Below are 57,671 nucleotides of genomic sequence, written 5' to 3'. Positions count from 1 at the left end.
GAGCCTGCCATGAGCACTCAGTCCGCCTCAGCCCTGTCGGTGACTAATATTCAGAAGTCCTTCGGCAGCGCCCATGTTCTCAAGGGCATTTCCCTGGACGCCCACAAGGGCGACGTGATCTCGATCCTCGGCGCCAGCGGATCCGGTAAAAGTACCTTTCTGCGCTGCATCAACCTGCTGGAAACTCCCGATCAAGGCATCATCACCGTCAATGGTGAAATGATCGAAATGAAGCAGCACACCGACGGTCGCCAGACCCCAAGCAACGCCCGCCAGGTCGAGCGCATGCGCAGCTGCCTGGGCATGGTGTTCCAGAGCTTCAACCTCTGGTCGCACATGACCGTGCTGCAAAACGTCATTGAAGGCCCGATGCGGGTGCTCAAGCGTTCCCGTGCCGAGTGCGTCGAGGAAGCCGAGGCGCTGCTGCACAAGGTCGGCCTGTACGATCGTCGCGACTATTACCCGGCGCACCTGTCCGGTGGTCAGCAACAGCGCGTGGCGATCGCCCGTGCGCTGGCGATGAACCCCCAGGTCATGCTGTTCGACGAACCGACCTCGGCCCTTGACCCGGAACTGGTCGGTGAAGTGTTGCGGGTGATGCGCTCCCTGGCCGAGGAAGGTCGCACCATGCTGGTGGTCACCCACGAAATGGGCTTTGCCCGCCACGTGTCAAACCGGGTGGTGTTCATGCACGGCGGTCTGATCGATGTCCAGGGCACGCCAACGGAACTGTTCGAAGGCTTGCCCACCGAACGTTTCAAGCAATTCGTCTCCAGCCATCATGAGCGAAGTGCCGAGTAAACAAGCTCGACGCCATGGACTGGCGAAACAACAACGGCCCCTGATTTGGGGCCGTTGTTGTTTCTGCCGGTTGCCCGCGATTGATGTGAAATCCGGCAAGAGTGTTTGTCCAGCGGGCCGCTATATGAGGGAATCGCAAGCGCCTAGTATCGTTTCTACCCGGTAAGCCAATGCACTCAGCAACGACTCAGCGGGTAAACACTCGGAAATCCGATATGGACTTTATGACCCTTTCGGTCATGGAGCCAAACACCCAGACGATACGGTGAACATGATGAAATTCTCGAAAATTGCACTGATCCTGGTTCTTGGCAGTGCAGCTGCACAAGCCTTTGCCGACGACGGACAGTCGACGGCAGCCACCGGCAAGCTCGCGGTCGAAACCTACACATCCGACATGAAACCCGATATCGAAAAAGTCATCGCCATTACCGACGCCGCCGATCAATGCGCGCCGGTCCCAGTGCAGATGACCTATGAAGACTCCAAGGGTCAACGCCACATCCTGCAATACCAAGTGATGGGCAGCGGCTGCTCGAACGGCTGAGTGCTTTTGTGGACGATGGAGGGTCGACACTCCTTCCCCGCACGATCAGACCCGTTCAAAAAGCCCTTACCGTTATTGTGAACCGACAACTTCCTTGTTGGACGCCAGCAAATCCGGAATCGCACGTTTAAGAAACTCCACCCAGGTCTTTATCTTGGCATCGACGAATTTCCGAGAGGGGTAGATTGCAAACAGATTCAACTCTTCAAGATGATAGTTGGGCAGTACCCGCAGCAATGTCCCGGCCCTGAGTCCCTCGACGGCCGAAGCAATAGGTTGTATCCCGATCCCCATTCCACTTTTTATCGCCACGGTCATGCCATCGGCGGTATTGATGTGCAAGGGAGACAATGGGGTATTGACGCTCTCCAGGCCTTCGGGCCCCTCGAATATCCAGTTCTCAACCGGCATCACCGTGTTGACGATTCTCAGGCAATCGTGCGAACAAAGATCCCCCGGGGAAGCCGGGTATCCACGTTTTTCCAGGTAGGCTGGCGAAGCGCAAAGAATGCTGAAGGTGCTCCCGAGCCGCTGCGCGACAAACCCCGAATCGGGCAGATCCCGCGCCAGTACAATCGACATGTCATAACCCTCCTCCAGCAAGTCGGGCAGCCGATTGGTCAGGACCAGATCGAACATCACCGAAGGATGCGTCTCCCGATACCTGGCAATGGCCTGGATCACGTAATGATTGCCAATGGCCGACATGGCGTGAATCTTGAGCCTGCCCGCCGGCATGACTTGCGCGGTACCGGCCTCATCCTCCGCTTCACGCACCTCATCGAGGATTTTCTCGCAACGCTGCAAATACCGCAGACCGGCCTCGGTCAGGGCCAGGCGTCGGGTCGTCCGGTTGATCAGGCGGGTTTGCAGTCTGGCCTCAAGACTGGAGACCGCTTTGGAGACATTGGCGGTGGTGCTGTTCAGGAGATCGGCGGCCGCGGTAAAACTGCCACTCTGAGCAACCGCCGTGAAAAAACGCATGGTCTGAAACACGTCCATCGTTTCCACCTCAGGAAATCAGTAAAAACACTATAGGCCCGCCCCGAAGCGTTGCTCGCGCAAAAAAGGGCGGCCCGGCCGAAGCCGCCCTCGCCCAGGCGCTATTTCTTCCGTGGAATAAACCCGGGCACTCCGGTTTCCACAACCGAATTGAAGCGTATCCGGGTGGTGATATCGTCGCGAATTTCAGCCATGGCCCGGTGTGGCAAGGTGGAAATATCAAGGTTCTCCCGGATATGGCTCGGTGTTGAGCAGGTAGTCAGAAAAGCCACTCCGCGCTGTACCGCCCAGGCCAACGCCACCTGCGCCGGGGTTTTCTGCAGGCGCTGGGCGATCCCGGTAATCACCGGCTCTTCCAACACGTTAGGTTCCATGCCATGTCCAAGCGGTGCAAACGCCAGGAGGATAATCCCGTGCTGCTGGCAAAACTCGAGCAGCTCCCATTCAGGTAAATAAGGGTGGGATTCAACCTGCACGACGGCAGGTTTTATCCGCGCCACGGCCACCAGCTCTTTCAAGGCTTCCAAGGTGATATCAGACAAACCGATGGACCTGCATCGGCCGTCATCCACCAGGCGCTCAAGCGCCCTCCAGGTCTCAATCAAGGTGACGCCCGAGTCGTAGATGACATGCCCCTGAAAATCTCTCGGGTCCTGGTCATCGCCGGGCTGAAAGGCAAACGGCGTATGGATCAGATAACAATCGATGTAATCGACTTGAAGTCGGCGGCAACTGGCTGCAAAAGCCGGTTCGACGCGCTCGGGACGATGGTTGGTATTCCACAGTTTGGTGGTGAGGAACACCTCTTCCCGCCGAATACCGCCAACCTGAAAAACTTCCTGTAGCGCAATGCCGACGCTCTCCTCGTTGCGATAGCGCTCCGCACAATCGAAATGACGGACACCGGCTTCCAATGCGGCCTTGACCGCTTGCGTGGTGACCGAGAGGTCTCGAAACAGCGTGCCGAAGCCAATGGCCGGCATCTCCCCGGTTCCGTGGACAATGGGGAATCTGGTCTCGCGAAGAGCATCGTGATAGGTCATGTCTTTAACTCCATTGCCTGGGCCACGACCACAACAAGGGCAGTGACCATTCATAAAATTCCGGGAGGCCGGCCAGTACCCTGGAAGGCCCCGCGAATACCTGGCTTACCTGTAGATTCGCAGCTTGCCACGCTTAGCGAGCAGCCACTTTTTGCTCAAGCACACCGACAGAATTGCCGCCGAGCGCCACGAACAACCGCACCGTGTCGAGATAGCGCGCGGTCGTCACGCGGATCTGTCCCAGTAGCGCCTGCTGATAGGCACGTTCCGCCTCCAGTACTTGGAGCACGCTGTTCTCGCCTTGCGCGTAGGCTTGCTGGTTCAAGCGCAAGCTGGTTTCGGCGGCGCGTAGCGCATCCCCCTGGGCAAGATTTTCCTGCTCGTCATGGTTGATGGCCTGCAACGTGTCAGCGACCTGGCCGAACGACTGGATGACCGTCTGCTGGTAGCCGGCGAGGGATGCCTTGTAGCCATCGACTGCCGCCTGGCGTTCAGCCTTGAGCGTTCCGCCATCGAAGATCGGCCCCGCCAGTCCCGCCGCGAAGCCCCAGAGCGCCGCGCCGCCATTGCCGGAAGCCGCCTGCACCAACGACGCGGAAAGCGCTACATGGGGATAAAGGTTCGCGGTCGCGATGCCCACGGCGGCGCTGGCCATGTGCAAGTCAGCTTCTGCTTGCAGGATATCGGGCCGGTCGTGGGCCATTTCCGAGGGCAAGCTGACGGGCACACGGGAGGGCAAGACAAATTCGGCCAGGTCGAAGTCAGGCGCGATCCAGTCGGCAGGGCCTTTTCCGGTCAGGATCGACAGCGCATGGCGTGCCGCATCACGCTGCTGGGCCAGGGGCGGCAGCAGCGTGCGATCCTGCGCCAGCCGCGTCTCGGCCAGCGCAACATCGATCTGCGTGGTGCTGCCATTGAGATGAGCCATGCGCACCAATTCAAGATTTCGGCTGTCATTGGCCAGCAGTTTCCCGACCGCGGCCATCTGCGCGTTGGCCGAGGCAACCAACAGCGCCTGGCTGGCGACATTGCCGGTCAGGGCCAGGTACGCCGCCTCGTAGCGATGCGTCTGAAGATCGACGAGGGCCGCCTGTTGTTCGACCCGCCGCTTGTTACCGCCGAACGCATCAAGGTCGAAGCTGACCTGCGGCCCGATGCTGTAGAAATTGGCCACCGATGGATCGGCGGCGGTGTGAACCCGTTGGCGACCGGCCTGACCGGCAAAATCGACCCGCGGATACAGGGCTCCCTCCGCCGCGACCACGGACGAAGCCGCCTGCCGGAGGGTGGCATCAGCCGCCACCAATTCAAGATTGCCGTCGATTGCCCGATGGACAACCTGGTCGAGCTTCGGTGATTGAAAGGCCGACCACCATTCACCGTTGATCTTCTTGCCCAGATCAATGTGCCGGTTGCCGTCCTGGCCGAGCCCCTGCTCGGCCTGTGGGTCATAGTGTTGCGACAGGCTTTGCGAGGGAGCCTTGTAATCAGGCCCGACAGTACAAGCGGACAGAAAAAAGGCCGCCGACACCGCACCGACCGTCGTAGGGAACCGGTGTCTGTTGAGGACGAATGCATTGGGTTTCATTTGCCAGACTCCACGAAAACTAGTTGGTCGGAACGGGTTTGCGAAGAAACACCACCAGCGGACTCACCACCAGCATCGCCCACATCAAAATCTTGAATTGGTCGATGATGGCGATGAAGGCCGCCTGGCCGGTGATCATTTCGTTAAGTGCGCCCAGTGCCGGCAATGACGTCGATGCCACCACGCGATACGCGGTCAGATGGCTCGCCAGCGCCAGGTGCATTGCTTGCGTGTTATTGAAGAAACAGGCCTGCACCACCGCGACGCCGATCGTGCTGCCGTAGACCCGGGCCAGATTGAAAAACCCCGTCCCTTCCGGGCGCAGCTTCGGATCCAGGGTGCTGAACGCCACTTTGCTCAGCGCCGGCATCAACACCCCGAGCCCAGCACCCTGGAGCGCACCCGCCAGCGCCACCGGCCACACGTCCATCAAGGGCGAATAACCGAGCATCAACCAGTTGGCATAGATCACCACGGCGATGCCCACCGCCACGAAAGGGCGGCGGTCGAGGCGCTCGGAAACACGCCCCATCAGCAGGAACGCACCGACCAGCCCGACACCGCGCGGTATCGTCAGATAGCCCGTTATCTCAGGTGGAAAGCCGAGCAGTTCATCCAGCATCGGCGAGGTCAGTGCCATGGTCGACAACAGCACAAAACCGAGCGCGAAAAACATCACGGTCGACAGCACGAAGTTGCGGTCCCGGAACAAGCCCTTGCTGAGGAAATGCACCTTCGCGGTCAGCGCATGCACCACGAACAGGTACAACCCCAGTGCACAGGCCACGGCTTCCAGCCAGATTTCCACTGAAGCAAACCACTCCAGGCGCTCACCGCGATCGAGCAGCATTTGCAGCCCGATCATGCCCAACGTGAAACTGCCAAAACCGAAGAAGTCAAAGGACGGGCGTTTCTCGGCCTTCTTCTCCTGCAGCAAAAGCGTCACCACGAGGAAGATGAAGGCCGACAAGGGAATGCTGATGTAGAAGATCGAGCGCCAACCGTAAAGCTCACCGAGCCAGCCACCGAGACTCGGGCCACTGACGATACCCAGCAGCACAATGGCCGTCCACGTCGGGCCAAATGCCCCACGCCGTGCAGGCGGTAAAGTCTCCATGGCAATGGCCATCGACAGCGGCGCCAACACCCCACTCGCGGCGCCCTGGATAATCCGTGCGCCGACGAACTGCAACGGAGTCGTTGCCTGGGTCGCGAGCAACAAGCCGAGGACGAAGCAGGCTATCGCGGCTTGATACACCACTTTCAAGCCGTAGCGGCCAGCCAACCACTGCGCCATCGGCAGGGTGATCGCACTCGCCGCCAGATACGAAGTGAAGACCCAACCTGCCTGGTCGTCGCTCATCGACACGGCGCCCTGGATAAACCTGAGCATCGCATTCGGCAGCGGCAAGCTGGCAGACTGCATATAGGTCACGAACAGCGCGGCAAGCCTGAGCACGCGCGCGCCCTTCTCTCCAAGGTCGGCGTTCATTGGTCAGTCCCCGCGGTCAACAACGCCTCAAGCGGGTGCCACCAGGGCGAGCGATACCCGGTATCGACCTTGACCGTGGCGCTGGTGCCGGAGAACAGCGGCAGATCCGGATCGGCTTGATCGAGTTCGAGTCGAACCGGAACCCGCTGGACCACCTTGACCCAGTTGCCGGTGGCATTTTCTGGCGGCAACAGAGCGAAGTCCGCGCCGGCCCCCGGGCTCATGCTGATGACGTGGGCCTTGAAGGCGTGGCCCGGATAGGTATCGATACGGATGGTCGCGGCCTGGCCCGGATGCATATGGGTCACCTCCGTTTCGCGGAAGTTGGCCTCGACCCAAACCCGCCGAGACAGCAAGGCAAAGGCCGGCGTACCGTTGCTGACATAGTTGCCCACCTGCAAATCGTCGACCTTGGCGACGATACCGTCGTCCGGCGCATACACCGTCGCATACGAGAGGTAGAGCTGCGCCTCGTCGAGCTGGGCCTTGGCCTCACGAATCGCCGGGTGACTATCGACTTCGATGTCCGGATTGCCGTTCAACGCAACCACCGTGCTGGCGATCTGTTGTTCGATAGAGGCCACGTGTTGCCGTGCCACTTTAAGGTCGGTGTCCGCGCGCTCATAAATAGAACGCGAGACAAACTCGGTCGCCACCAACGCCTGCTTGCGGGTGAACTCCTTCTGGTCGAAGCCGGCCGACTCCTTGGCCGATTGCAACTCAGCCTGTTGCTGGCGGTAGCTGGCCTTGAGTCCCTGGATACGCAGCCGCGCCACACTCAACTGGGCTTCAGCCCGGTTGACTGCGATCTGGAACGGCTCCGGATTGATCCGAAACAGCACCTGGCCCTTGCGCACCGGCTGGTTGTCTTCGACGGCGATTTCCACGACCTGGCCGGAAACCCGGGCGTTGACCGAGGCCTTCGCCACCCGGGCATAAGCGTTATCGGTCGAGACATAGGGTTCGCCCGCCAGATAGCGGGCATACCCGACCGCCGCGAAAAGCACCGGGACACCGACCATCAGGAAAGGTCGTAATTGCTCTTTGAGCGGTTTCCTGACAGGCGTGCCCGCCGGGTTCGGCCCTGGGTGCTCGAAGGTCTGCGAAGCGGGGATGTCGAACGGTTTAGTCATGATCGAATGCACCTTATTAACCGGGAAATCGGGGTGGCTGTGAGAAAGCAGTCCATGCGCCGCCTGGAGGGTTGCCCCAGCGCACCTGTTTCATCGCAGCACCACCCGGTTCGAGCTCCGCCACAACAAATCTGAGATTGAGGAACTTCTGGTTCCTTAATTTTGTGCGATGATGTAAGAATATCCCTACACAAGACTTCTCTCAAGGATTTTTGTACATCATGGCACAAAATAAAATCACCGAAGGCAAAGGCCGTGGCCGGCCCCGCGCGTATGACCCGCAGACAGCGCTGCAGCAGGCGCTTGGGGTTTTCTGGAGCACCGGCTATGCCGGCGCATCGCTGGACAGCATCGCCACGGCGGCCGGCATGAACCGTCCAAGCCTTTACGCGGCGTTCGGCGACAAGCACGCCCTCTATATCAAGGCGTTCGAGCAATATTGGGCGCAGGCCTCCGCCGCCGTGCACGAGGCGCTGATGGACAGCACGCTGACCTTGCATGAGGCGTTGCTGGGTTTCTACGAGGGGCAGTTGTCGATCTATTTCTCGGGTGACGGTCAGCCACGGGGCTGCTTTGTGATCGGCACGGCCACCACCGAGGCTGCCGAAGACCCCGAAATACGCGACCTGCTTTCGGATCGCCTCAGCCAGCTCGACGCCGATCTCGAAGCTCGACTGCACCTGGCCGTCGCCTCCGGTGAATTGAAAGGCGACGCCAACCCGGCCGCCCTTGCCGTACTCGCCTCATCCCTGCTGCACAGCCTTTCGATACGGGCCCGGGCGGGCAAGTCCCGTGCTGAGTTGACGGAGCTGGCACGCAATGCGGTCAAGGTGATCTGCGGATGAGCTCGAATGAAGTGCTCGGCACCCGCCGGGCGCGCGAGGTGTGGGGTGACTGAAAGACTCGAAGATATTCTTGGTGAAGACCTCGCTGTGATTTTCTGCGGCATCAATCCGGGATTGATGGCGGCGGCCCAGGGGCATCACTTTGCCGGAAGAAGCAATCGCTTCTGGCGCACGCTGCATCTGGCCGGTTTTACCCCTGAGGAAATCCGCCCGGAAAATGATCGGGCAATCTTGCAGCATGGATGTGGACTGACCGCCGTGGTTGAACGGCCCACGGCGCGCGCAGATCAGCTATCCCCTGCTGAATTCACCGCTATCGCCAGGGACTTTGAACACAAGATCGCCCGTTACGCGCCCCGCTTCGTGGCCTTTCTCGGCAAGGCCGCGTACTGCGGGTTATCCGGTCAACGCGATGTCAGTTGGGGGCTTCAGCCACAGACCTTTGGCAATGCCGCAGTGTGGATTCTGCCCAATCCCAGTGGGCGTAATCGTGCGTTCAGCCTTGATCAATTGGTGGCCGCCTACCGTCAACTCCATCTGGCAGCAGGCGAAACTCAGTCGCGCTCCGGGCAGCTCTCGGCCCTGGAACAGGCCCAATCCTAATTTCTCGATAACCTGCCGTATTTATCAAATTGCACCGACCCACCCGCGATGGCCCAATTAGAGCTTTGTTAACTCAGGCTCACCCATGGAAAATGTACGAGCTTCAAGCACCCACGCCGCCTGGTTGATGGTCAGCGTGGTGTTGGTCGCCCTCAATCTGCGGCCTTCCATGGCCGCTGTCGGGCCCTTGCTGTCGGCAATTCGCGGGGATATCCCGTTGAGTTTCAGCGCGGCCTCGTTGCTGACCATGCTGCCGGTCATGGCCATGGGCCTGGCGAGCGACTTCGTCCACCAGATTTTCACGATTCTGCTGCTCATACAGCGCAGGGTCACGCCCACCGCTCTCCAGGTCGGGTACTGGACCACGCGAATTTTCTGGCCACTGGCGAGCACGTCCTCCAGCGCCGCCGGATCGGCGCAGAGCAGGCGCACTCCCTTTGCACTATCGGGCAAGTGCAGCATCCATAGCGGCGCCCGAAGAGGAACCTTGCAATCCCCCGAGCTGAAAAAGAGTTGGTCCACCTAGTCTGCTCCTACCTGGCACCTAAAGAAGTGTGAGCCTCCCCCCTGACGCCACAAATATTTTATGCATTTGGGGACTGCCTTCTTGTTTTGCAGATCGCCCGCAGGCATCAACGGCACCGCATGGGAATACCAGTTACGACGGATACCGTTTTCCGACATCAGCGCCTCGTCCCACGGCGCGTAGTGCCGCCAACGTTGCCATCAGCGCATGATTCCTGGCCCGTTGCGTCAGGCGTCCGGGCAAGAGCTGGCCCCAGACAGCGCCAGCAATATCTGCCGACCGGCCGGTGTCGCCTGGATATACGCAGGGCATCGTCCACCAGACCTCGAAAGGTGACGGAAAATACCCACTACACCGGCCTACCCGGGTCGGAATCGGCGAGCGCCACCGACAAAATGATGTTACGTTGACATCACCCTGATCAGGTCGTGAAGAATCGTTTAAGCCCAGAGATCATCATCTTTCATCCATCGAGTTTGCCACTTGAACATCCTGAATCAATTCAAATTCTCGACCAAGCTTTTGTCCTCATTCGCTATCTGCGCCCTGATCACCCTGGCCGTGGGTGGGATGGGAATGCTGGGGATCAGTCGTTTGTCCGCGGTGCTGTCGTCGACCATCTCCAACAACCTGGTCTCAGCGAGCAACACCGGCGAGACCCTGCTCAGCCTGACCGCTCACAACCGCGGGCTCTACCGGTTGCTCGACGCTCAGGCCGGCGACGTGTCCGAAGCAGACAAGACGCGTGTTCGCCAGGGCCTGGCGACGGATCTGGCTCGGGCGGAAAAGGCCTTCGCGACCTACCGTGCCACGCCTATGGAGGCTGATGAGCAAGCAGCGGGGGACAAGTACGAAGCACTGTGGCCCGCTTATGTGGCAGGTACCCAGAAGGTCATTGAGCTGGTAGACGCTGGCGATCTTGCCCAGGCACGCACTCGCTTGCACGTGCTGTCGCTTGACGTGTTCAATCATTCCCGCGAGTACCTACGGGTTATGATCGATTCGACCAATCGGCAGATCAAAGAACGTGCCGAGCAAGCGCAAGAAGTCGAAGCCAACTCCAGGCTGACTCTGCTGGTCGGGATCGTGATCGCCTTTCTGGTGGCCATTGCTCTGGGCATTCTGATTGCGCGCATGATCACTCGCCCACTGGCGGTGGCGGTCGCGAGTGCCCAGCGCATTGCCAGTGGCGATCTGACCCAGAGCATTTCCACTACCCGTGGCGATGAAGCGGGGCAACTGCTCAATGCCTTGGCGGACATGCAGGGAGGCTTGAAGCGCACCCTTCAGGAGATCGCCAGCGCCTCGGATCAGTTGGCCTCGGCCGCCGAAGAGCTGAGCGCGGTGACCGAGGAAAGTACCCGTGGCCTGACACGGCAGAATGACGAAATCCAGCAGGCGGCCACCGCTGTCAATGAAATGACTGCGGCGGTCGAGGAAGTGGCACGCAATGCCGTGTCGACTTCCGAGGCCTCTAAAGCCGCGACCGAAGACGCCGCTCATGGCCGCAGTCAGGTCGACCATACGCTCATAGGCATCAGCACCATGGTGGAAGAGATCACCGAGTCGACCGAGACGGTGACCGAACTGGCCGGGCACATTCGGGAAGTCAGCAAGGTACTGGACGTGATCCGCAGCATCGCCGAACAGACCAACCTGCTGGCGCTCAATGCGGCCATCGAAGCCGCCCGTGCTGGCGAACAAGGGCGCGGGTTTGCGGTGGTGGCCGATGAAGTGCGCGCGCTCGCCCACCGCACCCAAGCCTCGACCGTAGAAATCGAAGGCATGATCAGTACCGTGCAATCGGGTGCTAATGGGGCCGTCACTGCCATGGGCAAGAGCCTGTCGCTGGCCACCAACACCCAGGAACTGGCCCAGAGCGCCGGGGCGGCGCTGGAGAAAATTAGCGACAGGGTCGTCACCATCAACGAGCGCAATCTGGTGATTGCTTCAGCGTCCGAAGAACAGGCTCAGGTCGCCCGTGAGGTGGACCGCAATCTGCTGAACATCCAGGACCTTTCGACCCAGACCGCGGCTGGCGCCAACCAGACCAGCGCCTCCAGCCAGGACCTGTCGCGCCTGGCCGTCGCCTTCAATGTTCTGGTAGCACAGTTCAAGCTTTAAGGTGCTGAGGACTACTACGGATCGATCACCGCTGTCAGGACAGGGCGCCTCGGCGATTTCCCTGTTTGTCAGTGCCGAGAGAAGTGCAACGGTATCCACAACGCCGCCTCGGGCGATATTGACCAGATAGCCATCAGGGCCGTGTGTCACGACGATGTAGCGTGCACGAGTAGCCTACGCATGTTGGGAGCGTTCTGCCCCCATAGACTACATGATTCGTTGCAAGCAACCTGCCCCTCTCTGCTCTGCCAGATGGGCATTGTCGTGCAACCAACAACCGTCGGCGAAGTCAGCCTGACCGGTTTCATTGATCAAAATCAAAACTCGAAATCACATTGATATCACGCTGAACAGCACGGGTTGCGCCGAGGCAACGCTCAAATCAGCATCGCCAAGCCCTGCAAGCGCCCCCCTACGGCAAAGGACCGCTGTTATCCACAATAACAATCTGCGGTTTACCCTGAGGTAGTCCTTGATGAATCTCTCTCATTTGTTCAACCGGACCCACTCCTCTTCGCCAGGCACCCTCAGCGTGCACAGTACCGCCAGTGAACTCCAGGCCAAGCTGCAGGCGATTCGCCTGGAGCCGGTATTCATCTCCGGCTTCGTGTCGCCGCACCTGGACCTCGACCAGATCGCCCGCACGGTGCGCCAGCGCTTCCCGGGCTGCGTCATCAGCCTGTGCACCACCTCCGGCGAACTCTGCAGCAGCGACAGCCAACTCTACTGCCCTACCGGCGAACGCTGGGACCGGGTCGTGCTGCAGTTGTTTGACCGTGGCGTGATCGCCAGCGCCGAAATTGCCATGGTTTCCCTGGAGTGCAGCGACATCCGCGGTGATGGTAAACGCCTCAGCATGCGTGAGCGCATCGCCCGCCTGGTGCAGAACCTCAAAGGCGTGCAACTGCGTACCCGTATCGACCAGCGTGACACCTTGGCCTACATCCTTTTCGACGGTTTGTCGGCGTCCGAATCCTTCTTCATGGAAGCCCTTTACGAATCCGGTCGCTTCCCTTGCCTGTTCGTTGGTGGTTCGGCGGGCGGCAAGGGCGATTTCAAGAAAACCCTGATCCACGATGGCACTCGCAGCTATGAGAACCACGCCCAGATCGTCTTTCTCAAGTGCCCGCCCGGCATTCGTTTCGGCGTGTTCAAAAGCCAGAATTTCCAACCCTCGACACTAACCTTCAACGTCCTGACCGCGTCGCTGGAAGATCGCACCATTCACCAGGTCATCGACACCCAAGGCAATATCAAGACCATGGTCCAGGCCCTGGCCGACGCCTTCAAATGCGCACCGCAGGCATTGGAGCAGCACCTGAGCGACTACTCCTTCGCCATCCGTGTGGGCCAGGAATTGTTCGTCCGCTCCATCGCCCGCATCGATCCGGCGCAAGGCCTCGTACACCTGTTCTGCGACGTGGCGCCGGGCGAAGAACTGATCATGGTCAAACGCACCTCGATCCGCGACGCCACCCGCACCGACTACCAACGTTTCCTGCAGGGCAAGGGCGGCCAGCCGATTGCCGGCATCCTCAACGACTGCATCCTGCGCCGGCTCAACAACACCGCGGAACTGGGGTCCATGACCGGTCTCTTCGGCGACGTGCCGCTGATTGGTTTTTCCACCTTCGGTGAGATTCTGGGGCTCAATCTCAACCAGACCCTGACCGCGATCTTTTTCTTCCGCGTCGCCCACGGCGCCAGTTTCGAGGATGACTACGTCGACCGCTTCCCGATCCACTATGGCGAATTCAAGGCCTTCTTCCTGCGCCGTCAGGTCAAGAAGCTGGTCGGCCTCAACCATGTGCTGGTCAAGCAGATCGAAGCCTTCAAGAACAACAACTTCGTCAGCACCCTGGATGTGAGCGGCCTGGATGAAAACCTGCAACCGGTGTTCCACGGTCTGACCGACCTGGGTGCCGCACTCGACCAGGCCAACCGCCATCAGGAACAGATCGCCAGCGAGCTGCAGCACTATTCCCAGGAGTTGCACCTATCGATGGACGACCTGGCCACCACCATCGACCAGCAACACGACGTCGCCGCCGAAGCGCGCTCAACCTTCGACGGCCTGTCCACCCAGGCCGACGAGGTAGTCGGCGGTGCCCGCGAGCTGGCGCAGTCGAGCCTGCGCATCCAATCGATCGTGCAGGTGATCCAGCAGATCGCCGGCCAGACCAACCTGCTCGCCCTCAATGCGGCCATCGAAGCCGCTCGGGCCGGTGAAATGGGCCGCGGCTTTGCCGTGGTGGCCGATGAAGTGCGCAAACTGGCGGAGATCACCCGCAAGAATGCCGGGGAGATTGGCGTGGATATCGATCGGCTGTCGTCCGAGATCCAGAAAGTCGCGGTGCAGATCGAAGATCAGTCCACGGCCGTGGGCACCCTCAGAGGCTTGTTCAACGCTCTGGAAGACTCCAGCCAGACGACCGAGGGGACGTCACGACGGACCAAGACGATTGCCGATACACTAACCGGGCTGACGCGGCGCGGCTGAAGACAAAGGGTCTGTCGGGAACCTGAACACCTGTGGGAGCAATCGGTCGACACTTCCACAGTGGGGTGCCTGTGCTGCCAGGCCCTTTCAAGGTAAAATTGAACAAAACAGCATCAACGATGCTCCGCTCCCCCCGGCGACTACGTGACAGCGTACGCCAGGCATCCCAACCGCCCCATTGCTTGATTGCCACCACAGGCATTCCCATGTCGATCCGGATTCCATCAAATGCCCACCCGGCCAAAGCCAAAACTTAACCTGCGTACTCTTATTCTGCTGATTGCGCTGCTCTCCGCAATCACGACCCTGGCCAACAGTTTCTGGGTGATCTATAAGGTTCAGAAGCAGGAACTGATCACCAACGCACTCAATAACAACAAGGATTATGCGTCGAGAATCGCTGTCGGTATCGAGCAAGTCCTCAGCTCCGACATCGACAAACTCAAATACAGCGCCAGTGTCATCGGCCAGGGTTTTGACGAGCAGGAACGCCTGGGTGACGAAGCCCGGCGATTGCTGAAGCAGGACAGCAGTTTCAATTCCATCCTGGTGGCAAACGCCTCCGGCATGGTCGTGACATCAGCGCCGGAAAATCTGAACATCAGTGGTCAGGCGCTGCGTGACAAAGAGCCACTGCAAACCCGCGCCCCCAAGATCAGCAACTCATTCAGGTCCATCGCCGGCAACCTGGTGATCTTCATCTCTTATCCCGTATTCGGGGCAAAGGGAGAATACCTGGGGCTCATCGGCGGGACCGTGCGGCTCGACCAGGAAAACGCTTTGCACACCCTGGTCGATCAACATGTTCGCCATGACGGTGCCCATGTTTATCTGGTCGACAGGACACGTCGTGTACTCTATCACCCTCAACCCGACAACATCGGCGCCGTAGTGGGCGATGACCCCATCGTCGATGCCGTCCTGCAAAACAAGAGCGGTACCCTCCAGGCGCACAACGCCAAGGGCATCGAGATGCTTGCCGGCTTCGAAACCGTTTCCAGCAGTGGCTGGGGCGTCGTTTCGCAACAGCCGCTTAATAATACCCTCGCCACACTGAATGAGCTGATGGCCAAGGTCGGCCAGGGAATAGCGCCCGTGGGATTGCTCGGGCTCATTCTCATCTGGTGGTCGGGGACGAAGATTGCCAGCCCCCTGTCCATGCTGGCCCGGTATGCGAAACGATTGGATGCGCCTGAAAGCTATAAGCGCATCAGTGCAGTTTCAGCCTTTTTCAACGAGGCCTGGCAAATCCGCCGCGCACTGCTGCTCAGCGTCGGGTTGCTACAGGAGAAGATTGGCCGACTGAACCGACAGGCCCAGAGCGATGCGCTCACCGGCCTGGCCAATCGCCGGGCCATGCAAGATGCGCTGACGCTCTGGGAGGAAACAGGCCAATCATTCGCTGTTGTCTCCCTGGACATCGACCACTTCAAGCGGGTCAACGACACCTTCGGCCATGGCGTGGGCGATGAAACCCTTCGAATCGTCGCCGACCTGATGAAACAGAACTCGCGACAGAACGACTTGCCCTGCCGGGTGGGCGGTGAGGAGTTTGTTCTGCTGCTGCCGAACAGTTCACTCAAGTCGGCGGCCGAAGTAGCCGAACGGCTTCGGGCCTCGATCGAACACACGACCATCGAAACCGTCGGACATATCACGGTTTCGTTCGGCGTTGCCCTCTGGACACCGGAGGGGGAATCCGTCGCCGCGGTATTCGAGAAGGCGGACAAGCTTCTGTATCAGGCTAAGCAGAACGGCCGGAACTGCGTGATGGTAGAAGATGCGGGCGTGCCCGAGAGAACATAGCCTGGCGCCATGCCGATCAAGCGTTTTTTTTGCTCGGCCCGCTTGCCACCCACCCGGGTTGCTCGGGATCTCGACACCCGCCCGTTAGTCGTCCAGGCGCAGCACCATTTGCTCTTCATCATAAAAGCGCCCACCGATCCACAGCACCCGCGGCTTGATGCCGAAGGACTCGAATCCGAGCGAGCGATAGAAGTTGCTAGCAGCGACATTCGTTGGCCACATGGTGGATGGTGAATCGACAATCGCACGAAGGCGGATTGCCCTGTACGGTTGCGCGTCAATCTCCGACAGCGGTCTGATGATATGGCTGTCTTGCATAGACGCGAAACCTCTTCTGCGAATTGAAAGTCACGTCCGGCATGTGGCGTTAGTCTGGGTTGTTGGCTGTTGAGTCGGAGAACTCAATATATCGGTATAGCTGAGTCCGGTTATATTCGCTGATGCGTTGAAACACCTCAAGCGTTCGAACATGAAACTTTTCGAGCAGACAAAAGTAGCGTACGGCCGTTCAGAAGCGGCATGCGGGAGTTGCTCACGCATGCACAAACCGACACTACGAAACATGAATAAATGTATCAAAATAACTACAGCTGAATACAAATTCACAAGCAAAGTACTTATTGAATCTGTCCCCATAGACAGAAGGTGATGGCAGCAAAAAAAAGGAATTTCAAAATACAATAGCGCTTCGCGGTTCCGCTGTTTAATACAGTTCCCAATCAACTATCAGAAATATCTTGAAACCCAACTAATACTGATAACGTCTTACAAAAAAGGAGCGTGCCCGCTCGACTACGACCCAATAGCGTTTGATCATTTCGTAGAGCGGCACGCCAAGCAGACATCACAACCATCTTGTAAGCCAGACCCTGGATCGCTTCAAAATTGACCCGCCCCCTCTCATTCCAGGGTCGCACAGCTAGGCTGGAATCGTTGAACCGAGGTGCAAAACCGTTGCGGGGCCGGCTCTGAAGGTCGGGTTGTATGCGTCCGCTGCAATCATATGAGGCGTAAGATCATGAGCCTCCAGGGCTGATGTCGATGCCCATCGCTCAATCAAAACAAACTGCTCGTCATTGCCAGTAACCCGATGAAGATCGTATTGCAGGCACCCTTCTTCATTTCTGACCAGCGGGGCAAGTTTTTCAAATGCATCAATTTGCACTTGCCCTCGCCCCACCTGTGTGGAAATCAAAATGACTAGTTTCACTTCACTCGACATAAACAGGCTCCCTGCGGGTATTCAGAAATTTGATTGCACATTGCTGTAGGCCGCCGGTCTGACGACCATGGCAGAAAAGCATGATTTGGTCCATGCAGCAAGCCTGCTCGGCTTAGCCCAAACGACACAGCGAACTCGAGCCGTTCACGTGCGGTACAGAATGAACGGTGTACAGTTTTGTACAGACCGCCCTTTCACTCGGAGTTAAAAACGTTGACCTCCTCATTCAAAAGCATGAGCCGTTTAATTGGCACCTTGATGGCGATCGCCTTGTTTGCACCTTCCGTCATGGCAAGCTCTTTCCTTCATCCAGGTGCACTTCACACCCAGGCCGATTTCGACCGCATGAAGGCTCAAGTCACACAACACCTGCAGCCCTGGGCTGACGGATGGGACGTACTGGTCAAGAACCCCCATGCGTCATTGAACTGGACGCCACGCGCTCAGAGCGTGATTTACCGAGGCTATAACGGCACCAACAAGGAAAACTATGCCCTCCTGTTCAACGACGCCGCCGCGGCGTACGCGCTCGCTCTGCGCTGGAAAGTGAGCGGCGACGCCGCCTACGCCGACAAGGCCATCGCGATTCTGGATGCCTGGTCCAAAACGTTGACCCGGATCGATGGGACATCCGACAAATTTCTCGCCAGCGGTATTTACGGCTACCAGTTGGCCAACGCGGCGGAAATCATGCGCACCTACAAGCACTGGCCCGCGGAGGATTTCAACCGATTCAAGAGCCTGATGCTCGATGTGTTCTATCCGATGAACCACGACTTCCTGGTGAACCACAATGGCGCGAAGATCGATCACTACTGGGCCAACTGGGACCTGGCCAACATGGATTCGCTGCTCGCCATTGGCATCCTGACGGATCGCCGCGATATCTACGACGAGGCCATCGAGTACTTCAAGCACGGCAAAGGCAACGGTTCCATCGATCACCTCGTGTGGAAAATCTATCCAGATGGCCTTGGACAGACCCAAGAGAGCGGGCGTGACCAGGGACACAACACCCTCAATGCCGCCGAGCTGGGGGCGTTCTGCCAGATGGCATGGAGCCAGGGCGATGATCTTTTCGCCTACCAGGACAACCGTGTCCTGAAAGGCATGGAGTACATTGCGAAGTACAACCTGGGTCAGGATGTGCCTTACACCCCTTACAGCAACAGCGACGTCACCCAGGACATCATTTCAAACGCAGGACGCGGCGACACTCGCCCTGTCTGGGAGCTGTTCTACAACCACTACGTGGTGCTCAAAGGTCTCGATGCGCCGTACGTCAGTGCATTTGCCAAAAAGATTCGGCCGGAAGGCGGCGGCGGCAACTACGGTCCCAATAGCGGCGGATTTGATCAACTGGGTTACGGCACGCTGACCTATACACTGAAACAGAAACCATAAAAGGTTTCACCGCGAGCAACCGTGGTCGTAAACAATGAGGCTGGTGAAGGGACAGGCGAGGAACTCGTCTTCGTCACTAGCCGGGCCTCTACTACACTTTAAAAGTCGGCCCATTCGATGCGACAGGCCAGTGTGCTTGATGGGGGGATGGCGCGTCGGATGATCGTTCACGCAGGCCACAGCCTGCCTTTCGTCGTAGGGAGGAGAAGATCATGGCGCGCAAATACATTGACTGCCGCGAGTTCCCAAGCGATTCAAAATGCTCGGTCGCGCTGTCCGCAGACTCTGAAAACGAACTGCTCGAGGCCGCGGTACAGCATGCGGTCAGTGTTCACAAGCACACCGACTCAGCGGAGCTGCGGGGGCAACTGAAGACGATGTTTCACGACGGTACCCCGCCTGTTGCAGCACCGCGTCCCGCTTAGCAAGGAGCCCCTCTGTAAGGGTTGCCGAAGGCTTGCGTATTTCGGCCCGTCGTGACCCATTTCCGCCTGTTCCGAAACAGCCGGTCACACCCTTACCGAAATGAGCAGTCACGTTGTTAGCAAAATACCCTGCACCTCATTGTGCATGACCTGACCCGCCGCCACCCTGCGTCCCATTTTGGGGAAGCGAAGGATGGCGGCGCGGCGAGCAGCCATACCGGGTTCCCCCGGCCTTCGCTGACAGTAGATTTCTTTCGCCAGCACCAGCAGGTACTCACGGAGGAGACACTGACCGTCGGCGACGATGAGTTTGCTGTTGGGGGGCTTACGTGGATGGACCACGAGTATGGCAACTTCGGAAACGCTGCCAACCCGGCCTTGTAGTTCCAGCAGACAATGCAGTTGGAGAACGGCGTCCACATCTCGCACTACACGACCCTCAGCAAGGGAGCTCCTGCACCAAAGCTCGATGTGCCGGTGTCGAGCAAGGCAACGATCGAGTTCCCCGATGGAACCACCTACTACCAGACGGATTGCACGATGACGCCGACCGGGAAGACGTGGACCGGTGCGACCGGCGTGGTGTTCTTCATGGAGTTCAAAGTCGAGATTCCATCGTTCGATGTCAAAAAATGACTACAATCGGATCCCCCCCATAAGAAGGTGTTTATTGAAACTGCCGCCATCCCCAATAAACAATAGCAATCGATAAGAACATCATCCCTAAGCAAAAAGGGACGACGAACCAGCGCCTGAGGGCTATTGGAATGGATTCCAGCTCTTGCTCGGTGAGCCATCCACGTCGTATGCAACGCTTTGAAAACACGAAAAGCCCACCGATGGCAAACGTTCTCGCCATTCGGTCGTTATAGGAGTTGCCTTTCCAATATTGGCGTTCTGCAATCATCGCCACATTATCCTTGAGGTAAGCCTCAACCAGATCCAGCTTGGTTTTAGCAACATAGCCCGAAAGGCCGAGACCAAAGAAAATCAGGAACAGAACTAGAAAAGCACCCGAGATCTCTAACGCCATCATCAATGTGCCCTCTCATAAATCACATCCCCTGTAAACTCTCCCGCTCCGCCCCCGATCAGCCCGCCGATATAGCCACCTGCGGCTCCACCAATGATTCGGCAACTCAACGCTCCCCATCCCCCTGATACGATGCCCAATCCAAGGCCGCAAACCAGCAGCCCCGCACGCGCTCCAAATTTTCCTCCGTAGTAAGACCCCGTAATCCCGCCCGCCGCTTTAGCTCCTTCCACATAACGCGCCTTCCTGCACTGCTCCTCCCGTCCCGTCGAACACGCCTCCTGAATCGCCAACCCCGCCGCCCCCACATCCAGCGCCATGCCTACATAGCCACCTTTGCTCAGGAAACGAGAAGTACTGGCAATCTTGTTGATCCGTTGCGCATACCCATCGATTTCCTGGCGATGCAGGTAGCGTCGAGTGGAAATGCCGAGCATCTTCTTGATCGAATTGTTGTGCCGCAGGCTAGTGCCGTAATGGCCGACACCCAGGAGTTGGGTGTCCAGCTTCTGGAACAGTACCTGCCGCTTGGCGATAAACTCAGCCCTGGCTGAAGTACCACCTTTCAAATGCTGCTGATGCAGTTTTTCGATTTCCTTCAAGGTGTCCTCAATCCCACTCAAGTGTCGTCCCCAGGCCGCCGTGGTGCTGCCGATGCCAATCGAGCTGTAACCCAGTAAACCCTGCAACAAATCATAGTTGTTCAGGATCTCGACACCCGCCCTGGGTTCGAGACTTAGAGCCAGATCGATTTCCCGGGCCCGGGTCATCAGCCAGGCTTCTTCGAAAGTACAGGACGCCGTGCTGTCGTCGGGCACGATCACCAGTTGCCCTGGGGTTACCATCGAGCGGCGCAGGTGACTATTGATCGTGTCGAACTTGGTGAGCGCAGGTGAACCGCGCTGTATCAGCAGTTGGCTTTTTAGACTGGGGTAATGAGTGGTTTTTCCATTGATGAATCCGTGCGCCATGTTTCACATCCTTGATGTATAAAAAATGGCGTTAGATATAAAGGCAGATAAACACTAAAAGAAGAGCGATACTGCTATTTTAGACGACTCTCAGCCAACTATCAGAAACATCCTACGCGCTAGCAAAGTGACAATTGACACTACCGACATAGTCACGCAGGTGTACTCGCGCGGCTTCTTCTGGATCCAGGTCACGCAGTTCTGTTGTCCGTGACTCGCTACTAGGCAAAAACACCGTCAGCGTATTCCCCCGATCACAGCATAAAAATTAGAGTATTGAATACCCCCATGCTCGATTGTGATTTCGTCCTCCATAGGCAAACACCTTGTCCTTTTTCGTAAATAAACACGGACTTGAGTCCCTACTGACCAAGCGCCGCTTACTTAAGCAACCGAGTATCCAGCCCAAACCGCTCCTGCGACACAAGTCTGAACTGCTCAGCCGCCAAATCGCAGCTCACCAGCAAATTCCAGGAGTGCCGAGTCACCGCCGAAGGGATCAGCACAAAGGGATACTGCGCCAACAACTCATCAGCAAACTGTCGCTGATTGGGCGAGGGTAATGAAGGGACAAGCCAATTTGGGTTCGGCACATCTTCTGGCTGCACAACCTTGATAAGCGACGAATCCAGCACCTCAAAGCACGTCAGCACATGGGGCACCATATCCAGTGCATCGAACCCCAAGTGGGCCGCAACTTCCAGAATGGCCGTGGACGGGTCGGACGACGCGTAAATCACCCGGCGGCCGGGTGGGTTCCATCGGCCACCGGATCGTTGCGCACCAATGCCACTGTCCCACGTGTCCTTGTAGATCTCGCGGTCGAGGCGCCAAGCGTGCCACCGCCCGTCCCAGGGCAAAGGATTCATTGGTAGACACCGTGTTCAATCCTGCTCAGGTAATCTTCCACCACCTGGAAGCCAAGCGAGTTCTCGATCAGTTCCAGTGGGACATTACCGTCCAGGTACTTGCAGGGTTTCTTCAGCCAATCCTCAGCCAACTGCTGACTGCCAAACACGTTGGTGGCGTGCTCCAAAGTCTGGGCATACTGAAACGCAACCGTACTTTGTTGCTGGTTCAGGCGTACTGGCTTGGTCTCTTTCGCCAAACGCTGGACGGTCCTGACAGACTTCCCTGTAATGCGCTGAACCAGGCCGTGCTCCATGTACAGAGTGGACGTTGAAAGCATGTCCCTGACGTCACTCAGGTCAAAGCCCTCCTGCGTGTACCGGATGATCAGCATGCGCTCATCACCTTTGCGGCCATGTAATAGCACCTCAGTAGGCTTTCTAGTGACGTTCGTTACCACCGCTGCGTTTCCCGTGGATTTGACGGTTGGCTTGTCAGCTTGCTTCGCTGCGGACATAGCGATGACCTCCCTACGACATTTGGCACAATCATAGCGCCAGATGTCGCGATGCGGGAAACTGAGTTTACCGGCCTAGGCGTATCGTAAAAGCGAAGCACTCGAAGCGCTCAAGCCAGCATTTGAAGCGAAACATTTCAAAAGCCAACTGCCCTTGCCAGCCCCGGCGATCAACCCCATTTCCTGATAAACTGCCCCATTCAGCCTCACGCCACTCAAGCCCGCGCCCTGCCCCATCCGCGCCGGCTGCGCCCACAGCGACAGACCTTCCATGCCTTTGAACGACGCGACACCTTCCCGCTCCGAGCCACCTCGCCGCTTTTCCGTGGCCCCGATGATGGATTGGACTGACAGACATTGCAGGTTCTTCCTACGCCTGCTCTCCAAGCACACCCTGCTCTACACCGAAATGGTCACCACTGGCGCCATCCTTCACGGCGACCACGAGCGTTTCCTGCGTCACAACGAAGCCGAGCACCCACTGGCCCTGCAACTGGGCGGCAGCGTGCCGGCTGACCTCGCCGCCTGCGCCCGTATGGCCCAGGATGCCGGTTATGACGAAGTGAACCTTAACGTCGGCTGCCCCAGTGATCGAGTGCAGAACAATATGATCGGCGCCTGCCTGATGGGGCATCCCGAGCTGGTGGCCGATTGTGTGAAAGCCATGCGCGATGCCGTGTCGATTCCAGTTACGGTCAAACACCGCATCGGTATCAACGGCCGTGACAGCTACGCCGAACTCTGCGATTTCGTCGGCAAAGTGCAGGAAGCCGGTTGCCGCAGTTTCACCGTGCATGCGCGGATCGCGATTCTGGAAGGTCTGTCGCCAAAGGAGAATCGGGATATTCCGCCGCTGCGTTATGACGTGGCCGCTCAGTTGAAGCGGGACTTTCCAGCGCTGGAGATCATCCTTAACGGCGGGATCAAGACCCTGGAGCAGTGTCACGAGCATTTGCAGACGTTTGACGGGGTGATGCTGGGCCGCGAGGCGTATCACAACCCGTATCTGCTGGCCGAGGTGGATCAGCAGTTGTTTGGCAGTGAAGCGCCGGTGATTTCACGGGCGGAAGCGTTGGTGCAGTTGCGGCCTTATGTGGCGGCGCATATTGCTGATGGTGGCGCGATGCACCATATCACCCGGCATGTGCTGGGGCTGGGTACCGGGTTTCCGGGGGCGCGGCGGTTTCGGCAGTTGCTGTCGGTGGATATTCACAAGGCCAAGGATCCACTGGCGTTGCTGGATCAGGCTGGGGAGTTGTTGGAGGGGCGGTAATGCGCTCGGCGAGAGACCGCGTTATCGTTCTTCGCGGGCAAGCTCCGCTCCCACAAGGACCGCGTTATCGTTCATCGCCAGCAAGCTCCGCTCCCACAAGGACCGCGTTATCGTTCTTCGCCAGCAAGCTCCGCTCCCACAAGGACCGCGTTATCGTTCATCGCCAGCAAGCTGGCTCCTACAGGGGCGGCGGGGCGTTCGAGAACAGCGCAAAAAGGGCGACATCTGCTTAGATGTCGCCCTTTTTTGTACGCTCTCGGCGTTAGACGGTCAGGTGCGCTCCAGCGCATTCACCAAGTCGTGAAAGGCTTCGCGGTTCGAATCGTTCAGGCCCATCAGGATCTTGTGCGCTTCCAGTACCTTGACCCGCACCACCTCTTCCGACTGATCCTGCGATGGCAGGTCAGTCAGGCAGTCCGTGCACGGAATCGGGTGATTGACGATGTTGAAGACCTGGTCAAACCCCATGGACTGCAACAACCGGGTGATATCGTCGTGGGTGGTGACCACGGTCGGCAACAAGCCCACCTTCTGCCGCGACAAAATCGACAGCTTGGCCAGCAAACCCAGCGTGGTGCTGTCGATGCTGCGGGTTTCCGTCAGGTCAATCACAATCGCCGAGAAGTTCAGCGCCGTGAAAATCCTTTCAATTGTTGCATCCAACGCTGAACAGAGGGTCAGGCGAACTTCACCGACGAACTTCAGAACGAAGGTGCCATCCTGCTCGGCGAACTGGATTCTACCGGTACTCATCAAATGTTCCTGCTCAACACTAACAGGGCGATATCATCCGGCATCTCCCCTAGCGTGGCCAATCCAAAGACCTGGCGCAAGCCATCCAGGCTGCCCCCGGCTGTTTTTACCAGTTCAGGCAAAGCAGCCTCTTTCTCTTTGAGTGTATCTTGCTTCAAAAGGTCCAAGATGCCATCTGACATCAGCGTCAAGCTGAACGCCGGCGGCAGCTCCAGAATGTGATCTTCATAGGTAGCTTCGTTGAACAAGCCCACCGGTAAACCACGACCTTCCAGGTAACGCACGCTGTCCGGGGTGTAGAGCACCGGCAACGGCAAATGCCCACCAATGCTGTAGGTCAGCAACCCGGTTTCTTCATCGATAACGCCGCCAACCATGGTCACATGCTTGCCCAGCTTGCAGTTGATCAGGCCGCGGTTGATATGACCCAGCACTTGCGACGGGGTGAACTCCGGCAAGGTACCGTTGCGCTTGGATTCGAACAGCAGCCGCGTGGTCATGAATTTCAGCAGCACGGTGACAAACGCCGACGACGCACCATGACCGGACACGTCCGCCAGGTAGAACGCCACGCGGCGCTCATCAACCCGGAAGTAGTCGACAAAATCGCCTGACAGGTACAACGACGGAATGATCTGGTGCGCGAACTGGAAGTCGTCGATGCTCCACGGGCTGGTCGGCAGCATGTTCATCTGCACCTGGCGACCGGCGTTCTGGTCTTCCTGGAGCAGGTGCAGGCTGGCTTCGAGCTCGCGGTTGGCGGTTTCCAGCTTCTCGCGGTAGCGCTGGTTCTCCAGCAGCAGGTGCGCACGATCCAACGCCCGGCGCACGGAGTGCTCCAGGACGGCGAGATCCTCAAGAGGCTTGATCAGGTAGTCGGCAGCACCCAGGCGCAACGCCTCGACAGCGTCGTTCATGACGCCCGCGCCGGACACCACGATGACGGGTGTCTGCGGTGAAAGGTCGGTCACCTGACGAATCAGCTCGAGACCGCCCATCTGGGGCATCCGCAGGTCGCAGATCACCAGGTCGGGCTTGGACTGCTCGAATACCTCAAGACCCTGTAAGCCATTACCGGCCTGCAGGACGCTGAATCCGCTGTCTTCCAAGTAGGCCGCAAGGCTTGCACGCACTACTTCGTCGTCATCAATTATCAGCAGCGTGGCACTGGTTTTTTGCATGTGGGCAAACGGCGCCAGAATTAGGTTGGCGTAGACAGCAAGGCAACGTGCCCGACTCGTACTACTGGATTCGCTTTCTAGCCTCTCTGTCGCGAACAAGTCGGACGATCACGTCCGGTGCATCGGTATCAGAGGTGCCCTTCTAAGGCGCAGACGGTACTCCCATCCGCCGGGCGTTTCAAGCTCATGCCGATGGTCGCTTGACGTCTTTACACCTCAAATCACCGGGAGTTATAAGAACAGTGCAAACCACAACGGAATTGAAGGACTGCCCCCATGAGCCGAACCGATCAGGACTACAGTGAAAAGCGTGATTACATCCGGATGCGCGTCGAGGCCGACGTCACGCTGATCCACGCCGGACTGGAGATTTCCGCCACCTGCCTGGACCTGTCGAGCAGCGGCATGCAGATCGCCGCGCCAAGGGCCTTCAAGGCCGGTGACCAGCTGCTGGTGCGCATCGAGTCCGATCACCCGTCCCTCAAGGGCCTGGAGGCTGAGACCGAGGTGGTTTGGGTCCACGACGACGAAGCTGGTCAGCGACTGGGGCTGCATATCCTGAAGATGAGTTGAGACCTGCCAGGCACAAAAAAAGGCGCCCCCTTGAGGTCGCCTTTTTCATTGGCCCGGTGACGATCAGAAATCGTCTACAACCTTGCCGTCCTTGACCTTGAACTCGCGGTTCTGCAGATAGGCGTTGCGGATGAAGATGTACTTGTCGCCGGTGATCAGCTTCTCGCTCGACAGCAGGCTGGTGCGGGTGTCGATCACCTGCGCGCCGAGCGACATGTTGCGCGCTGGAATGTCGTTCATGTAACGCCAAGGCTGGGTATAGGTGTCGATGTACTTGGACGGCGCGTCACGCAGGGTGCTCGGGCCGAAGAACGGGATGACCACGTACGGACCGCTGCCCACGCCCCAGTGTCCCAGGGTCTGGCCGAAGTCTTCGTCGTTACGCTGCAGCCCCATCTTGGTGCCGACATCGAAGAAACCGGCGACCCCGAAAATGGTGTTGAAGAAGATCCGTGAAGTATCGACGCCGGCCGCTTGAGGCTTGAGCTGCAACACGTCGTTGGCCAGATTCTGCACATCGCCGATGTTGCGGAACATGTTGTGGATGCCGTCGATCAGGAACTGCGGCGTCACCGCCTGATAGCCCTGGGCCAAAGGTTTCAGCGCGTAGGTGTCCAGCACATCGTTGAACTTGAAGATGGGGCGGTTGACGCTCTCCCATGGATCTTCATCTGCCGCCTGTGCGGCAAATGGCACCAGCGCAACGCTGGCACACAGGGACAATTGAGCTAGACGATCGATCCAGCGCATAAAAAGAACTCCTTGGATAAGACGGGCTGGGCAACCGCGCCCTCGAAAAGCGGCCAGTATAAAGCGGATAACTTCGATTAGGCAGTCTGGCCGGAACAAGTCCTACAAAGATTTGCAGATTACCCAAGACCGGCCGCCGTCATCCAACTGTCATGGGAGTGTCTTAACCTGCGGAGTCATTTCAGGGACGTTGCCATGCCATTACCCGCTGCCGTACCGCTGCCCGCGCCCACCGCCCTGCTCTTCGGTCTGAGCGGTTGTCTGGTGGATTTCGGTGCCCGCGCCCGCCCTCATCTGGACCCGGACGAGCACAACCACGCGACACCGGGTGCGCTGGAAATACTGCAGGGATTACAGCAACGTGGCGTGCCTTGTGCTTGGCTGGATGAATTGCCCCTCGCGGTCAGTCAACCGCTCGCCGCGACCCTGCCACGCTGGGTCAAAGCCTCCCACTCCCCCGCCAATGGCGTCCAATGGCCGGCGCCCAACGCCTGCTGGCATGCGCTGATGACCCTCGGCGTGCAGCAACTGGACGGCTGCGTGCTGGTCAGCGGCGAACCGCGCCTGTTGCAATCGGGCCTGAATGCCGGGTTGTGGACCATCGGCCTGGCCTCCTGCGGTCCCTTGTGCGGCCTGTCGCCAGTGGAGTGGCAGGCACTGCCGCAAAAGGAGCGGGAGCGCAAACGCGGCAAGGCCACCGTGGAACTGTTCGGCCTCGGTGTGCACTCGGTGATCGATCATCTGGGTGAACTGGCGACCTGCCTGGATGACATCGCCCTGCGCCGGCTCAAGGGTGAGAAGCCCTGACGCGGCGATCTTGATCGAGGTCATGCAGGCCGCGCGGGAGTGGATTACTCTGACAGTCAGGCACAGACTTTTAGCGCCACATGGCGGTCTATGCCAAAGACTATCCAAAGAGGAAGTACCACAATGCCTGCCCGCGAACTGCAAGAACAACTCAATACCCTGCGCGAGCAACTGGAGCAGAGTCCGCCCCTGTCACCGGAAGAACGTGAACATCTGCAAGTGTTGATGCAACAGATCGAAGCGCAAATCAAACTGGAAACCTCGACCCAGGACAACAGCCTGGCGGACGGCGTCAACCTCGCCGTGGAGCGTTTCGAACTCGAACACCCCGCCATCGCCGTCACCTTGCGCAATATCGTCCAGACCCTGGGCAATATCGGCATCTAAGCGACTCGCAGCCAGGCCCGGCGTTCGCCCTTGACGGGTGCGCCGGGCACAGCGTGCAAGGGTCGACGCTTCTACAGGTCGACACTCTCGACCCCCTGCGCCCGCGCCAATGCCTCCCGGGTCAGTTGCTCCAAGCCACTTTTTCGTTGCTGAGCAATCACTTCGAGCGCACCGGTGTACAAGGTCTCGCTCATTTCCTTGCCAAGGGGAATGTCGGCCTGGGCGATCCCCAGGGTGGCCGCCGTGCTCAGTACCGTACCTGTCCATCCCGCTCGTTCCTGGGACGAAGCTTGCGGCTGCCGCGCCAGGTCCTCCAACGCCGCCCGCAGGTCCTCTAGTGCATTCAAGCGCGCCTGTGCGGCGCGGGCGTAGCTCACCACCTCGGGCAACGCTTCCAGGTAGTCCATCCATAGAGGCTGCTCAAGCAGCAGCGCGACCCGCTTGTCCAGCGTGCTCTCGGCGGCCAGCACCCGGGTGCCTGCCTGCCAGGTCATGTCCTGCGAGACGTTGCTGGCGCCGCGATACAGCATCGACAACGGCTGCCAGGACAACCCCAGGCGCTGGGCGAGATCGACCCGATAGGCGAGGAAAATCTCCACCTCGTCGACGTCGGGCCAGCGCCCATCAGCCGCCAGCGCCGCCAGGTTCCCCGCCTCCTCGACCTCGGCCGGACTGGCCTGACGCGCCCTGGCCAGGTGCATTGCCTCTGTCCTGGCCTGCTCTACCCGGGTCGACCTGAGGATCTCCTGGTTTGTGGTCTCGACTTTCGCGATGTCGTTCAAGCGCCCCAGCCGCGCACGGCCCTCGGCCAGTTGCAGATAGGCACTTTCCCGGGCCTCCCCGGTCAGGCCGCGTGCTTCGTAGAGCAAGACCTCGGCCCCCAAGCGACTGAAAACCTCGGTGAAGCCATCGGCACAGGTTTCCAGGTCGGTCGTCCAGGCAAACAGCGCCCGACGCAGCGTGGTGTCCCGGGTCGCCGCCTCGATCATCCGCCAGACCCGGCGGGTCAACTGCGCACGGAATTCGATACGGTAATCAGCCGACTGACGCAACGCCGCGATGGCGGCCAGGAACGTTTCATGTCCGGGCTCATGGGCGATCAGGTTCCACAGCGTCCGTCGACGCTCCTGTTCCTCGACCGAAAAGCTGCTGTCCAACCAACTCTCCACCACCGGAACCAGGCTCGGCACGCCCACCGTGAGTCCGATTTCTCCCGGCAACATAAAGCGTACCGAAGGTCGATCACGGAACATGGCGATGTTTTGCCGTGTCACATCATCCAGCGGATTGCCGTAGAGCAGGACCGTCCGCATCCGCTGGCTGCTCAGGGCATAAAAGTCCCCTGGCAGGGAGGTCAGGCGATTGCCTTGCACATCCAGCAATGTCAGGTCCAGCAACTCCAGCGCCCCGGCCGGCCAGGCGATAAGTTCGCTGCGTTGCACCTGCAGCGCTCGCAGTCCAGGCATGCCTCGGGCATCGAAGGTGCTCAGGGGGTTGCCATTCAGATTCAAGCGCCTCAGGCCCCTCATGCTGCGCAGTTGCGCGCCCAGCGCCTGGGTCCAGGCGATGCGATTGCCATTGAGCTGCAAGTTGCTCAGTTCGCCCATCAGCCCAAGACTCGTCGGCAGCTGGGTGAGCCGGCCACCGGTGATCTGCAACCGGCGCACCTTGGGAAAACGCTTGAGAAACTCATTCAGGTCATTACGATCGCGCAGCCCCACCATGGCCAGTTTCAAGGAGGCCACATGCTCGAAACTTTCATCCAGTTCGGGCAACTTCAGCAGATTGGCCCCGGAGAGATCCAACTCATACCCCAGCACCTGCCCCGTGGAATCGAGCATCGGCTGCGACTCCCGGCGCCAGCACTGTTTGATCCGTTCCACCACGGCTCTTTTCGCGAGGGTATTGACGTGCCAGCCGCCGACGCCACTGTGCTCACTTTCGTACTCGGGCCCCACCCGCCAGTACTCCAGCGCCAGCTTCAGCTTCTGGTACTCGGTGCGCCGCAGCTTCAGGGCCGCCAGGAACGCCTGGTCATCCGGCCCTTCCAACACCAGAAATCGCCGCACCGCCTCCGGGTCCTGGCCGGGATAGAGCTTGTCCACCAGCCGCTGGATATGGCCCGGCAGCCCTGCCAGGGTGCTCTGCCGCTGCCCTCCGAGCGGGTAACCGATGCGGCCATCGCTCAAGCGCATCGGCGAGCGGAATCCGGGCTGGATCGCCGGCATCTTCAACAGCCGGCGAATCCGCTCGCGGGACAGCGTCAGACGTTGCACCACCGCTCGCTTAAGCTGCTCCGGTCGAGTGGTTCGCGAGAACCCCACGGACTTCAACGCGTCGTCCGGCAGGGCCCTCAGCAACGTGGCTTGAAGACTGCCCGGGGGCTGCGCCGGCCGGCCGAGCGCGCCCTCGATCACGTACTCGTTCGAGGTGCGGATCAGCGCCAGGCGGTTTTCAATCGAGGTCGGCGCGCCCAGGCTGTCAATCAACCTCAGGCCACCCGGCGCCAAGGCAGACGGTTCATAGAGCTCGATACGCAAGGCTTTCGACCAACCCGGCAGGTTGTCCAGGGAATGCAGGAACAGCCGATCGGCATCCAGACTGACCGATGACTCGAGGAACATCCCCTCATACGCCCGGGCGATACGCACCTGTTGCAAATACCAGTGGCTTTCTTCCGCCAGCCGCAACGGCAACTTGCCGGCTTCCAGCAAGCCGATTTCATAAGCCTCGGCCGCACTCACCAATTCTTCGATAACCGCCGTTGGCAGGCCCGGAAACGAACGTTTGAACACCGCGGCGAAAGGGTTTGTCGAACGGGTACGAAACTCGTAATAGTTCTCGAATAACGCACTGCGCTGATTTTGCGCCTCGTCCACCAGGCGCTTGTTCAATGCCGCCCGTTGTTGCTCGGCGCTCAACGACGGCTGATCGGCACGCCGTCCGAGCATCGCCTCGATCTCCGCCAGATCGAGCCCCTGCTGCACCACCTCCAACAGCTGGCCGTCACGTATCTGGCTATCGCGGATCGACAATACCGGCAGTTGGGTTTTATCCGCGGGACCGTACGCCTTCAACACACGCCCATCGGCATCCAGGAACCGCAGCACCTTCGAAGACGGCCATACGGTCTCCAGCAACTGTTCCTGGATACGCCAATCAACCAGGTCACCGTTGGTGCTGCCGGTCTCGATAAAGCGCTGGATATCGGCATTGACCCGGAAGCGTGCCACCGTATCGCCGAGCAACGCCGGCGTCTTCATCTGCTCCAGGTAAACCGGACGCAAGGCATCGGCCTCGACGCCACTGACGGTCATGATCCGCCCGACCTGCTCCCAGCTCATGCGCTTGAAGTCGGCGCCCAGACGCTCGAACAAGGTGCATTCATCCCACCATAGCGGGTCTTCCAACTCATGTACCCAAGCGCCTGAACCGTTGTGCCTGAACAGCGGTTCATAGGTGCTGCGGGCCGGGTGCTCGGCATGGTATTCACTGGCAAGCTGGCCGGGCCTGAGCTTGTAGTAGCCACCCTCGAACGGCAGGTAAGCGCTGGCGTTGTGCCGGTGGAGTCCGTACTCGTCGGCCTTGAGCCCTTCGGGCAGCGTCGGGGTCTGTCGATAGGGCTTGAGGTTCGCTTGCCATAAACGGATGTCACCGCCAGGCACCTTGACCCGTTTGAGGCTGTTGATAAACGCGGCGGCGTCACTGTCGCGCGCCACCCCTTGCATGAACGCCCCCAGCTCCAGGGTCAGCACCACGCCGAGAAAGCTCAGCACTGCCTGTTTTTTATCGCCATGCTCCCACTCTTCGATGCCCTCATAGAGCTGCACAAGCAACTGCGCGCCGGCGACCGCCAGCATCGCCTCACCCAAGCCCGGCACAAAAAACAGCAGGTTGACGCCCCAATTCAGGAAGGCTTGCCAACGGGCGCGACGGGTCTTCTTGTCCTCCTCATCGGTCGATACCGCCAACACCCGGGCGTCGTCAAGCATCTTGACCAGATGCTGGGTATAGAGCTCGGTGAAGGGATCGGCAAACATCAGTGCGGTCCGCAGTTGCAAGTCGGCGCGCTCATCCGCTACCCGTTGACGCATTCCCGGGTGCAAGGGGTTGAGCCGCTCGTTGAGAACCGTGAAAAAGATCGGCTGGGTGCGCAAGTGGATATACCGTCGGAAGCTGCGCTGATAATCCAGGCTACGCAGCCGGCCTCGCAGCTCATCCTCGAAGGCCGTCAGGTTCGGGTACTGCTTGACTGCCTGCTCCGCATCACCGGACAGATACACCACACAGGGGCGCGCCTTGGGCGCTTGTCGGGACGCCGCGCAAGTCAGTAACACGCCCTTGAGCAGCGCACCTCGATAGCCACTTTGCGGAACAGGCACATTGAGGATCTTGAGGTCATGACATTCCACCGGGTCCGAGCCCCAGACAGGCCGCGGATCGCCGCTGACCAGGCCTTTGAGCATGCGATAGACCGATTCGTCGATATGCCCTTTCATCAGCGCAATATCGGCCTGTACCGCCAATTCGGAAGTCTCGCTGGCCACGAACAATCGCTGAAATTCGTCGCCTGGTTGACCGAAGGCATTCTTGCGCAAGAGGAACGACTCAATATGTTTTTTATATTGCCCGCCCAAATCCAGGCCTCGACATAACAAGGCGAACGCCTGCAGGGTCAGTGGCTTTTTCAGAACTGCGTGGCTTTCGCGGATGACCTGCGAGCCCCGATCGAAGCCAAAATAAGTGGTTTCATTTTTTTCGAAGTTTTGCAGCGCCGCCTGCAATAACGTCTGCTCTGTCACGCTTTCCTGATAGGCCGTGGAGAGTGTTTTCGCCGCCAATATATGAATATGTCTGAGTTTGTCGCGCTGAATATCCAGGCCCGGCCCGAACGCATTGTCCAGGGCCTCTTGCAAGCGCGGCGCGGCGAACACTTCCGGGCTCTGCAAGCCCCGCAGGTAAACCGCCAGGCGGGTTTTATCGGCCTGGTGCAGGCGCATGTTATCGACGTAGGAGCGTCGATGTTCGGCGGACGCTTTTTTCAACCAGTCAGGCAACCCACGTTCCACGGTTGCATAATAATCCTCCGCCTCCAGGGGAACGCTGATATCTGTTTCGTCAACGGTAGAAACAAGCATATTCGGAAAACCTTAAAGAACCTCGATCATTCCGATATTAATCTTCACCGCTCAGGAAACAGTTTAAATAATTAACCGCCCAGGTAAATCCTCCACACAAGTTTTCATAAAAAACAGGTATTTACTGCCACTTCCCGAATTATTGTTTTCCAACGCCAACCGCCCTCACTTTCCAGGCAAAAGAAAGCCCCACCTCCTACGAGGCGGGGCTTTCTTTCAGCGCAACGCTATCAGTCGATTACAGCCCCGACTGACCGCTCAACGCCAGGTCCATCAGTTCACGGTTGGCCACCGCGTACATGGCGTAGTCGGTGCCGCTGGCGGCACGGATTTCCACCAGCATCGAACGCCAGCGCTCGGCCATGCTCGTGTTGCGCTCAAGCCACAGAGCCACACGAGCTTCCATGTCTTGCGGCGCATCGGCCAGTTTCAGCACCGAGATGGTGATCGCACGTTGCTGCCAGTCCACATCGTCGCGGAAGGTTTCACGGGCCTGGGCCTGCCAGTTGTTGCTCACCCGCAGGTCGCTGATCTGCTGGGAGTACCAGGTCAGGTCCAGCTCACTGCCCACCGCGAAGTAGGCCTTGGCCACTTCGGCGGCATCGTGGCCGGAAACGTCGGCGGCCTCGATGATCGGCAACAGGGTGTACAGGTGCGTGGTACCGGCCACCATACGCGCCAGCAACTCCGGCACACCGGCCTGGACATAAGCCTGGTAACGCGCCTGCCAGACTTCCCGGGTCGGGCCTTCCAGCAGTTCGTCGAGCTTGAGACCCAGCGCCGCCAGGTGTGGACCAAAGTGCGCGACATCACGGGCAGCATCCTGCTCGTTGCGACGGCTGCGCAGGAACCAGCGCGTGGCACGACGGCCCAGGCGCATCAGCTCGTCCATCAGCTCCAGCTGGGTCTCGGCCGAAACCTTGTAGTCCAGGGCTTCGATCTGACGGAACCAGTGCGGGAGGTGGAAGATGTCACGCACGATCACATAAGCACCGGCCACGTTCGCCGGGCTCATGCCAGTGGACTCCTTCAGACGCTGCACGAAGGTGATGCCCATGTGGTTGACCAGGTCGTTGGCGATCTGGGTGCTGACAATCTCGCGCTTGAGGCGGTGACGGCGCATGGCGTCGGCGAACTTGCTCACCAGCATCGGTGGGAACGCGGTTTCCATGTCGCGGGTCAGGTACTCGTCGTCCGGTACCTTGGACTCGAGCAACGCCGCCTTGAGGTCGATCTTGCTGTAGGAGATCAGCACCGACAGCTCGGCACGGGTCAGGCCCTGGCCTGCCGCGACGCGCTCGACCAGTTGCTCTTCCGACGGCAGGAACTCGATGGCCCGGTCCAGCTTGCCACGGGCTTCCAGGTCACCCATCAGGCGCTTGTACTCGGCGATCCGCTCGACTGCGCGACGGGCCGCCAGGGACAGGGCCTGGGTCTGCTTGTAGTTGTTGCCGAGGACCAGGCCGCCGACTTCGTCGGTCATGCTGCCCAGCAGCTGATTGCGCTGCTTCTCGGTCATATCGCCGGCCTGCACGACTTCGTTGAGCAGGATCTTGATATTCACTTCGTGGTCGGAGCAGTCCACGCCACCGGCGTTGTCGATGAAGTCGGTGTTGGAACCGCCGCCATTGAGGCCGAACTCGACGCGACCGAGCTGGGTCATGCCCAGGTTACCGCCCTCTCCCACGACCTTGCAGCGCAGTTCGTTACCGTTGACGCGCAGTGCATCGTTGGCCTTGTCGCCGACATCGGCGTGGCTTTCGCTGCTGGCCTTGACGTAGGTACCGATACCGCCGTTCCACAACAGATCCACCGGCGCCTTGAGCAAGGCATTGAGCAGCTCGGTCGGGGTCAGCTTGTCGGCGCCGATGTCGAAGCGCTCTTTCATCTGCGGGGAAATCGCGATGCTCTTCGCGCTGCGCGAGAAGATGCCGCCGCCTTCGGACATGAGGCTGACGTCGTAGTCCGACCAGGCCGAACGCGGCAGGTCGAACAGGCGCTGGCGCTCGGCGAAGCTGCTGGCAGGCTCCGGGTTCGGGTCGATGAAGATGTGCAGGTGGTTGAAGGCCGCGACCAGCTTGAGCTTGTCGGACATCAACAGGCCGTTGCCGAACACGTCGCCGGCCATGTCGCCGACGCCCACCACGGTGATGCTGTCTTCCTGGACATTGATGCCACGTTCACGGAAGTGGCGCTGTACGCCGACCCACGCGCCCTTGGCGGTGATGCCCATCTTCTTGTGGTCGTAACCGGCCGAGCCGCCGGAGGCGAAGGCGTCGCCGAGCCAGAAGCCGTAGTCGATGGCAATGCCGTTGGCGATGTCGGAGAAGGTCGCGGTGCCCTTGTCCGCCGCCACCACCAGGTAGGGGTCATCGTGGTCATGACGCACGACGTTGGCCGGCGGTACCAGGGCGCCGTCTTTCAGGTTGTCGGTGATGTCCAACAGGCCCGAGATGAAGATGCGGTAGCACGCGATGCCCTCGGCCGCGATCTCGTCACGGCCGCCGCCCAGTGGCAGGCGACGCGGCAGGAAGCCACCCTTCGCCCCCACCGGCACGATCACCGAGTTTTTCACTTGCTGGGCTTTTACCAGGCCCAGGACTTCGGTGCGGTAGTCTTCTTCACGGTCCGACCAGCGCAGGCCGCCGCGGGCGACGTTGCCGAAACGCAGGTGCACACCCTCGACCCGTGGCGAGTAGACGAAGATTTCGAACTTCGGTACCGGCTTGGGCAGCTCGGGAATCGCGTGTGGGTTGAACTTGAAGCTGAAGTACGACTTGTTCTGGCCGTTGGCGTCGGTCTGGTAGAAGTTGGTCCGCAGGGTCGCCTTGATCAGATCAAGGTAGCGACGCAGGATGCGGTCTTCGTTCAGCACCTGGACGTCGTCCAGGGCAGACAGGATCGCGTGCTCCAGGCGCAGCTGCTTGTCGTCGAGGTCTTCGACGCTGAGCTTGCGGGCCAGGTAGAAACGGGTCTTGAACAACCGGGTCAACTCGCGGGCGATGTCGGTGTGGTTGTTCAGGGTGCTGGCGATGTAACCCAGGTCGAAGCCCAGGCGGATCTGCTTCAGGTAACGGGCGTAGGCACGCAGCAGCGCCACGTCGCGCCATGGCAGGCCGGCGGTCAGCACCAGGCGGTTGAACGCATCGTTCTCGGCATCGCCACGGACGATGTGGACGAAGGCGTCCTGCAAGGTGTCGTTGAGCTGCTGGATATCCAGGTCCAGGCCTTCGGCGGCGGTGAAGGCGAAGTCATGGATCCAGAACTCGCGACCGTTGTTGTGCCGCAGGCGATACGGGAACTCGCCAAGCACGCGCAGGCCGAGGTTTTCCAGGATCGGCAAGACGTCGGACAGGGCCAGCGGCGTATCGGCATGATACAGCTTGCAATGCAGCTCGCGCTGGCCGGAGACGTGGCCCAGCGGCTGGTAGAAGCTCATCACCAGCGGATTGCTGTCGCTCAGGCTCAGCAGGTGCTGCATGTCGACCACGGCCGAGTGCGCGGCAAAGCGCTCGCGGTAGCCGGCCGGGAAGCCTTTCGGGAAGTCCGTCAGCACGTTGGTGCCCTGGGCCTCGCCGAAGCCTTCGACCACCAGGCTCTTGTAGTCGTCCTGCCAGCTGCGGCAGGCCTGGATCACTTCGTTTTCCAGTTGCAGCGGGTCGATATCGAGACGGTTCTTCGGGTCGACCCGCAGGATCAGTTGCACACGGGCCAGCACGGACTCGGAGAAGAAGGTCCAGAACTCGCAGTCGCTGGCTTTCAGGCGATCCATCAGCACTTGCTGGATCTTCTGCCGCACTTCGGTGGAGTAGACATCACGCGGCACGTAGGCCAGGCAGTAGCAGAAGCGGCCGTACGGGTCCTTGCGCAGGAACACGCGGATCTTGTTGCGTTCCTGGATCTGCACGATCGACATCACGGTGTTGAACAGCTCATCCACCGGGGTCTGGAACAGATCGTCGCGGGGCAGCACTTCGAGGACCTGGGCCAGTTCCTTGCCCAGGTGGGCCTTGGCCTGGAAGCCCGAACGGCGCTCGACTTCGGCGACCTTGCGGCTGATGTAAGGGATCACTCGCACGCTTTCGCCGTACACCGAAGAGGTGTAGAGGCCCATGAAGCGGCATTCCTTGATGACGTTGCCGGCGGCGTCGATCTCACGGATCGAGACATAGTCGGGGTAGGCATTGCGGTGCACACGGCTCGGGTGCGCGGCCTTGGCGAACGACAGTGGCGTCGGTTCACGCAGGTAGTTGACGGCGTAGTCTTCGATGCGGGTGTCGTCGGGGGTCAGGCCGGCGCGCAGCAATTTGGTCAGGCCGAGGAAGGAGTTGGGGTCATATTCGATATGCCCGCCGTCCTGCTCGTCACGGACCACGAACTCTTCGTAGCCGAGGAAGGTGAAATGGTTGTTCACCAGCCACTGCAGGAAGGTCTTGATCTCGACCTTTTCTTCCGGGTCGATGGCGAACTGGCTGGCGTCGATACCGGCCAGCAGGTCCTGGACCTTGGTCTTCATCGGTTCGAAGTCGGCGACCGCGATCCGCACTTCGGTCAGGACCTGTTCCAGCTCCTTGGACAGCACACTCAGTTCGGCGGCGTTGGCGCAGCGATCGATTTCCAGGTACATCAAGGATTCTTTGTCGATCCCCTCGCCCTGGGTGCCCTTGGGCAGGACTTCGAGCAACTCGCCCTTGCTGCCGCGACGCACGCTCAGCACGGTGGTTTGCAGGGTGTGGATGCTGTAGCCGCGGCGGTTCAGTTCAGTGCGGACCGAGTCGACCAGGAACGGCAGGTCGGGGTGCAGGACCTCGACGGCGGTGTGGGTCGACTGCCAGCCATGGCGCTCGTAATCCGGGTTGTAGGCGCGAACCTGTGCCTGGGTGTGGTCGAAACGCTCCAGCAGACGCCAGGCCGAGAGGGTACAGCCGGCGAGATCGGAGAGCCGGCGCTGGGTCAGCTCGTCCAGGGAAATGATGCCGAAGAACTGCTCAGCGAACAGCGCCACTTGTGGCAGTGCCTGTTCGTTGATGTGCTGCGCCAGTGCCGCCTGCAGTTGGTGCTGGAAGTCGGCTTTGCTGGCTGCGGTGAAGAACGCCATCTGTGGTACTCCGCTTGGGCTTGTTATATAGAGAGAAGCGTCGCGTTTTCTTCCCCGAAAAAGGGGACCTGCATCACTCTGCAGGGTAAATCTGGGCAGTACAGAGTGACAGGTTGATGAAGCTGGCCGCGACCCAGGGGTCACATTCACGTTCAAGATAGTCGCACACGACGGTAACAGCCGGGTGCACAGGCTGTATTTTCGTGGGCGACGCTCCGTTGCGCAGCTTAACGAGTGCGCGAACGCCGCTGCTTGCGGTGCTGCGACATATTCGGACATTGGCTGGTAGTACGGGGGGATGCGGGGCATTTTCAGCCAGGGCCGCCAGGACGGCAGGCCGCGTCGGCGGGCTCAGCTTTGCGGCCGGTCAGAGCCCTTGATGCTGGCTATCTCATCCTCCAGCGCCTGCTTGAGTTTATTCAGCAGCGCCAGATGGGTCATCGGATCGCGGGCGTGATCGACAAATTGAACCTTGTATTTCCCATACCTCAATTCATCCAGTTCAACCTGATTTTCAAAAAAGTCGCCACCCGGTATTTCGCTACGAATGGCCTGCATGCCCTTCCTCAAAAAAGCGACACCCGGGTACACATGCAGCTCTTCAATGCCCCAATCGGGAAGCAACGCTTTCACCTCTTCAGAAAGCAGATTGCTCCTGTTGATAATATCAATGGACTGTTTCAACCAGCGCACTGGCGTATCCAGAAAATCCTTGGCCAAGGTCGACCCATCATAGACCGGCCAATACGACGTGAAATAATCCTCCAGGACGTAATACCCACCGGGAACGACGCTTGAAATAAGAGTAAACAAACTGGTCAACTGATCGGAACGTTTGTGGCTTCCATCGTCAATGACAACGTCAAACGGACCGTGTTTTTCCGCAAATTCCTTCAAGGCCAGCGCGTCGCCCTGATCGACGATAAATGTCTTGACTCTGTCACTGTCCAAAGCACTTTTGTCGTAAATATCCAAACCATAGATTTCCGCCAACGAAAAAACCTCAGCCCAGAGCCGTAACGAAGCACCGCCCAGCTCCAGCCCCTCGCCACCGATACCAATCTCCAGCAATTTGAATGGACGATCGACATAACCCAGAAAGTGAGTCGCATAGAACGGATGATAGTGATGGGGTACCACCTTATCGCAGCCACACTCAATACCCACCGCCTGGAGACGCGCCTCAAGGCTTTTTTTATTGCGCATCACTGAAAACCTCCAGAATAAACTTCCGATGCTGATCCGTCCAAGTTTCTGCCCAAGACTTAGGCCAATTGACCGTCGCATTTTCATACCGAGCCTCAGTATCCTGGGTTCGCTTGGCGCCCTCGATAATGGCCGAGGACAGTTGGTACAAGTCGGGATGGGCCGGAATGATATTTTTTGAAATACCCGTCAGGTAATCCGGCGTCTTGGTTTCAAAGGTGTTGGTGACCACAATGGCGCCTGAGGCAGCAAGGTCCATGGGAATCAAACTGGGATGCGGCGAGGACATCAAGGTCAGGCAAAGATCAAAGGTCTTGGTGATCGCTTCATATTCATCCAAAGGCAATCTAGGCAACTGGGTCACTTCTACACCCTCCGCCAATCGGACCGTTGTGTTCCCTATGCCCATCCCATAAAACTCCCACTCGCCCTCATCGAATGCACCTTTCTTGAACGCATCAATCAAGGCCAGCGCCGCCATTTCAAACATATTCCTGTTCACCGCTGGGCGGCTATAAAACACAAAACGTTTGGTACCTTTCTGTTTTTCCAGATGAAATTCATTTTCCGGGTAGATTGAAGATGAGTAAGCATTATCAAAGCTCATTGACTTGACAGATTGCCCCTGAGGAATAATGGCGTTAACTTCAAGGTACTTCAACAACGCGCTCGATGACGACAAGGTATGATAGTGAAAATCGTAGGAGTTCCTGGAAATACAGTACTGACTATTAAATGGATAAAAGGCTGCTTCAAAATCCTGAATCAGATATAAGAAAGGACGACCGCCGGTTAACAGCGCGATTTTGTTTGCAAAATAGGCGCTGTACCAAACAGTGGCAACACAATTATCTCTGGGTGACACCCGCAGCGGATCAATCCGCGACCCAATATATTCAATTTCAAGCAACTCGAATAAACGCTCCATCGAGGGAAATTTTTTTAGCGCGCGACGAAACTCGTCTTCGACATAGTAAAAATTATCAAACAGCACCAGCCGCACACGATAGCCTTGCTGTGCAATAAAAAGCGCCACATTAAAAACACCAAAAAAACCCGCTGAAATAGTGCTGATGGTGAAGGCCGGCACCAGCACATTGATACGTACCGGTTCCTGATCGCTGACCCGTACTTCAGGCAGATCATAAGCCCTGTTAACCATCAGATTAAGCAAATGCTCGTCGTACACCTGCGGACGCTCAATTTCCGACTTCTCCTGCTCGCGCATAAGCGAAGCCAAGGGAAGAAAGACATTCGCGACCTTGAACGAGTAGTAGGCGAGTTTCACTCTCGACGGTAAATTTTCCGGAGACTTACGCTCGCGCAACGTCGCCAAGGCGAGCCGACAAGCATAGGGACTTAACAGCTCAAAAGCGGTAGCTTTGGCGATCCTGAGAAATGCGGCCTTACTCATAAACCCTCCTTAATCGAATCAATTTCAATAACGCTACCGGATTCAAGTTTAATGGTTTTATTACAAAATTTGTTAATCAACTCCTTGGAGTGGGAAGCCATCACTACAATTTTTGAGCTTTGCATAATATTTTCCATACGTTGCTTGGCTTTTTCCTGGAACGCCTCGTCACCCACGCCAAACACTTCATCAATCAGGAGAATATCACTGGGATAAAGTGTCGATATCGCAAATATCAATCTCAACTGCATACCCGAAGAATAAGACCGTATCGGAAGGTCGAGGTATCCTCCCAACCCGGAGAACTCCTCAATCTCAACAATATCCTCTTGTACTTTCCTTAACGGAAAACCGTACAAGCGGGCCAAACGATCAATATTCGCTCTCCCCGACAATTCATGATCAGTACCCACCCCAAGCTCAAACAATGCCTGGACACTACCCTGCAAATATCGAGTGCCACTGGAAGGCATATAGATCCCTGCCAAGGTTCTCAGCAGAGTGCTTTTACCAGAACCGTTATGACCAATCAGCCCCACTCGATCGCCATCGTTAAGGGTCAGGTTGATATTTTTCAGCGCCTGAATATGTACCGTGTGCGAGTGATCACTGGAGATCACACCACCGGTACTCATTTTCACCAACTGTTTCCTCAGTGACGCGCCGGCTTCAGTGATCACCGGAAAGGTCAACGAAAGGTCTTTCAACTCTATCAACGCCATATCAAATCCAGAAAACAATATGTTTTTTGTGTCGACCAAAAACCGCGATCGCCAAGACCCAACCGACCAGGCTAAAAATAGCCATGCTCATGTAATCAAAGGGGACAACAGGCAACGAAAGTAATGGATTCTTTACCAAGGAGAACAGAGTGGCAATTGGGTTATAGGCAAACCAACTGATGGAGGCAGCAACATCGGACTTCTTATACAGAATCGGTGTCAAAAAAAACAAAACCGGCATTAATGCATCGATCGAAGGTCCCAAGTCTCTAAACCTGGCGCCCAACGTGGCAACCAACAGGGAGATCCACCACAAATTCAGTATCACCAGCAGGAAACCGAGTAACGCCCAGGCAAAATTGGCCAGCGTTGGAAAGCCATATATAAAAAACACAACCAATACAATTGACACATTGTGAGCAAAATTAATCAAATGCTTAGACAGCAAACGCAAGGTGTGCAATGACAACGGCAGTGAGTAATTCCTGATGATCGCTGACTGATTGATAAAACAATTCGATGACTCCGAGATCACCCCCGAAATCATGAACCATAAAATCAAACCCACGGCAAGATTGGGCAACATTGTATGAAGATCAACGCCCATGACCGCGCTCCACACCAAGCCCAAACCAATGACCCCCAGTGCAGTGCCCAATGTGATCCACCAAGGACCCAGTGTGCTGCGTACATAACGTGCACGGGTGTCACTCAGGGCAAAACTCAACCAGATATCTCGCCTGGCAATAGATTCAAACAGATCTCTAATTCCCTCCCTCATTGGTCACACTCTTTCTTGGTCGGATGCATAAGATTCCTCATTGCCCCGTCACGTTGAGACTTATAGTGATAAACGGACTGCCGATGACTCCAGTCGACACAGGATCACGATGCGACCTGATCAACAGGGCTTCGTGGCACCAGTGCAAGGGTTTGTGATCATGTTGTTCACCGTCGGCGATCACGACCTGAATCACATAGTCGCCCTTGGCCAGCCAAGGCATGAAGAACTCGAACTGCGCCGATAACAGCGAGTCCGCCGGGGCGCTACGATCCTTGCCGATCTGACTGATATAGGTGTTGTCTCCGAACAGCGTCTGCCCCAAGCTATCCTTGAGAAGAAACTCGATAATGGGGCCTTCCAGCGGAACAAAGGTCTGCGCATCGATGCAGAGCGTGACACGTTCACCACCCAGCACCCACGTCAATCCGGCACCCGAAGCGTCGTTGAACCTGACGTCGACAATGCGCGCGTCGCCCCCACCAAATGCGTCTACGCCAGGCGCCTGTGGGTCGAATCGGAAAACTTCCAAGTCATTTGAATTGATCGTGCCGGCACGCTGGTCACGCCACTCCAAGCCATCATGGCCTTGGCGCTTGGTCATGCTTTTATGCCCGTCGGCATGAACAATCACCGGCTCCGCAAGTTCGTCATTCATCGAACGAAATAAATCGTCCAGATACGCCTCGCAGACCGACTGTGACGGACCCGCCTGCTTTTTTCCCCCGAGGTCCAGCCAGATCACCCGATCACACAGATCGATAATGGCCGCCGTGTCGTGGCTGACAACAATCAGCGAATGTTCTTCTTTGAACTTGCGCAGAAACCGCATGCACTTCTGGAAAAAACAGGCATCCCCCATGGAAAGGGCTTCGTCAATCACCAGGATATCGGCGTCTACGTAGGCAATAACCGCAAAAGCCAGACGAACATACATTTCGCTCGAGTAGGCCATGAGCGGTTGCTCCATGAACCCGCCGATATCCGCAAAGGCCGCAATCGCGGAAAAACGCAGATTGATCTCCTCGTGGCTCAGCCCATACAGCGAAGCCGCTATATAGACATTTTCACGCCCGGTGAACTCAGCATTGAAGCCAGCCCCCAACTCCAGCAGTGCCGCAACACGTCCCTGAACACGGAGAGTTCCGGAGGTAGGGCTCAAGGTTCCATAAATCAGCTGCAGCAGGGTTGACTTGCCAGAACCCTTTTGACCAACGATGCCAATGGCTTCGCCCCTTTTTACCTCGAACGAGACATCCTTCAGCGCCCACAGCTCCCGATAACGCCCCTTTCGCCCCGGCGACAGCACTTGAAAGAGCCGATCACTGGCTTTGTTGTAGATCGGATAACACTTGCTGAGCCCCTCAGCACAAATGGCAATATCAGAGGACATCGGCAAATCCTCCACGGGTTTTCTGGAAAAAAGCCAGACCGAGCCAGGCAACCACGCCACTGACCAGCAACGACAGGCACCAGGATCCGAGATCGGGCAGCCCGCCCGAAATCAATACCAATCGGACATTTTCAATCACTTGGGTCAGGGGATTCAGATACATGAACGCTTGGAGTTGCCCAGGTAAAGCCGTGACGGGATAAAAGATCGGTGACAGAAACAACAGCGCGGTGACTAGCGCAGCCACTCGGTGACCGATATCGCGAAGGTAAGTCCCCAGTGACGCCAGGGCCCAGGACACCCCCAGGGTAAACAGCAGCAAAGGCAGTATCACCAGGGGTAGCAGCAGTGCAGTCAAATGTGGGTGTTGGAAAAACACGACGTAGAACAACAGCCAAACACACAGATTGACCAGAAACTGAAACAGCGCACCCGCCAGCAACACCACCGGCAGCACTTCAAGAGGAAATACGACTTTCCTGACATAGCTGCTATGGGTCAGCACCACACCCGGCGACCGACTGATGCACTCAGAAAACAGATTGAAGACCATCATGCCAATAAAAAGAATCAGGGAAAACTCCAACATCGAACGATTGCCGGTTCCCCAACTAAACTTGAATATTCCACCAAAGACAAAAGAATAGACAGCCAACATAAACAGAGGATAAACCAACGACCTGAGAACACCCCACAACGAACCGCGATAGCGTCCGATAATGTCACGCCGCGCCAACATCAACGCGAGGCCTCGGTGACGCCACACGCCCCTCGACATATCCTTCGACCTGCTGGTGAATTCATCCATGCGGTCAATGCCTCTGAAAATCAAAAAACGACGACCTCTCGGCCGAGCCAAACAAACAACCCTTCACAAAAAACGTTCAGATTTTTCTGATCAGGGCGGCAAACAGCAGTCCCAGATTGCCGCCAAGTGTCTGTCGATAGACGCCGGAACGGCGAATACCGGCAAGCCGAGGGAACAGTGGCTGATCGCGAGCCGTTTTAAAGTTTGAAAGGGTTTCAACACTCTGCTTATCCAAGCGGTGGCTCATCACCTCCAGCGCTCGGATATTTTTCCAGCTCCATTCATGAAAGCGCCCATGGAGCACCATCCACAGTCGATAAAGACGTGCGTACCAACCAGCATTGCTGCCCACCAGGTTGCTCCTGTGCTGACGATAGAGCGTCTTGGCATGGTGATCGTAAAAGACCACGCCGCCCTTGGCGCCGGACACCAGTTGATAAGCCCACCAGTCATGGGAAACGATGGAAATATGCGGGCCCGCCTCGCGCAGAAGCTCCCGGGCGGCATGATTGAACACCATCGTATTGCCACCGCCGATACACTGTACCAAGGCGTTAGCAAACTTCGGCGGTTGGGAAAATTTCGGCGACTGGCCGGCGGCGATCCCCAACTCACTGATCAATTGTGTGCGACCACAATAAAGCGCCGGGACCTGCTCAGGCACACGTTGCAGCCACATCAACGCCGTTTCGAGTTTGTCCTCGTTCCAGATATCGTCCTGATCAGACCAGGCGTAAAAATCCGCCTGAACTTCAGCACGACAGGTCAACGAGAGAAAGTTGGCCGCAAATCCTTTCTTCGGTCCGGAAAAAACCTTAAGACGCGCCTCCGGCCAGTCACTGGCACAACTACGGACGACGTCCAGGGTTCCATCGGTAGAGCCGTCGTCGGATATTGCCAAGCTCCAATTGAAATGGCTTTGACGCTCAAAGGAGTTGATCTGCTCAGCCAGAAAACGCTGGCCGTTATAGGTGCACATCAAGATCGAGACTTTCAAGGCCTTATCCTCCGCTAAAAGATTTTTATGAAAAATCTTGAACCGGACAACGCTGGAACTCGGCTTGGCAGTGATTATCAAGATTTCGATCGGTATCGTCTACTGTCAGAAATGACAGGTATATACGAGTATTCCGATTGAGAAATGGAAGCAATAGAAAACTCCATAGGATATTTCCCACAACCGCCGAACACCCCGCAAAAAAAGCGCCCGTCGAGCCTTTCAGCCACTTAGCCCCGAAAAATCAGGCAAAATACCGCTCCCCCGCCAAAACAGGACGCGCCCTCATGCAGCTCAGTACCGCCCACCTCATCGCCAACCCCTGCGACGATGAAGAAGACAACATGGCGATGCTCTGCTGCCATAGCGACAAGGGTGAAATGTTCCTGATGACCCGCTACCCCGACGAGGATGAGCTGGAAATCACCCTCGATGGCGAACCCTCCACCCTGGACGGGATCAAGGTCACCCTGAGCGCCACACGCCTGCTGATCGAAATCGCCGCCGCCGATGCCGACGCGCTCAACGGCGACGATCACCTCGAAATCCAGCACCAGACCGCCACGGCCGACCTGGCTGAAGTCGAACAAACCCTGAAAAATATTCTCGCCGGCACCGGCACCTATATCAGCGAACTGGGCTGACACCGACCCGTCTTGAAACATCTGCGATCAGAACCGACACAAAAAAGCACGAAACAGTGGTTTAAAGTGAGGCGGTTTTTACTTCTGATCGGGAAAGTGGCATGAGCAAATGGCTGAAGGTTTTAGTGCTGGCGTTGGTGGTCGCGGTGCTGGCGGCAGGGTCCTGGCTGATCTGGGGGCTCGGTAAAGGCAACGCGCTTTGGCAGATTGTCAGCCAGCAATGCGTGCCCCATCAGCAGAATTCGCAGAACCCCGCGCCGTGCCTGATGGTCGATCTACAGCAGCATGTTGCCTTGCTCAAGGATCGCCAGGGCCCATCGCACGACCTGACCATTCCGACGGACAGGATTACCGGCATCGAAAGTCCGCTGCTGCTCGAAGACAACGCCTACGCCTTTTTCGCCAGTGCCTGGCAACAACGCGGGCGCCTGTCCGCCGAAGCCGGCAAACCGATCAAGGATGAGTTCCTGTCATTGGCCATCAACTCGCCGTATGGCCGCTCCCAAGGCCAGTTGCATATCCATCTCGCCTGCCTGCGCCCCGAGGTCTACCAACAGTTGGCCGAACAGGCCCCGCAGGTGACCCAGGCGTGGCAGCCACTGGCGGTCAAGCTGAACGGTCACGGGTACCTGGCAAAACGCCTGAACGGCCAGGACCTGATACAGGAAAACCCGTTCAAGGTACTGGCCGAATACGCCCGACAACAGGGTGACAGCCTGTCCCACTATGGCTTGGCCCTGGTGGTGGCGCCCGGCGGCGACCTGCTGTTGCTGGCGAACCGGTTGAGCCTGGCCGACTTCAGCCGCGGCTCCGCCGGGGAGATCCAGGACTATGGCTGCGCACTGGCCAAATAATCCGTAGCACGAGCGCGCGCCGCCCGATGGAACTCCCACAGGGCGGCGTTGCGTGCAGGAGCCACCACCCAAACAAGGTAAGACTTTTCCTCAAAACCCATAAAAATCCCCATAGCCGTTAGTCGCCAGCCCCCCCGATGCATTAAAGTAACGCCCCCAGCCGTGACATTAATTTAAATGCCACCGGCCACCCTCTCCAGGAACACTCATCGATGGAACATCGTGAAGCGCTGCTTGCGCTGCGAACCTTTCTCTCAGCGCAGATCCTCGGCCAGGAAAAGCTCGTCGAGCGCCTGTTGATCGCGCTGCTGGCCGACGGTCACATGCTGGTCGAAGGCGCCCCGGGCCTGGCCAAGACCAAGGCCATCAAGGAGTTGGCCGAAGGCATCGAAGCGCAGTTCCATCGCATCCAGTTCACCCCCGACCTGCTCCCCGCCGACATCACCGGCACCGAGATCTATCGCCCGGAAACCGGCAGCTTCGTGTTCCAGCAAGGCCCGATCTTCCATAACCTGGTGCTGGCGGATGAAATCAACCGCGCCCCGGCCAAGGTCCAGTCGGCCCTGCTCGAAGCCATGGCCGAGCGCCAGGTCAGCGTCGGACGCAGTACCTATGACCTGTCACCGTTGTTCCTGGTGATGGCGACCCAGAACCCCATCGAGCAGGAAGGCACCTACCCGCTGCCCGAAGCCCAGCTCGACCGTTTTCTGATGCACGTCAAGATCGGTTTTCCCGATGCCGCGGTCGAACGGCGCATCCTGCAACAGGCCCGGGGCGAAGCCCTGAACGGCGAAACCAAGCCCGAGCGCCGGGTCAGCCAGCAGGCGATCTTCGCCGCCCGCAAGGAAATCCTAGGTTTGTACATGGCCGATGCGGTGGAGGAGTACCTGGTGCAACTGGTGATGGCGACCCGTACGCCGGCCAAGTTCGACCCGGAAATGGCCGAGTGGATCGCCTACGGCGCCAGCCCTCGCGGTTCCATCGCCCTGGACCGCTGCGCACGGGCGCATGCCTGGCTGGCCGGTCGCGACTTTGTCAGCCCCGAGGATATCCAGGCGGTGCTGTTCGACGTGCTGCGTCACCGCATCATCCTGTCGTTCGAGGCCGAAGCCGCCGGGATCGACCAGGATCGGGTGGTGCAGCGCATCCTCGATGTCGTCGCCGTCGCCTGACCCGGACCATGATCGCGCCCCTGCCCGCCGAACCCGGCATCCGCACCACCCTCGCCGAACTGATCGAGATGCGCCATCGCGTGCGCGAAGTGCAGCTGTTCTCGACCCCGAGCCAGCGCAGCCCGCTGATCGGCCTGCACCACTCGAAACTGCGTGGGCGTGGAGTGGACTTCGACCAGGTGCGGGTCTACCAGGCCGGCGACGATGTGCGCACCATCGACTGGCGTGTCACCGCCCGGACCCAGGAGCCCCACACCAAGCTGTTCCACGAAGAGCGCGAACGACCGATCTTTATCCTCGTGGAACAGAGCCGCCAGCTGTTCTTCGGCTCGGGGCTGACCTTCAAGTCGGTGCTCGCCGCCCAGGCCGCAAGCCTGATCGGCTGGGCCGCCCTGGGCCACAACGACCGGGTCGGCGGCCTGGTCTATGGCGACAACGAGCACTACGAAATCAAGCCGCGGCGCAGCAAGCAAAGCCTGTTGCAACTGCTCAACCGCCTGGTGCGGGTCAACCACTCGTTGCACACCGAAGCCGCCGCCGAGCCCAATGCCCTGGGCCTGGCGCTGATCCGCGCGCGCAAGGTGCTGCGCCCCGGCAGCCTGGTGATAGTGATCTGTGACGAACGGGCCTTGAGCGATGCCGCCGAGCAACAGCTCAGCCTGCTCTCGCGCCATTGCGACCTGCTGATGCTGCCGGTCTCCGACCCCCTCGACCACGCCCTCCCCGCCGCCGGCCTGCTGCGCTTCGCCGAACGCGGCGCGCAACTGGAACTCGACACCCTCAACCTGGAGCTGCGCCAGACCTACCGCGCCCAGGGCGAAGCGCGGATTGCCCGCTGGGAGCTGCTGGCGCAGAAACTGCGGGTGCTGTTGATGCCCTTGAGTACCCAGAGCGAGATGGTCGAGCAGTTGCGCGAATACCTGAACCCTCAGCGACCGGGGAAACAGCCATGAGCAGCCTGGAGCAACTGCAACCGCTGATCACCCCGCCGATCCAGGGTTTCTGGCCACCGGCCCCGGGCTGGTGGCTGCTGCTGGTGCTGATTCCGCTGCTGGCCATCGGGCTCTGGTACCTGCGCCGTTTCCTCCCGGCCAAGCGCCCCGTCGCCCGCGCCGAGCAGCCCCTGGACCCGGTGCGCCTGGCCGCCCTGGCGGAACTCGCACAGTTGCCCAAACCTTATGACGGCGCACCGGCCGGGGCCTGGCTGCAACAACTCAACGGCCTGCTCAAGCGCCTGTGCCGCAACCATTACCCCTACAGCCAGAGCCACACCCTCAATGGCCGCAAATGGCTGGCCTTCCTCGACAACCGCTGCCCGGCCGCCGGCCTGACCCGTTGGATGGTGCTGGTGGAAGGTGCCTACAAGCCCGAATGCAAGCTCGACGACAAGGCCATCGCCGGGTTGAACCAGGCGATCGATACCTGGATCCGCAAACATGTTTGAGTTCGCCTGGCCCTGGCTCTTTGCCCTGCTGCCACTGCCCTGGCTGATGCGTATCCTGCTGCCAGTAGCCGACAGTGGCGAAGCGGCGCTGAAGGTCAGCTTTCTCGCCCACCTGGAAAGCCTGGCCCGACGCCGGGCCCGGGTCAGCCTGCCGAGCTGGCGCCAGCAATTGCCCCACATCCTGCTCTGGCTGCTGCTGTTGTCCGCCGCCGCACGTCCGCAATGGTTGGGCGAGCCTTTGCCAGTGGCCGCCAGCGGTCGCGACCTGCTGGTGGCGGTGGACCTGTCCGGTTCCATGGAATACCCCGATATGCGCTGGCAGGACGAGGACGTCAGCCGCCTGAGTCTGGTCCAGCACCTGCTCGGCGATTTTCTCGAACATCGCGAAGGCGATCGCGTGGGCCTGATCCTGTTCGGCAGCAAAGCCTATGTGCAGGCACCGCTGACCTTCGACCGGCGCACCGTGCGCATCTGGCTGGACGAAGCGAAAATCGGCATCGCCGGCAAGAACACCGCCATCGGCGACGCCATTGGCCTGGCCATCAAGCGCCTGCGCCAGCGGCCGACGCAAAGCCGGGTGCTGATCCTGGTCACCGACGGCGCCAACAACGGTGGCGAAATCGATCCGATCACCGCCGCGCGCCTGGCCGCCGAAGAAAGCGTGAAGATCTATACCATCGGCATCGGTGCCGATCCGCAACAAACCGGGACCCTGAGCATGCTCGGCCTGAACCCGAGCATGGACCTCGACGAACCGGCGCTGAAGGACATCGCCAGCATCACCGGCGGTCGCTATTTCCGTGCCCGCGACGGCCAGGAACTGCAAGCCGTCAAGGAAACCCTCGACCAGCTTGAGCCTGTCGCCCAGCAGCCGACCCAGGCCCGTCCCGCCCGGGCGCTGTATCACTGGCCGCTGAGCCTGGCACTGCTGATCAGCGTATTGCTGGTGATTCGCGAACGCTGGCCGGACAACCTGCTGCAACGCTGGCTGGCACGGCGACAGTTCCTGCCCCAGCGCCCGGAATGGCGCCAACGCCTGGAGCGTTTGCGCTTGCGGAGGCGTCGATGATCGAAGCCCTCTGGCCCCACTGGTTCCGCCCCACCTGGCTGCTGGTCCTGCCTCTGCTCGGCTGGTTGCTGTGGCAACTCTGGCACCGACAGAAACGCGCCGGGCGCTGGCAGATGATCCTGCCGCCGGCCTTCCATCGGGTGCTGCTCAAAGGCGGCAGCGGCAGCAACAGCAAGCTGCCGTGGATCGCCCTCGGCCTGGGCTGGACCCTGGCGGCCCTGGCCCTGCTCGGGCCGAGCTGGCAACGGGTTGAAGAGTCCACCCAGAAACCTTTGGACCCACTGGTGGTACTGCTCGAACTGACGCCGGATATGCTTGCCACCGATACACCGCCGAACCGCCTGGAACAGGCCCGACGCAAACTGTTCGATCTGTTGCGCGCCCGCAGCGACTCGCAGACGGCAATCATCGTCTACGCCGGCAGTGCCCACACCCTGGTGCCGCTGTCCGATGACCTGGGCACCAGCCGCAATCTGTTGGACGCCATCAAGCCGTCGATCATGCCCGAGGCCGGCCATCGCGCCGACCTCGCGGTAAAAAAGGCCCTGAGCCTGCTCGAACGCGGCGCCCTGGGCCAGGGTCGCTTGCTGCTGATCGGTTCGTCCCTCAGCGAAGAAGAACGCCAAGGCATTCGCCAGGCCCTCGACAGCAAGCCCCACAGCCTGCTGATCCTTGGGATCGGCACCCGCGACGGCGCGCCGGTGGCCCAGGAAAACGGCGGCTTCCTCAAGGACGCCCAGGGCACGATCCTGGTGCCTCATCTCGACAGCCAGAGTCTGAAGGACTTTGCCGGCGAAACCGGCGGCCGCTACCGCCAGGCCCGCCTGGACGACAGCGACCTGCGCAGCCTCGGCCTGCTGGACGGCCCGCGGCAGTTGCGCAAGGACGGCCAGACCGTGCAACTCGACAGCTGGGCCGACCAGGGTTACTGGCTGCTGCTGCCGCTCCTGCTGCTGGCCGCCTGTGCCGGCCGGCGTGGCTGGCTGTTCTGCCTGCCGCTGTTCTTCCTGTTCCCGCAGCCGAGCCAGGCCTTTGAACTGAGCGATCTGTGGCTGCGACCGGACCAACAGGGCCAGCAGTTGCTGGAGCAAAAGCGCCCGCTCGAAGCCGCGCAGCATTTCGAAGATCCGCAATGGCAAGGCCTGGCCCTCTATGAAGCCGGCGACTACAGCGCCGCCGCGAAGAAGTTTGCTGAAGGCGACGATGCCAATGCCCACTACAATCGTGGCAACGCCCTGGCCCGCAGCGGCGAGCTGGAGGCCGCGCTGGACGCCTATGAGCAGGCCCTGGAACGTCAGCCGGACTTGCGACCAGCGTTGCGCAACCGGACACTGGTGGAAGAGTTGCTCAGGGAAAAACAGGCCAAGCCGCCGGCTGAGCCGAGCAAGCCCGCCGACACCGCCGAAACCGGCAACGAACAAAACGCCGCTCAATCGGCTCCGGCCGGGACGAATTCGTCCAGTACCACCACGGTGCAATCCGCTCCCCAGGAGCAGAGCCCACCGACCGGCAATCAGCCGCCCGCCGCCCAAACGGCGCAAGCGGGCAATCAGCCGGGCAGCAATGAGGTACCGGGCAGCGAGCTGGGCGACGAACAGACCACCCACCCGCCCTTGCGGGCCGCCGCCGAGATCATCGACGGTGAACGCCATCAGGCGTTGGAACAATGGCTGCGACAGATCCCCGATGATCCGGGGGAATTGCTGCGGCGCAAATTCTGGTACGAACAACAGCTCCATCAGGACAAGACCCGATGACCCTGCGCTTCTCCCTGTTCCTTACGCTGCTGCTCTGCGCGAACCTGTCGGCCCAGGCCGAGGGCTTGCTGGCCAGCGTCGACCGTACGCGCCTGAACTCCGGCGAGTCGGTGGAGCTGACCCTCGAATCGAAGGATGTCACCCAGTTCGGCAAACCCGACCTGGCCCCGCTGGACGTGCAGTTCGAAGTGCGCGGCACCCGCCAGGTCAACCAGTTGACCACCCTGGGCGGCGAGAGCCAGGCCACCACACGCTGGATCGTCACCCTGACGCCAAAGGAAAACGGCAGCGTGGTGATTCCGCAGCTGCACCTGGGCGAACTCAGCAGCGAGCCGATCACCCTGCAAGTGGTGCAAGGCGAAGACCAGGCAGCGGCCAGCAACCTGGCGCCGGTGTTCATCGACGCCAGCCTCGATCAGGACAACGTCTACGTCCAGGCCCAGGCCGTGCTGACCCTGCGCATCTATCACTCGGTGTCGCTGTATGACGACAGCAGCCTCACTCCGTTGCAGATCGCCGACGCCCGTATCGAGCAGTTGGGCGAGTCGCGCACTTACGAAAAGCTGATCAATGGCGTGCGCCATGGCGTAATCGAGTGGCGCTATGCGATCTACCCACAACACAGCGGCGAACTGGCGATCCCCACGCAGGTGTTTACCGCGACCCTGGTGGACGCCCAGCCGAATCAAAGCCAGGGCCAGGTGCCCCAGGGCGCCAAGCCCGGCAAGTTGATGCGCGTCAGCTCCGCGCCCCTGCTCCTGCAGGTCAAGCCGCAGCCCGCCAGCTGGCCGGCCGAAGCGCCCTGGCTGCCAGCCCGCAGCTTGAGCCTCAGCGAAAGCTGGAACCCGGAACCGGACCACAGCCAGGTCGGCGATTCCCTGACCCACAACCTGACCCTCAAGGCCGAAGGGCTCTCCAGCGGGCAACTGCCACCGCTGCCGGCCACCACGATCAATGGCTTGCGGCGCTACCCGGACCAGGCGCAACTGAGCAACCAGAACAGCGAACGCGGCCTGATCGGCACTCGCGAGGAACGTGAGGCGCTGGTTCCGACCCACAGCGGCAGTTTCGACCTGCCGGCGGTGGAAGTGCTCTGGTGGAACACCCATGAGGACCATATGGAGCGCAGCAGTTTGCCGGCGCGGACCCTACAAGTGGCGAACAACCCAAGCCTGGCGGTGGACACCCCGGTGACCAGCGCCGTCAACAACGCGCCGCCGCAACCGCCACTGCTGTGGGCCTGGAAGCTCAGCACGCTGATCCTCGCCTGCTCCACCCTGCTCGGTTTCGGCCTGTGGTGGCGGGCCCGCTCGCAACCGGCGGTGCACCGCACCGCGCAGACCGGCCCGAGCCCGCGGACGCTGCTCGACGACCTCAAACGTACCTGCTTGGCCAACGATCCCCAGGCCACCCGCCAGGCCCTGGATGCCTGGGCCCGGCAGCAACCGGAAACCCTGGCCGACATGGCCGCGCGCTTCGTCACCCTGTCCGATGCGCTGGATGGCCTCAATGGCGCGCTCTACAGCGAAAGCGGCCAGTATTGGCAGGGTGAGGAACTGTGGCGGGCGATCCGCGCGATTCCGGTCGCCGAGCGCGTCCAGGACCCGGTAAGCGACAGCAGCCTGCCGCCGCTCTACCCTAAATAATCGATAAGTTGGAGTTTGCCTTGCGCCTGTTTCACACCTCCGACTGGCATCTTGGCCAGAACCTTCATGGCCAGGAGCGAGATTTCGAACACGCTTGTTTTCTCACCTGGCTGCTGGCCCAACTCGGGCAACGGCAGCCCGATGTCCTGCTGATCGCCGGCGATATCTTCGACACTGTCAACCCGCCGGTCAAAGCCCAGGAACGCCTCTACGACTTTATCGTCAGTGCCCACGAACAACAGCCGCGGCTGACCATCGTGATGATCGCCGGCAACCACGATTCCGGTTCCCGTATCGAACTGCCCGCGCCGCTGATGCGCCGCCTGCGCACCCATGCCGTGGGCCGGGTGCTGTGGCTCGACGATGGCGAGCTGGATAGCGATCGCCTGCTGCTGCCGTTGCCCGGCAAGGATGGCGAAATCGCCGCCTGGTGCCTGGCCCTGCCCTTTCTGCGGCCCGCCGAAGTCACCGGCACGCAGTTGGGTGACAACTACCTGAAGGGTATCGGCGAGGTGCATCGCCGACTGATCGCCGCGGCCAATGCCAAGCGCCAGCCGGGCCAGGCCCTGGTCGCCGTCAGCCACGCGCATATGGCCGGCGGCTCGGTCTCCGAAGACTCGGAGCGCAGCCTGATCATCGGCAGCGCCGAAGCCCTGCCCGCGAGCCTGTTCGGCCCTAGCCTCAGCTATGTCGCCCTCGGCCATCTGCACAAACCGCAGAAGGTCAACGGCGAAGAGCGTATCCGCTACAGCGGCTCGCCGATTCCGCTGTCGTTCTCGGAAATCGCCTATCAGCACCAGATCCTCGATATCGTCCTCGATGGCGAAACCCTGGTCAGCGTTGACAGCCACCTGATCCCCCGCGCCGTGAACCTGCAGCGCCTGGGCCCGGCACCCGTTGCCGAGATCCTCGAACAGCTGGCGCAACTGCCGGATGTCGACCTGCTGGCCGACCTGCAACGCCAACCCTGGCTGGAAGTCCGGGTACGCCTGGATGAGCCGCAACCGGACCTGCGCCAGCAAGTGGAAACCGCCCTGCAAGGCAAGGCCGTGCGCCTGGTGCGCATCGCCGCCGAATACGCTGGCTCAAATGGGAGTGAAGGCGAAACAGATAGCGAGCGGCTGATCAACCTCGACCAGCTCAGCCCGCAGGAACTGTTCAGCCGTGCCTGGCAGGACAGCTATGGCAGCCCGGTGGACGAGGCGACCCTCAATGACTTTGCCCTGCTGTTGCAGGAAGTCCAACTGGAGGGCGAACAGCCATGAAAATCCTCGCCATCCGCCTGAAAAACCTGGCCTCCCTCGCCGGCCCCTTCGAACTGGATTTCACCGCCGAACCACTGGCCAGCGCCGGTCTGTTCGCCATTACCGGCCCCACCGGCGCGGGTAAAAGCACCCTGCTCGATGCCTTGTGCCTGGCGCTGTTCGGCGCCGTGCCACGGTTGAACAACGCCTCGCGCGATGCCAAGGTGCCGGACGCCGACGGCGAGATCGGCACCGGCGACCCGCGCACCCTACTGCGTCGCGGCACCGGCACCGGCTACGCCGAAGTGGATTTTGTCGGCATCGACGGCCGCCGCTACCGCGCCCGCTGGGAAGCCAACCGCGCCCGGGACAAGGCCGGCGGCAAGTTGCAGGCCAGCCGCCAGAGCCTGCGCGACCTCGACAGCGATCAACTGCTGGCCAGCCAGAAAGGCGAATACAAGCCCCTGCTGGAAAGCCGCCTGGGCCTGAACTTCGAACAGTTCACCCGCGCCGTGTTACTGGCCCAGAGCGAGTTCAGCGCTTTTCTCAAGGCTGACGACAACGAGCGTAGCGAACTGCTGGAAAAGCTCACCGACACCGCCCTCTACACCCGTCTCGGCCGGTGTGCTTTCGACAAGACCAAGCAGGCCCGCGAAGCCCACAAGCTATTGCTGGACCAGGCCGGTGGCGTCGCGCCCATGGACGCTGAAGCACGGGTCGAGCTGGATCGGCAATTCGCTGAGGCCCAACAGCAACTCAAGACCCAGCAAGCCCAACTCAAGCAGCTTGAGCTGCAGCACACCTGGCTCAAGGAGTTGCGGCAATGGCAGGCACAACACCAGGCCGCCGTCGAACAACTGCAAGGCGCCGAACAGGACTGGCAGGCCCGCGGCGCCGAGCGCCAGCAGCTCACCCGCCTGGAGCAACTGGCGCCGCAGCGGCATCAGTTCGCCCGTCAACTGCAGTTGAACGAGCAGCTTGCGCCACTGACCGCGCAGATCCAGCAACATATTGACCAACAGACTGACGTGCAGGCTCGTCAGCAACAGCTTGAACAGAGCCGATTAACGGCTCACACCCAGTTGAGCGAAGCCCTGGCCCGGCAAAGCGACAGCGCGCCACGGCTGCGCCAGGCCTTCGATGAGCAGGCCACGCTGAGCCATTTGGGCAAAGACCTGAGCGATGCCGAACGGCAGAAACAGGCTGCCGAACAAGCCAGTAGCGGAGGCCGCACGCAGCTCGCCAGCCTGCTCGACCAACAGCAGCAGGTCGCCACGCGCCTGGAACAGATCGCCGGACAGTTGCAGCACAGTGCCGCCCTCGCCCCGTTGAGCGAGGCCTGGAACGCCTATCGTGATCGGTTGCAGCAGTTGATGCTGATCGGCAATCGACTGAACCAGGGCCAGCGCGAACTGGAACAGTTGCAAACCCGTGTCGTCCACACCGACCAACAGCTTGAAGAACAGCGTGGCGCGCTCGAGGTGCTGTACAGCGAAGCCGGGGCGGAACCGGCGGCCGTCGGCGAACAGATCCAGATTCTCGGCAGCCTGCTGCAAGACAATCGCAAGCAACTGCGCGCCTTCGAAGAGCTGCAACGGCTTTGGAGTCGCCAGCGCGAGCTGGACCAACGCACACAGCAGTTGCAGGAGCGGCAGCAGAGCACCCAGCAGCAGCGCGACGAACTCAACCGCGAAGGGCTGCAGGCACGGGATGAACTCAAGGTCGCCGAACAGGCTTTGACGCTTACCCGACAGTTGCTTGAGCGTCAGCGCCTGGCCCGCAGCGCCAGTGTCGAAGAACTGCGCGGGCAGTTGCAGGATGACCAGCCCTGCCCGGTATGCGGCAGCCATGAGCATCCCTACCATCAACCCGAAGCGCTGTTGCAGAGCCTGGGTCGTCACGACGAGAACGAAGAAGCCGCCGCACGGCAGGCCGTCGACACGCTGACGGAAAAACTCAACCAACTGCGGGAAAAGGCCGGCGGGCTGATTGCCCAGCAGAAAGAACTGCTCAATCAGCAGGAGCAGTTGGCCCAGCAGCACCTGGAACTGGCACCGAGCCTGCAAGCGCATCCACTGCACAACGCGCTGCTGGAGCAGGATGACGCTCGCCGTGATGCCTGGCTCAAC

The 57,671-nt window shown here is 59.5% G+C and carries 47 protein-coding genes and 5 pseudogenes (1 of these 52 only partly in view); 27 read left to right on the top strand and 25 right to left on the bottom strand.

Going from position 1 to position 57,671, the window contains the following annotated elements; genetic code table 11:
* The first annotated feature begins 9 nt into the window (after positions 1-9).
* Together AC07T0_RS22390 and AC07T0_RS22385 are read left to right on the top strand one after the other, a co-directional pair.
* Positions 10-801: an ABC transporter ATP-binding protein gene (locus AC07T0_RS22390; RefSeq protein WP_495003228.1), complete on the top strand. Its 792-nt coding sequence runs from the start codon at positions 10-12 to the stop codon at positions 799-801.
* A 274-nt stretch (positions 802-1,075) separates the two neighbouring features.
* Positions 1,076-1,348, top strand: coding sequence for a DUF2790 domain-containing protein (locus tag AC07T0_RS22385; RefSeq protein WP_495003238.1), 273 nt, complete (start codon positions 1,076-1,078; stop codon positions 1,346-1,348).
* Between the two features lie 72 nt (positions 1,349-1,420).
* Here AC07T0_RS22385 and AC07T0_RS22380 read toward each other — a convergent pair whose 3' ends face one another.
* From AC07T0_RS22380 to AC07T0_RS22360, 5 genes are all read right to left on the bottom strand, one after another.
* Complete coding sequence (locus AC07T0_RS22380; RefSeq protein ID WP_495003227.1) at positions 1,421-2,350, bottom strand: LysR family transcriptional regulator; 930 nt, start codon at positions 2,348-2,350, stop codon at positions 1,421-1,423.
* 101 nt (positions 2,351-2,451) lie between these two features.
* The gene (locus tag AC07T0_RS22375) at positions 2,452-3,393 is read right to left on the bottom strand and encodes an aldo/keto reductase (protein ID WP_495003226.1); all 942 of its coding nucleotides are present in this window, start codon (positions 3,391-3,393) and stop codon (positions 2,452-2,454) included.
* Between the two features lie 133 nt (positions 3,394-3,526).
* The gene (locus tag AC07T0_RS22370) at positions 3,527-4,981 is read right to left on the bottom strand and encodes an efflux transporter outer membrane subunit (protein ID WP_495003225.1); all 1,455 of its coding nucleotides are present in this window, start codon (positions 4,979-4,981) and stop codon (positions 3,527-3,529) included.
* Between the two features lie 19 nt (positions 4,982-5,000).
* Complete coding sequence (locus AC07T0_RS22365) at positions 5,001-6,473, bottom strand: DHA2 family efflux MFS transporter permease subunit (protein WP_495003224.1); 1,473 nt, start codon at positions 6,471-6,473, stop codon at positions 5,001-5,003.
* Complete coding sequence (locus tag AC07T0_RS22360; protein ID WP_495003223.1) at positions 6,470-7,606, bottom strand: HlyD family secretion protein; 1,137 nt, start codon at positions 7,604-7,606, stop codon at positions 6,470-6,472. Before AC07T0_RS22360 ends, AC07T0_RS22365 begins: the two co-directional genes overlap by 4 nt.
* A gap of 221 nt (positions 7,607-7,827) precedes the next feature.
* Here AC07T0_RS22360 and AC07T0_RS22355 point away from each other — a divergent pair, with 221 nt between their 5' ends.
* The 3 genes and pseudogenes from AC07T0_RS22355 to AC07T0_RS22345 form a co-directional block, all read left to right on the top strand.
* Positions 7,828-8,451: a TetR/AcrR family transcriptional regulator gene (locus tag AC07T0_RS22355; protein WP_495003222.1), complete on the top strand. Its 624-nt coding sequence runs from the start codon at positions 7,828-7,830 to the stop codon at positions 8,449-8,451.
* Positions 8,452-8,496: 45 nt separating this feature from the next.
* Positions 8,497-9,054 (top strand): G/U mismatch-specific DNA glycosylase, encoded by a 558-nt coding sequence (gene mug / locus AC07T0_RS22350; protein ID WP_495003237.1) that lies wholly within the window; start codon positions 8,497-8,499, stop codon positions 9,052-9,054.
* 85 nt (positions 9,055-9,139) lie between these two features.
* Positions 9,140-9,340: pseudogene (locus AC07T0_RS22345) on the top strand (MFS transporter); the annotation flags it as partial.
* Here AC07T0_RS22345 and AC07T0_RS22340 read toward each other — a convergent pair.
* Positions 9,323-9,516 (bottom strand): annotated as a pseudogene (locus tag AC07T0_RS22340) (hypothetical protein); the annotation flags it as partial. The pseudogenes AC07T0_RS22345 and AC07T0_RS22340 sit on opposite strands and share 18 nt — an antisense overlap.
* Before the next feature lie 547 nt (positions 9,517-10,063).
* On the opposite strand from AC07T0_RS22340, the pseudogene AC07T0_RS22335 reads away from it, so the two are divergent.
* Both AC07T0_RS22335 and AC07T0_RS22330 read left to right on the top strand, forming a co-directional pair.
* A pseudogene (locus AC07T0_RS22335) lies at positions 10,064-10,846 on the top strand (MCP four helix bundle domain-containing protein); the annotation flags it as partial.
* Complete coding sequence (locus AC07T0_RS22330; RefSeq protein ID WP_495003236.1) at positions 10,841-11,704, top strand: methyl-accepting chemotaxis protein; 864 nt, start codon at positions 10,841-10,843, stop codon at positions 11,702-11,704. The pseudogene AC07T0_RS22335 and the gene AC07T0_RS22330, both read left to right, overlap by 6 nt.
* 45 nt (positions 11,705-11,749) lie before the next feature.
* Here AC07T0_RS22330 and AC07T0_RS22325 read toward each other — a convergent pair.
* A pseudogene (locus tag AC07T0_RS22325) lies at positions 11,750-11,845 on the bottom strand (NAD(P)-dependent oxidoreductase); the annotation flags it as partial.
* 334 nt (positions 11,846-12,179) lie between these two features.
* On the opposite strand from AC07T0_RS22325, the pseudogene AC07T0_RS22320 reads away from it, so the two are divergent.
* The 3 genes and pseudogenes from AC07T0_RS22320 to AC07T0_RS22310 all read left to right on the top strand — a co-directional run.
* Positions 12,180-13,334, top strand: a pseudogene (locus tag AC07T0_RS22320) (FIST signal transduction protein); the annotation flags it as partial.
* A 372-nt stretch (positions 13,335-13,706) separates the two neighbouring features.
* A complete protein-coding gene (locus AC07T0_RS22315) occupies positions 13,707-14,204 on the top strand; it encodes a methyl-accepting chemotaxis protein (protein ID WP_495003235.1) in 498 nt (165 codons plus the stop codon).
* Positions 14,205-14,432: 228 nt separating this feature from the next.
* Positions 14,433-16,010 carry a sensor domain-containing diguanylate cyclase gene (locus tag AC07T0_RS22310; RefSeq protein WP_495003221.1) on the top strand — a complete coding sequence of 526 codons (1,578 nt, stop codon included), beginning with the start codon at positions 14,433-14,435 and terminating at the stop codon, positions 16,008-16,010.
* An 84-nt stretch (positions 16,011-16,094) separates the two neighbouring features.
* Here the strand turns inward: AC07T0_RS22310 and AC07T0_RS22305 are convergent, their stop codons facing one another.
* Both AC07T0_RS22305 and AC07T0_RS22300 read right to left on the bottom strand, forming a co-directional pair.
* A complete protein-coding gene (locus AC07T0_RS22305) occupies positions 16,095-16,328 on the bottom strand; it encodes a hypothetical protein (protein ID WP_495003220.1) in 234 nt (77 codons plus the stop codon).
* A gap of 601 nt (positions 16,329-16,929) precedes the next feature.
* Complete coding sequence (locus AC07T0_RS22300; protein ID WP_495003219.1) at positions 16,930-17,232, bottom strand: putative quinol monooxygenase; 303 nt, start codon at positions 17,230-17,232, stop codon at positions 16,930-16,932.
* Between the two features lie 234 nt (positions 17,233-17,466).
* Here AC07T0_RS22300 and AC07T0_RS22295 point away from each other — a divergent pair, with 234 nt between their 5' ends.
* The 3 genes from AC07T0_RS22295 (at position 17,467) to AC07T0_RS22285 (ending at position 19,697) form a co-directional block, all read left to right on the top strand.
* On the top strand, positions 17,467-18,636 hold the full coding sequence (locus AC07T0_RS22295) for an alginate lyase family protein (protein ID WP_495003234.1): 1,170 nt from the start codon (positions 17,467-17,469) through the stop codon (positions 18,634-18,636).
* Between the two features lie 212 nt (positions 18,637-18,848).
* On the top strand, positions 18,849-19,061 hold the full coding sequence (locus AC07T0_RS22290; protein ID WP_495003218.1) for a DUF1059 domain-containing protein: 213 nt from the start codon (positions 18,849-18,851) through the stop codon (positions 19,059-19,061).
* Positions 19,062-19,457: 396 nt separating this feature from the next.
* Positions 19,458-19,697: a hypothetical protein gene (locus AC07T0_RS22285; RefSeq protein WP_495003217.1), complete on the top strand. Its 240-nt coding sequence runs from the start codon at positions 19,458-19,460 to the stop codon at positions 19,695-19,697.
* A gap of 31 nt (positions 19,698-19,728) precedes the next feature.
* Here AC07T0_RS22285 and AC07T0_RS22280 read toward each other — a convergent pair whose 3' ends face one another.
* The 4 genes from AC07T0_RS22280 to AC07T0_RS22265 all read right to left on the bottom strand — a co-directional run bounded on the left by AC07T0_RS22280 (position 19,729) and on the right by AC07T0_RS22265 (position 22,431).
* Positions 19,729-20,097 carry a hypothetical protein gene (locus AC07T0_RS22280; RefSeq protein WP_495003216.1) on the bottom strand — a complete coding sequence of 123 codons (369 nt, stop codon included), beginning with the start codon at positions 20,095-20,097 and terminating at the stop codon, positions 19,729-19,731.
* On the bottom strand, positions 20,097-21,065 hold the full coding sequence (locus AC07T0_RS22275; RefSeq protein WP_495003215.1) for a hypothetical protein: 969 nt from the start codon (positions 21,063-21,065) through the stop codon (positions 20,097-20,099). Before AC07T0_RS22275 ends, AC07T0_RS22280 begins: the two co-directional genes overlap by 1 nt.
* Positions 21,066-21,445: 380 nt before the next feature.
* On the bottom strand, positions 21,446-21,934 hold the full coding sequence (locus tag AC07T0_RS22270) for an RES family NAD+ phosphorylase (RefSeq protein ID WP_495003214.1): 489 nt from the start codon (positions 21,932-21,934) through the stop codon (positions 21,446-21,448).
* The gene (locus tag AC07T0_RS22265) at positions 21,931-22,431 is read right to left on the bottom strand and encodes an Xre family toxin-antitoxin system antitoxin (RefSeq protein WP_495003213.1); all 501 of its coding nucleotides are present in this window, start codon (positions 22,429-22,431) and stop codon (positions 21,931-21,933) included. Before AC07T0_RS22265 ends, AC07T0_RS22270 begins: the two co-directional genes overlap by 4 nt.
* 271 nt (positions 22,432-22,702) lie before the next feature.
* Between AC07T0_RS22265 and dusA the strand changes: the two genes are divergently transcribed.
* The gene (gene dusA / locus AC07T0_RS22260) at positions 22,703-23,704 is read left to right on the top strand and encodes a tRNA dihydrouridine(20/20a) synthase DusA (RefSeq protein ID WP_495003212.1); all 1,002 of its coding nucleotides are present in this window, start codon (positions 22,703-22,705) and stop codon (positions 23,702-23,704) included.
* A gap of 270 nt (positions 23,705-23,974) precedes the next feature.
* Here the strand turns inward: dusA and rssC are convergent, their stop codons facing one another.
* A complete protein-coding gene (gene rssC / locus AC07T0_RS22255) occupies positions 23,975-24,457 on the bottom strand; it encodes an anti-sigma factor antagonist RssC (RefSeq protein ID WP_248805119.1) in 483 nt (160 codons plus the stop codon).
* Positions 24,457-25,638: a two-component system response regulator RssB gene (gene rssB / locus AC07T0_RS22250; RefSeq protein WP_495003211.1), complete on the bottom strand. Its 1,182-nt coding sequence runs from the start codon at positions 25,636-25,638 to the stop codon at positions 24,457-24,459. The genes rssC and rssB overlap by 1 nt, the downstream gene beginning before the upstream one ends.
* Before the next feature lie 276 nt (positions 25,639-25,914).
* On the opposite strand from rssB, the gene AC07T0_RS22245 reads away from it, so the two are divergent.
* Positions 25,915-26,211, top strand: coding sequence for a PilZ domain-containing protein (locus AC07T0_RS22245; protein ID WP_495003210.1), 297 nt, complete (start codon positions 25,915-25,917; stop codon positions 26,209-26,211).
* 63 nt (positions 26,212-26,274) lie between these two features.
* Here AC07T0_RS22245 and AC07T0_RS22240 read toward each other — a convergent pair whose 3' ends face one another.
* Positions 26,275-26,961 carry an MlaA family lipoprotein gene (locus AC07T0_RS22240; protein ID WP_495003209.1) on the bottom strand — a complete coding sequence of 229 codons (687 nt, stop codon included), beginning with the start codon at positions 26,959-26,961 and terminating at the stop codon, positions 26,275-26,277.
* Positions 26,962-27,156: 195 nt separating this feature from the next.
* On the opposite strand from AC07T0_RS22240, the gene pcrP reads away from it, so the two are divergent.
* Both pcrP and AC07T0_RS22230 read left to right on the top strand, forming a co-directional pair.
* Positions 27,157-27,768, top strand: a complete 612-nt coding sequence (gene pcrP, locus AC07T0_RS22235) for an HAD superfamily inactivated hydrolase PcrP (protein WP_495003208.1) — start codon at positions 27,157-27,159, stop codon at positions 27,766-27,768.
* 123 nt (positions 27,769-27,891) lie between these two features.
* Positions 27,892-28,155, top strand: coding sequence for a DUF4404 family protein (locus tag AC07T0_RS22230; protein WP_495003207.1), 264 nt, complete (start codon positions 27,892-27,894; stop codon positions 28,153-28,155).
* Between the two features lie 71 nt (positions 28,156-28,226).
* On the opposite strand, the gene AC07T0_RS22225 is transcribed toward AC07T0_RS22230, so the two are convergent.
* The 9 genes from AC07T0_RS22225 to AC07T0_RS22185 form a co-directional block, all read right to left on the bottom strand.
* Positions 28,227-33,293, bottom strand: coding sequence for a dermonecrotic toxin domain-containing protein (locus AC07T0_RS22225; RefSeq protein ID WP_495003206.1), 5,067 nt, complete (start codon positions 33,291-33,293; stop codon positions 28,227-28,229).
* Positions 33,294-33,531: 238 nt separating this feature from the next.
* Entirely contained in the window at positions 33,532-38,391 is a 4,860-nt protein-coding gene (locus AC07T0_RS22220) for an NAD-glutamate dehydrogenase (protein ID WP_495003205.1), read from the bottom strand.
* Between the two features lie 351 nt (positions 38,392-38,742).
* On the bottom strand, positions 38,743-39,597 hold the full coding sequence (locus tag AC07T0_RS22215; RefSeq protein ID WP_495003204.1) for a hypothetical protein: 855 nt from the start codon (positions 39,595-39,597) through the stop codon (positions 38,743-38,745).
* A complete protein-coding gene (locus tag AC07T0_RS22210; protein WP_495003203.1) occupies positions 39,587-41,011 on the bottom strand; it encodes a rhamnosyltransferase WsaF family glycosyltransferase in 1,425 nt (474 codons plus the stop codon). The genes AC07T0_RS22215 and AC07T0_RS22210 overlap by 11 nt, the downstream gene beginning before the upstream one ends.
* On the bottom strand, positions 41,008-41,733 hold the full coding sequence (locus AC07T0_RS22205) for an ABC transporter ATP-binding protein (RefSeq protein WP_495003202.1): 726 nt from the start codon (positions 41,731-41,733) through the stop codon (positions 41,008-41,010). Before AC07T0_RS22205 ends, AC07T0_RS22210 begins: the two co-directional genes overlap by 4 nt.
* Position 41,734: 1 nt before the next feature.
* Complete coding sequence (locus AC07T0_RS22200; RefSeq protein ID WP_495003201.1) at positions 41,735-42,514, bottom strand: ABC transporter permease; 780 nt, start codon at positions 42,512-42,514, stop codon at positions 41,735-41,737.
* 37 nt (positions 42,515-42,551) lie between these two features.
* Positions 42,552-43,907, bottom strand: coding sequence for an ABC transporter ATP-binding protein (locus tag AC07T0_RS22195; RefSeq protein ID WP_495003200.1), 1,356 nt, complete (start codon positions 43,905-43,907; stop codon positions 42,552-42,554).
* A complete protein-coding gene (locus tag AC07T0_RS22190) occupies positions 43,897-44,715 on the bottom strand; it encodes an ABC transporter permease (protein ID WP_495003199.1) in 819 nt (272 codons plus the stop codon). Before AC07T0_RS22190 ends, AC07T0_RS22195 begins: the two co-directional genes overlap by 11 nt.
* Positions 44,716-44,791: 76 nt before the next feature.
* Entirely contained in the window at positions 44,792-45,712 is a 921-nt protein-coding gene (locus AC07T0_RS22185) for a glycosyltransferase family 2 protein (RefSeq protein ID WP_495003198.1), read from the bottom strand.
* Positions 45,713-45,999: 287 nt separating this feature from the next.
* On the opposite strand from AC07T0_RS22185, the gene AC07T0_RS22180 reads away from it, so the two are divergent.
* The 10 genes from AC07T0_RS22180 to AC07T0_RS22135 form a co-directional block, all read left to right on the top strand.
* Positions 46,000-46,356, top strand: coding sequence for a hypothetical protein (locus AC07T0_RS22180; protein WP_495003197.1), 357 nt, complete (start codon positions 46,000-46,002; stop codon positions 46,354-46,356).
* Positions 46,357-46,457: 101 nt separating this feature from the next.
* On the top strand, positions 46,458-47,210 hold the full coding sequence (locus AC07T0_RS22175; RefSeq protein ID WP_495003196.1) for a CDP-diacylglycerol diphosphatase: 753 nt from the start codon (positions 46,458-46,460) through the stop codon (positions 47,208-47,210).
* Positions 47,211-47,422: 212 nt separating this feature from the next.
* Positions 47,423-48,382 carry an AAA family ATPase gene (locus tag AC07T0_RS22170; protein WP_100942931.1) on the top strand — a complete coding sequence of 320 codons (960 nt, stop codon included), beginning with the start codon at positions 47,423-47,425 and terminating at the stop codon, positions 48,380-48,382.
* 8 nt (positions 48,383-48,390) lie between these two features.
* Positions 48,391-49,335, top strand: coding sequence for a DUF58 domain-containing protein (locus AC07T0_RS22165; protein ID WP_248797374.1), 945 nt, complete (start codon positions 48,391-48,393; stop codon positions 49,333-49,335).
* Positions 49,332-49,826, top strand: a complete 495-nt coding sequence (locus AC07T0_RS22160) for a DUF4381 domain-containing protein (RefSeq protein ID WP_495003195.1) — start codon at positions 49,332-49,334, stop codon at positions 49,824-49,826. The genes AC07T0_RS22165 and AC07T0_RS22160 overlap by 4 nt, the downstream gene beginning before the upstream one ends.
* Positions 49,819-50,895, top strand: coding sequence for a vWA domain-containing protein (locus tag AC07T0_RS22155; RefSeq protein ID WP_495003194.1), 1,077 nt, complete (start codon positions 49,819-49,821; stop codon positions 50,893-50,895). The genes AC07T0_RS22160 and AC07T0_RS22155 overlap by 8 nt, the downstream gene beginning before the upstream one ends.
* Positions 50,895-52,652 (top strand): tetratricopeptide repeat protein, encoded by a 1,758-nt coding sequence (locus tag AC07T0_RS22150; protein WP_495003233.1) that lies wholly within the window; start codon positions 50,895-50,897, stop codon positions 52,650-52,652. The genes AC07T0_RS22155 and AC07T0_RS22150 overlap by 1 nt, the downstream gene beginning before the upstream one ends.
* A complete protein-coding gene (locus AC07T0_RS22145; RefSeq protein ID WP_495003193.1) occupies positions 52,649-54,298 on the top strand; it encodes a BatD family protein in 1,650 nt (549 codons plus the stop codon). The genes AC07T0_RS22150 and AC07T0_RS22145 overlap by 4 nt, the downstream gene beginning before the upstream one ends.
* Positions 54,299-54,318: 20 nt before the next feature.
* The gene (locus AC07T0_RS22140) at positions 54,319-55,563 is read left to right on the top strand and encodes an exonuclease SbcCD subunit D C-terminal domain-containing protein (protein WP_495003192.1); all 1,245 of its coding nucleotides are present in this window, start codon (positions 54,319-54,321) and stop codon (positions 55,561-55,563) included.
* On the top strand, positions 55,560-57,671 hold the 5' portion of the coding sequence (locus tag AC07T0_RS22135; RefSeq protein ID WP_495003191.1) for an AAA family ATPase. 1,530 nt of this gene lie beyond the right edge of the window; only the first 2,112 of its 3,642 coding nucleotides appear in the window; it begins with the start codon at positions 55,560-55,562; its stop codon lies beyond the right edge, outside the window. The genes AC07T0_RS22140 and AC07T0_RS22135 overlap by 4 nt, the downstream gene beginning before the upstream one ends.

The organism is Pseudomonas sp. GW821-FHT04D07, from assembly GCF_059420225.1.
The sequence above is the reverse complement of the archived record's forward strand: the minus strand, read 5'-3'. Positions and strand labels throughout refer to the sequence as shown.

Coding starts and splice junctions, on each gene's coding strand:
- AC07T0_RS22390 (WP_495003228.1), top strand. CDS start 10: ATGAGCACTCAGTCCGCCTCAGCCCTGTCGGTGACTAATATTCAGAAG.
- AC07T0_RS22385 (WP_495003238.1), top strand. CDS start 1,076: ATGAAATTCTCGAAAATTGCACTGATCCTGGTTCTTGGCAGTGCAGCT.
- AC07T0_RS22380 (WP_495003227.1), bottom strand. CDS start 2,350: ATGGACGTGTTTCAGACCATGCGTTTTTTCACGGCGGTTGCTCAGAGT.
- AC07T0_RS22375 (WP_495003226.1), bottom strand. CDS start 3,393: ATGACCTATCACGATGCTCTTCGCGAGACCAGATTCCCCATTGTCCAC.
- AC07T0_RS22370 (WP_495003225.1), bottom strand. CDS start 4,981: ATGAAACCCAATGCATTCGTCCTCAACAGACACCGGTTCCCTACGACG.
- AC07T0_RS22365 (WP_495003224.1), bottom strand. CDS start 6,473: ATGAACGCCGACCTTGGAGAGAAGGGCGCGCGCGTGCTCAGGCTTGCC.
- AC07T0_RS22360 (WP_495003223.1), bottom strand. CDS start 7,606: ATGACTAAACCGTTCGACATCCCCGCTTCGCAGACCTTCGAGCACCCA.
- AC07T0_RS22355 (WP_495003222.1), top strand. CDS start 7,828: ATGGCACAAAATAAAATCACCGAAGGCAAAGGCCGTGGCCGGCCCCGC.
- AC07T0_RS22330 (WP_495003236.1), top strand. CDS start 10,841: ATGCAGGGAGGCTTGAAGCGCACCCTTCAGGAGATCGCCAGCGCCTCG.
- AC07T0_RS22315 (WP_495003235.1), top strand. CDS start 13,707: ATGGACGACCTGGCCACCACCATCGACCAGCAACACGACGTCGCCGCC.
- AC07T0_RS22310 (WP_495003221.1), top strand. CDS start 14,433: ATGCCCACCCGGCCAAAGCCAAAACTTAACCTGCGTACTCTTATTCTG.
- AC07T0_RS22305 (WP_495003220.1), bottom strand. CDS start 16,328: ATGCAAGACAGCCATATCATCAGACCGCTGTCGGAGATTGACGCGCAA.
- AC07T0_RS22300 (WP_495003219.1), bottom strand. CDS start 17,232: ATGTCGAGTGAAGTGAAACTAGTCATTTTGATTTCCACACAGGTGGGG.
- AC07T0_RS22295 (WP_495003234.1), top strand. CDS start 17,467: ATGAGCCGTTTAATTGGCACCTTGATGGCGATCGCCTTGTTTGCACCT.
- AC07T0_RS22290 (WP_495003218.1), top strand. CDS start 18,849: ATGGCGCGCAAATACATTGACTGCCGCGAGTTCCCAAGCGATTCAAAA.
- AC07T0_RS22285 (WP_495003217.1), top strand. CDS start 19,458: ATGCAGTTGGAGAACGGCGTCCACATCTCGCACTACACGACCCTCAGC.
- AC07T0_RS22280 (WP_495003216.1), bottom strand. CDS start 20,097: ATGATGGCGTTAGAGATCTCGGGTGCTTTTCTAGTTCTGTTCCTGATT.
- AC07T0_RS22275 (WP_495003215.1), bottom strand. CDS start 21,065: ATGGCGCACGGATTCATCAATGGAAAAACCACTCATTACCCCAGTCTA.
- AC07T0_RS22270 (WP_495003214.1), bottom strand. CDS start 21,934: ATGAATCCTTTGCCCTGGGACGGGCGGTGGCACGCTTGGCGCCTCGAC.
- AC07T0_RS22265 (WP_495003213.1), bottom strand. CDS start 22,431: ATGTCCGCAGCGAAGCAAGCTGACAAGCCAACCGTCAAATCCACGGGA.
- dusA (WP_495003212.1), top strand. CDS start 22,703: ATGCCTTTGAACGACGCGACACCTTCCCGCTCCGAGCCACCTCGCCGC.
- rssC (WP_248805119.1), bottom strand. CDS start 24,457: ATGAGTACCGGTAGAATCCAGTTCGCCGAGCAGGATGGCACCTTCGTT.
- rssB (WP_495003211.1), bottom strand. CDS start 25,638: ATGCAAAAAACCAGTGCCACGCTGCTGATAATTGATGACGACGAAGTA.
- AC07T0_RS22245 (WP_495003210.1), top strand. CDS start 25,915: ATGAGCCGAACCGATCAGGACTACAGTGAAAAGCGTGATTACATCCGG.
- AC07T0_RS22240 (WP_495003209.1), bottom strand. CDS start 26,961: ATGCGCTGGATCGATCGTCTAGCTCAATTGTCCCTGTGTGCCAGCGTT.
- pcrP (WP_495003208.1), top strand. CDS start 27,157: ATGCCATTACCCGCTGCCGTACCGCTGCCCGCGCCCACCGCCCTGCTC.
- AC07T0_RS22230 (WP_495003207.1), top strand. CDS start 27,892: ATGCCTGCCCGCGAACTGCAAGAACAACTCAATACCCTGCGCGAGCAA.
- AC07T0_RS22225 (WP_495003206.1), bottom strand. CDS start 33,293: ATGCTTGTTTCTACCGTTGACGAAACAGATATCAGCGTTCCCCTGGAG.
- AC07T0_RS22220 (WP_495003205.1), bottom strand. CDS start 38,391: ATGGCGTTCTTCACCGCAGCCAGCAAAGCCGACTTCCAGCACCAACTG.
- AC07T0_RS22215 (WP_495003204.1), bottom strand. CDS start 39,597: ATGCGCAATAAAAAAAGCCTTGAGGCGCGTCTCCAGGCGGTGGGTATT.
- AC07T0_RS22210 (WP_495003203.1), bottom strand. CDS start 41,011: ATGAGTAAGGCCGCATTTCTCAGGATCGCCAAAGCTACCGCTTTTGAG.
- AC07T0_RS22205 (WP_495003202.1), bottom strand. CDS start 41,733: ATGGCGTTGATAGAGTTGAAAGACCTTTCGTTGACCTTTCCGGTGATC.
- AC07T0_RS22200 (WP_495003201.1), bottom strand. CDS start 42,514: ATGAGGGAGGGAATTAGAGATCTGTTTGAATCTATTGCCAGGCGAGAT.
- AC07T0_RS22195 (WP_495003200.1), bottom strand. CDS start 43,907: ATGTCCTCTGATATTGCCATTTGTGCTGAGGGGCTCAGCAAGTGTTAT.
- AC07T0_RS22190 (WP_495003199.1), bottom strand. CDS start 44,715: ATGGATGAATTCACCAGCAGGTCGAAGGATATGTCGAGGGGCGTGTGG.
- AC07T0_RS22180 (WP_495003197.1), top strand. CDS start 46,000: ATGCAGCTCAGTACCGCCCACCTCATCGCCAACCCCTGCGACGATGAA.
- AC07T0_RS22175 (WP_495003196.1), top strand. CDS start 46,458: ATGAGCAAATGGCTGAAGGTTTTAGTGCTGGCGTTGGTGGTCGCGGTG.
- AC07T0_RS22170 (WP_100942931.1), top strand. CDS start 47,423: ATGGAACATCGTGAAGCGCTGCTTGCGCTGCGAACCTTTCTCTCAGCG.
- AC07T0_RS22165 (WP_248797374.1), top strand. CDS start 48,391: ATGATCGCGCCCCTGCCCGCCGAACCCGGCATCCGCACCACCCTCGCC.
- AC07T0_RS22160 (WP_495003195.1), top strand. CDS start 49,332: ATGAGCAGCCTGGAGCAACTGCAACCGCTGATCACCCCGCCGATCCAG.
- AC07T0_RS22155 (WP_495003194.1), top strand. CDS start 49,819: ATGTTTGAGTTCGCCTGGCCCTGGCTCTTTGCCCTGCTGCCACTGCCC.
- AC07T0_RS22145 (WP_495003193.1), top strand. CDS start 52,649: ATGACCCTGCGCTTCTCCCTGTTCCTTACGCTGCTGCTCTGCGCGAAC.